This is a genomic window from Dorea sp. OM07-5 (assembly GCF_003481355.1).
GTDB lineage: Bacteria > Bacillota > Clostridia > Lachnospirales > Lachnospiraceae > Dorea_D > Dorea_D hominis.
Genome location: NZ_QUKZ01000003.1, coordinates 57,672 through 115,342, shown reverse-complemented (window position 1 = coordinate 115,342; position 57,671 = coordinate 57,672). Strand labels below are relative to the sequence as shown.

Here is a 57,671-nt window from a genome sequence, read left to right as displayed (position 1 = left end):
AATGTGTATGTGCATTCTTAAATCCCGGAAGGATCAGATTGCCTTGGGCATCAATCTCTCGATCCCATTTATCATCAGCACCTGATGCAGACTGCTCTTTTCCGGTACTGCCACAGCCGGATGGTGCAATTTCTGAGAATCCGACATAAGCAATCTTATCTTCTATAATCTGGATTTCCCCTTCCACAATCTGAAAATGTCCTGCCTTTTCTTCTGTCATTGGTATAATCCTGGCATTATATATTCTTATTTTCATAGATTCTCCTGTATTTTCTTACTTTTCTTCTTTTTCCTGAGCTTCTGCCTCCTTCTGCTCCAGAAAATCTGAAATCCGGATAATCGATTCGGATACAAGACTTCTGAATAATGGTGCCACACGGTCTGCTGTCTCCTGAACTTCCGTATGACTGAGCGGTTCATCTGTCATGCCACATGCCATATTAGAGATACAGGAAATTCCGCAGATCTTCATACCCATATGGTTTGCTGCAATCGCTTCACATGCCGTACTCATTCCGATTGCATCTGCACCTAACAGCCGGTACATCCGGATCTCAGCCGGTGATTCATACTGTGGTCCGGTAAGCTGCAGATAAGTACCTTCGCGCAGAGTAAGCTGAAGATCACTTGCTGTATAGCGAATCAATTTGCATAGATCTTCATCATAGATTTCTGACATATCCGGAAATCTCGCTCCCAGTTCATCTATATTCGTTCCAATTAATGGTGACGGAACAAAACTTGCGATTTGATCCTGGATCAGCATAAAATCTCCCGGCTCATAATCGTAGTTTACACCGCCGGAAGCATTCGTAAGAAACAGCACTTCTGCCCCCATCAGACGCATCAGGCGGATTGGGAGTACTACATCTGTCATAGAATAGCCTTCATAGTAGTGAACCCGTCCCTGCATCGCTACGATCGGTACGTTCCCTACATATCCAAATACAAACTGACCTTTGTGTCCCTGAACTGTAGATACCGGGAAACCATCAATATCATGGTAAGAAATAATTTTCTCCACCTTCATCTTCTTCACATAGTCACCGAGTCCTGAACCAAGTACCAGCGCTACTTTTGGTTTGAACGGAAGTTCCCCCTTTACTGATTCATAACAATCTGTCAATTTCTCATAAGCTGAATTCATAATTAAGTCCCCTTCCTTATTTACATTTACCGCAGTTTTGCAAGTTCCAGAATCCTCTGGTTGCTACTGCCGCGAAATTTCAGCGTAATATCTTTTAATTCTTCTACAAATTCACCATCTACAAGCACATCGATATAAGACAGCATCTCATCTGTCACCTCTGTATACACTCTGCCTCCCTCTGCAAGATCCACATCAAAGAGATAGCCGCTGTAGCACCAGATATCTTTCTTCGGATACGTCTCCTTGATCTCTCTTAGAAGATTCACAAGCACAACCTGATTTTCCGGCTCAAAAGGCTCTCCACCCAGCAGGGAAAATCCCTGAATATATACCGGCTCCAGAAGTTTTAAAATCCGGTCTTTTACTTCATCGGTAAAAGGCTCTCCATAATTAAAATTCCAGGTTTCTTCATTAAAGCATCCCTTGCAGTGATGCCGGCAACCGGACACGAACAGGCTGACACGCACACCCGGTCCGTCTGCAATATCATATTCTTTTATCGTTCCATAGTTCATAGTTATACCTCACATTATTTCTATATAACATTGTAGTGTTTTTTTGCAATAGTGTAAAGTTGGTAAAACAAAGTTTTCATTTTGAAAGCGTGCTTTGAATAAAAGCTTTTGATAAACGGAGGCTGACTGATGCAGCCTCCGTTTGTTGTAAGAGTAGCATATTTCTATCTGAAATGAAATCTCATTTTCTCTGATATATTTTCTCTACACTTCATCGTAAGTATCTAAGAAATTATGTTTCACTCCATCTTTCTTATATGCCACAATGGTATTTAAGTTGACATTTTCTACGCTCTTGAAAATGTTGCCCTCGACGAACCGGTTCGTCTTTTTCAATTCGCTGATGAGATTCTTGATCTCGATCCGCTTGGACTGGTTCTCTTCATTGTTACATGTTGTACAAGTGTCTGTAAATTTACATGCACACTGAATAAAATGCAAATCGTTATAATCTCTCCATGCCTTGATGTCATCTTCACGCACAAGATAGAGTGGACGGATCAGCTCCATTCCCTCAAAATTTGTACTATGCAGTTTTGGCATCATCGTCTGGATCTGTCCGCTGTAAAGCATTCCCATCAGGATCGTCTCGATCACATCATCATAATGATGTCCCAGCGCGATCTTATTACATCCCATATCTTTTGCGAAATGATACAGATGTCCTCTGCGCATTCTCGCACAGAGATAGCACGGTGATTTCTCTACATTAAATACCGATTCAAAAATATCGGATTCAAAGATTGTGATCGGAATATTCAGTTTCTTCGCATTATCTTCAATAACCTTGCGATTCTCCGGGCTGTATCCCGGATCCATTACAAGAAACTTCACTTCAAAATCAAACTTGTTGTGTACTTTCAGTTCCTGAAAACATTTCGCCATCAGCATCGAATCTTTTCCACCGGAAATACAGACTGCAATCTTATCTCCCGGTTTTACCAGTTCATACGTGTTGATCGCTTTTGTAAATTTAGACCAGATTTTTTTCTTGAATTTCTTGCGAAGGCTCTGCTCTACTTCCTTTGCTTTCTCATTATTCTGATCCTTATCCATCTCCTCTTTCATAACGTCCATCAGCCAGGCCACATAACCGCCTTCCAGGCTCTCTGCGTTATATCCTTCTTCTTCCAGCTCTTCTGCGATCTCTACGCTGATTTTTCCTCTGCTACAGCAGATAACCTGCTTTTTCTCCGGATCCAGCTCTTTATTTTTTAATTTTTTTTCAATCTCTTCCGGCTTTACCGCAATTGCTCCAGGAATTGCTCCGTGGGAAATCTCTACCTCACTGCGGATATCCAGAAGCTCATAACTGTCTTTTTCTAATTTTTTTAATTCCGCTATTGAAATACTCATCTTTGTATCACCAATTCTGCTTTCTTATCGAATCTATTTCTGTGTTTCTCCTGCAGCCAGGTCTTTTACCACTTCACCGGCAATAATAAGTCCTGCCACCGAAGGTACAAATGCCACACTTCCCGGAATATCTCTTCTCTCCGTGCACTTATGCTTTGCTCCCGGCGGGCAGATACAGTTGTGTCTGCAGCTGATCGCCATATCTTCTTTCGGTCTGGTTGGCTGCTCTTCTGAATATACCACTTTCAGCTTCTTTACGCCACGTTTTTTCAGTTCCCGGCGCATAACTTTTGCAAGCGGGCATACTTTCGTCTTATAAATGTCTGCCACGCGGAACATACTGGCATCCAGTTTATTTCCGGCCCCCATACTGCTGATGATCGGCACATTTTTCTCCTTTGCCGCCATCACAAGTGCGATCTTTGCCGTTACCGTATCTACAGCATCGACGATATAATCATACTCTTCAAATGCGAAATCATCTGCATTTTCCGGCAGGAAGAAGCAGTCATGGATCGTCACTTTTGCATTCGGATTGATCTCCAGGATACGGTCACGCATCACTTTTGTCTTATATTTTCCAACAGTCTTTCTTGTCGCAATGATCTGACGGTTCAGGTTCGTCAGACATACTTTATCATCATCGATCAGATCAAATGCACCTACGCCGCTTCGCACCAGTGCCTCGCAGACGTAACCGCCCACGCCACCGATTCCAAATACCGCAACTCTGGCATTCGCAAGCCTGTCCATTGCTTCTTTTCCAAGTAATAATTCGGTTCTCGAAAATTGTGTCAGCATCTTCTTATCTTCTCCTTCTGCCGTACGAAACGTGTCTCACAGATTTTATCGCAATAATAGAACACGCTTTGTAAGTTTGTTACGCAAAACCAGCGGCTGCATTCCATGTCTCTCATGCATGCACCCGCCGGTCACTTCATATTCCCAGTAATTCAATAGGTTATATTATATATGGAGTTGTTCTTTTTGTCAATCTTTCCTTCTTACAGGTGAAGTACGCGGTCTTTGATTTCCTGTGTTCTTCCCTGATTCCAGAACTGTGTTCCGATATATCCACAGGTTCTTCTTGCTACACATAACTTATCCTGATCTCTGTTACCGCAGTTCGGACACTCCCAGATCAGTTTACCGTTTCCGTCTTCCTTGATCTGGATCTCACCGGTATAGCCGCAACATTCACAGTAATCGCTCTTCGTATTCAGCTCAGCATACATGATGTTCTCGTAAATATACTGCATAACGGAGAGCACTGCCGGAATATTGTCCTGCATATCCGGTACTTCGATGTAGCTGATCGCTCCACCCGGAGACAGCTTCTGGAATTCGGATTCGAATTTCAGTTTCTTAAATGCATCGATCTTCTCTGTTACATGTACGTGATAGCTGTTCGTAATATAATTCTTATCGGTTACGCCTTTGATGATTCCAAAACGTTTCTGTAAACATTTTGCAAATTTGTAAGTTGTAGATTCCATCGGTGTCCCGTATACGGAATAGCTGATATGCTCTGCTTCTTTCCATTCTTTGCACTTATCATTCAGTTTCTGCATAACTTCCAGTGCAAACGGGCTCGCTTCCGGATCTGTATGGGATTTGCCAAGCATACGCATGCACATCTCATAAAGGCCCGCATATCCGAGAGAGATTGTTGAATATCCATTATAAAGCAGTCTGTCGATCGTCTCACCCTTCTTCAGTCTTGCCAGTGCACCATACTGCCACAGGATCGGCGCTACATCGGAAATCGTTCCGAGAAGACGCTCATGTCTGCAGCGGAGTGCCCGGTGGCACAACTCCAGACGTTCATCCAGAATCTTCCAGAATTTATCCATATCTCCATTGGAAGAACATGCCACATCTACAAGATTGATCGTTACAACTCCCTGATTGAAACGTCCATAGAACTTATGGCTTCCGTCCGGATTTCTCTGCTCGTCCTCAACTGTCAAAAATGAACGGCAGCCCATACACGGGTAAACTTCTCCCTGCTTCAGCTCACGCATCATCTTAGCGGAAATATAATCCGGTACCATACGTTTTGCTGTACATTCTGCTGCCAGCTTGGTCAGTTCCCAGTATTTGGAACCTTCTGTAATATTATCTTCATCCAATACATAGATCAATTTCGGGAATGCCGGAGTGATCCATACACCTTTTTCATTCTTAACGCCCTGCATTCTCTGTCTCATCACTTCTTCAATGATCATAGCAAGGTCATCTCTTAACTGTCCGTCTTCTACTTCATCCAGATACATAAATACGGTTACAAACGGCGCCTGTCCATTACAGGTCATCAGTGTGATAAGCTGATACTGGATCGTCTGGATTCCGCTCTTTACTTCATCGCGGAGTCTGCGTTCTGTAATCTTGTCAATGATTTCCGGATCCATGCTCTCGCCACATTCTTGTCTCTCAGCGATAACATTCTTACGGAGTTTCTGTCTGCTGATATCTACAAACGGTGCCAGATGTGCCAGTGTAAAAGACTGTCCGCCATACTGGTTACTTGCCACCTGTGCCACGATCTGGGTCGTTACATTACATGCTGTAAAAAAGCTATGCGGCTTCTCGATCAGCGTCTCACTGATCACTGTACCATTCTGCAACATATCCTGTAAATTGATCAGATCACAGTTATGTTCTTTCTGTGCAAAATAATCAGAATCATGGAAGTGGATGATTCCTGCTTCGTGCGCCTGCACAATCTCTTCCGGAAGGAGCAGACGTCTGGATAAGTCTTTGCTGACTTCTCCTGCCATGTAATCTCTCTGTGTAGAATTGATCACAGGATTCTTGTTGGAATTCTCTTGATTTACTTCTTCATTCATGTGCTCGATCAGTGCGAGGATTCCATTATCTGTTGTATTTGATTTTCTGGTAAGCTCTCTCTTATAACGATAACGCACATACTTCTGTGCGACTTCATATCCACGCATCTCCATGATGCCGGTCTCTACCATATCCTGAATATCTTCTACATTCACGGCATGGCGATATTCGTTCACTTTCTGACCGATTGTATCTGCCACTGCAAGAATCTGATATTCATTCAACTGATGGATCCGTTCTACCTCTTTGTTTGCAGATTTGATCGCATTTATGATCTTATCAAGCTGGAACGGTACTTCCTCTCCGTTTCGTTTGATCACATGATTTTTCACTTGAATTCCCATAATCCCCTTGATTTCTCCTTTTTTAGCATTCTTTTTTTATAACAAAATATAGATATTTTTAACTTGCCATTACACAATATGTTGTGTCTTTTACTATCATACACCAATTCAGAGCGAAAAGAAAGAGAAAGTTTTACTTTTTTGCAATTCCCTTTCTCTCTTTCTCTCTAATTGAATTTTATCTTAATCCGGCAGATCTCACTCTTCGTACCCACTCTCATATCCGGTCCGAATACGCCAAGCCCGGAAGTCACGATATTATGCATCTTTCCCTTTTTCAGATAGCCATAGGAGTTCTCCCACATCATGTCCGTAACCAAGTTCCCCGGGAACATCTGGCCATCATGTGTATGTCCACACAGATCCAGATCCACTCCCGCATCTGCCAGTTCTTTTAATTCTCTCGGTTCATGATCCACTACAAGAATTGGTTTCTTCTGATCCGTTTCCTTCACCAGTTCTTTCGGAAGCTTTCTCTTCCTGATCCCTCTTCCCGGACGTTCATAATCAGCTCTTCCGAACAGATAAAAAGCATTGTCGATCTCGACTGCTTCATCCCGAAGCAGATGAATATTTGATTTCTCCAAAAATGTATCCATCCGCGGATCGCTCATCTTCTTCCCTTTTCTCGGAAATGTAAATCCTGCCAGAATCTTCTCCTGTATATCATGGTTGCCGTAACATGCATAGACACCATACCTGCTCTTGATCGATCTTAATATCTTCTCCAGGCGCTCCGGATTATCCAATGCCTCATATTCATTGTCAAAAATATCTCCCGCGATCACTACAAGATCCGGTTTTGACGCATTGATCTTCTCCACCATCCGCTGCATATGGCTGCTGCCGATGCTGTATCCCAGATGGAAATCCGCTACAAGAACAAGATTCAGTTCCTTCAGATTCCCTGCTTTCTTTGATATCTTTACCTGATAATCTGTCGTTACGATATGACGTGCACCATAGATCCCGGCGGCACTGAATGCCAGAATCACTGCCAGACATATACTGCCCACGATAACATGTCCTTTTCTTGAAAAAAGTCTTTCCTTTTTCGGAAATGACACATGTTTCAGAATGAGTCTTATAAGATCTGCTACAAGAACTGTAAGCAAGATATATAATAACACACCCAGCCAGTAATTGCCAATCCCTTTCAGCACTCTTTGTAACATCGACGGCGGTACAAGAAATCCAAAAAGCAGGCTTAGCGCCAGAAAAACGTACACTGTGACGAGCAGTCCCCTGAGAAAAAAATTTTTTGTCACATCGTGACAGGCTGCAAGCCAGTGAAGCATGCGCCAGAGTATATATCCGCATAATAACAGATACAGCGGAGCCAGATATAATGCGATCATTGTTTTACTACCTTCCTTTCTTTTTCATATGTCCGGGCGGCTGTCGTCCTCATTTTGCTGATTCCTTTCCCCTCATTCGGATGACGTACCGACCACATCTGATCTGCGCCAAACAATACTAACAACAGCACACATAACGCAATCAGACGTCGCATCGGAAGCCTGCGGATCAGATTGTCTAAAAATGGCGCCAGTACATATACCATTACAACGCCTCCGATTCCAAATGTCAAAAGCCCTTCTGCACAGATCCTTCCGTTAAGATTCAGAAAATATCCATGATAATCCCACCATCGCTTGCCATGCGTTATAATCTCCAGAAAATAAGATGTATAATATTCTATAAATCCACACAAGGCTACCGCTGCAATAAATTCTGCCACAGGTTTTCTGCGCAGACGGTTCAGCAACAATAAAATCAGTACACTGCCAGCCCCGTAAATCGGCAACCACGGACCGTGAAGAACCCCACGGTTAACAAAACATCCTTTGGTCAGAAAATGTAGACTCACTTCCCACACCCAGCCTGCAAATGACATAATAAAAAACATCATGATCACAGACCAGATAGAGTAATGACGCAAAAAGTTCATATTTTCCAGCAGATTATTTCTCTTCACTTCCGAAATCGGATACAGTCTGGTCGGATAAACAATTCCTTTGTATGCACGTATATCATGCACAACCCGGAATTTTCGGTTTGCCTCTTCCTCCAGCGCATCCATCTCTTTCTGATGCAGCACTGTGATTCCCAATGTATTTGCAAGAAACTTCTGAACTCCAGTCAGACCTTCTATAACAACCGGCGGTTCTTCCTCCACTTCTCTAACGTCTTCATAAGCCGCATCCAGCACCATCTGTTCCGGATGCTCATACAGATATCTATCATTTAACTGTTCTGCCAGCGGAAGTTTCCTGTCGATTGCCTCCTCTCGCAGACTCACATAATATTCTGCCATTGTCGCAGCCATAAATGGATTGATATAGAAAATGTTGGCAATTCCCATTGTAAAAAATCCAAGAAATCTCCAGCCCCAGAACGACAATTCCATCACAAAACATTCCCACTTATGCCCGTCCATCATCTGCCTTGATAATGTGATCGCATCTGCCGCCTTAATTGATGGATTCTCTGCTGCAATATAAGGAACCAGATAATAAGAATAATATTTGACAACGCCCCCGATAACCGTAAGCCCCCACACAGTGTGCAATGCCTGTTTTAACAGAAGCGTGACTCCCGCATGCATCCATTTGCGCACCCGCATCAGGAACCACACTCTGTGTAGCGGAACGCGCTTATAACAGCGCCCTTCCAAAAGCATCCTTCGCATAACAATCTGATATACATCTACGATAAAGGTCTGCACGAAAAATATCAGTGCCAGGCTGACAACGATCAGCAGCCAGGCAGCTATGTTATCCGAGCCGACCAGTGAGCGCACCGCAACTGCAAGTGTAACAATATATTCACCGGAAGCGGCTTTATTTACAATGCCGGAAAAGACACCCCTGCTTCGTCCAAGAACCGCATTTTCATTCTTTTTTGATTCTTCTTCATAGCGTTTCTTCTTTTCATCAATGCGTGCTCTCTGCTCCGCCTCTTTTCCTTCATTAAATTCTTCCAGATTATCATAGAACGCTCCGATCAGGTTATCCGTTGTCAGACGGTTGACCGTGTTCTCTGCTTCCGCATAAGACACTGCTGCGTCCTTTCCCAGTTTCACGGAAGTGGTAAATTCTGTTCCGATCATGCCTGCAATAAGGCATAACATAACAAAAAGCCAGTAATGCGTCTTCAACACACATCTGGCTCTCTTCTTAAACTCTCTTCGTCTTTTGTGCATCCTTTTTCCTCATTTCTTTTGTTGGTAAAATTATAAATAGAATACACATCCTTGTAAAGAAAATAATTCTAAAGATATTTTTAGGGAAATCTTAGTTTTTACTGTTGTCACCCGGCTGCTCCGTTGCTTTTCCGTAAAATGCAGCCAGTACCTGTTGGAACAACGTTCCGATCATAACCGGGAACATCACTTCTCCCGGGAAATATGCCGCCGCAATCACGGCTCCCACGCTGATATTACGCATTCCGTTTCCGTACATCATGGAAATAGATGTTTCGTGATCCTTCTTCCATAATTTTGCGACCAGAAGTCCGATTGCATAACCGCTTGCCGCCAGTACGAGAATTGTTACTGCTACAGCTACCCGCTGTCCGTTCATATGGCGAACATACGGTGCCACTTTGGATGAATTGGATATTACAACAAATATCAACGCCAGTTTGGAATAAGGTGCGAGCACTTTCGGCAAACATTCTTTTGCGCGATTATGGCTGATCTGATTCAGGCACATAGCAAAAATTGCCGGAAATGCCACCATGAAGATCAGCTCCTGCATCATCTGTACTGTATCCATATGTACTGTTTTTCCAAGAAGAATCCTCAATGTCAATGGAATTAAAAAAGGAGATAATACGGTATCTGTCACTACCAGCGACAGCGATAACGGACTATTTCCGCTGTAGATTGTTATCCACATCAGTCCTGACACCGCTGTCGGCACTGAAAATTCCAACACCATCCCGGCAATCAGCCTTGCATTATCTGTGAAAAATAAATGTCCAAGTCCGCAGGCAAATACCGGCATTACAACATGGATAAGCCCAAGCATCACAAGAAGTATTGACGGGTTCTTAAATACTTCCGCCACATCTTTGAAGCTAGACTTCAAAGCACCATTAAATGTCATAAATGCAAAGACAAACGGAACATATGGGAGTCCATGTTTTGCAATATCCGGGAACCACACGCCCAAAAGAAGGCAGATTGGTGTCACCAGTGCCATCCATTTTTCTATAAAACGGTTAAATGCCGCCATGTTGTTCCCTCCTCGTCGCTATAAATCGAATGTGCCTTGGCACATTCGCGCGCCTGCGGTGGTCGCTTGTGACATCATCATTGTACGCCGCAGTGCGCATCCTGCCGGAGGCTTTTGTATAATAGGAAATGAAATTTCCTATTATACAAAAAATCGCCGTCCCTGCAGCTCTGTTGTCTGCAAAAACAGCGATTTTATAGTGCGCGATCAGGGGTTCGAACCCTGGACACCCTGATTAAGAGTCAGGTGCTCTGCCAACTGAGCTAATCGCGCATGTCCTGCGTCACTGGTTTCCCGTGACGCAAGTAATATTATATGACATGTTTTTCTAAAAATCAAGTGTTTTTTAATATTTTTTTGTTTTTCTTCCATATTTTTTCAGAAATCATTTTCATAATTTCCAAACAGTTCTTTTTCTATCCGACAAATCACACCGGCAGAACCTTCCACTGCCAACTTAATGTGACAGATTTCCACCACAGCTGCTTCCATATCCTGCCGTACAACTATAGCAGACTGCACAGGTATGAATCTTCCGCGGCTTCGGCGCATGATCCGCAAGCTCTCTGATATGTGCTTCCCCATCTGGTTTCATTCCAAGGACATGATAATATTCACAGTCATACAGACTGCCATCGTAATCAACATTGATCTGATCCCGGCACATAACCTTCGGCAGATTGTCTTCATTGAAGTTCTCACTCTGCAGTTTCAGATAAGATCCAAGTTTTCCCTGGTGCTTTAACTCCTGCCCGAATCTTCCGATCGGCACATTTCCAATTGCGATCAAATCCGTAAATACAATGCCATATTCCTTTTCCAGAATTTCTCTGTATGTCTTTTCCAGCATAAATTCATTCGGTGGCAGATACGGGCCATCTGTATTATACACAAGCGTCAGCCGCAGATCATCCTGTCTGCCATAGCCTCTTGCATTTAATTCCTGTAGAATCTTAATCGCCGGATCAAATACATGTGCGCCTCTCTGCTTTTCCACAACTTTCTTATTATAGTAAGGCAGAGAACAGACAATACGGACTTTATTTTCTGTATATACATCTATTAAGTGAGCATATGCTTCCTTCTGCAAAATAACAAGATTTGTGCGGACAATCACATCGCCAAGCTTCGATGCTGCCTCAATGAAATAAGTAAGATTCGGATTCATCTCCGGTGAACCGCCGGTAATATCCATCGTTCGGAACCCGCCGGTCTTAAATGCCTGCAGGCACTGATCCATCGTCTCTTTGCTCATCATCTCCGTTTTATCCGGCCCACACTCCAGGAAGCAGTGTGCACAGGACAGATTACACCTGTAGCCGACATTTACCTGCATTGTCGTGAGCTGCTCTTTGGAATACAGCTCATCCACACCTTTGACACGATCCATTAATTCCGGAATGTCATACCGTCTGACTTCTTCTTTCAGTGTCCTTGCTGTAATCTTTGCATTTTTATCATACTGCGTCGGATTAACACTCTGATCCAGTTCTTTAAACAGGCCATAATGTGTCTCCCCTTCTCCTTCAACCGTAAAATAATTGCAGAATCTGGAAGTCCTTAAAATCTTTGCAAGGTTACCACTGATTCCAAGTGGTTTATTTTTCAGAAAACGGAATGTCTCATCAAAATCGCAATACCGTTTATTTTCCTCCATCGTTCCAAGATAGGTCGCACTATGTCCGTAATTTTCTTCCCGGTCCTCCAGGCCGCTGCACTTAAATGCGCGTACTGTACAGGAATAAAACTGGATATCTCCTGTCAATCTCGCAATCTCGAAATCATGCGGCTGGATCGGTGTCTTTTCCATCGTATAATAAGTGACAAAACCACATTTTTCCATCATTCTGCGGAAATCTTCCAGATACATGGAGCCACCCATACATTCTCCGCGCATGACCGGATCATTTTTTATTTCATCCGGAAGCCTGCGGTCGGCAAAAACATCGGAGAAATAAATCTCTCCGCCTTCTTTTAATACCCGGTATACTTCCCGGAAAATCTGCTCCTTGAACGGCGACAGATTAATTACGCAGTTAGATGTCACAACATCGATGGAATTATCTTCAATTCCGATGCTTTTCAGATCTTCGATATATCCCAGATGAAAACTTGTATTCGTCTTTTCGAATCCAAATGCCTCCATCTGCGCTGCTTCATTACGGATGGCAACTTCAATCTGGGACGGTGTCATATCTACGCCATAGACATGTCCCTCTTCCCCAACCAGTTTAGATAAAATATAGACATCTCTTCCCGTACCACATCCGAGATCCAGCACATGGCATCCTTTCATTCCCATCGGAATTGGAGAACCACAGCCATAAAAACGGTTTTTTATCTCATCCTTGATCAACGGCAAAATATCTTTTACATACTTCGGTGGCGCTGAACTGCAGCAGCACGCATTTGTTTTGAGGTCATCACTGCTTTGCAGGATGACCCCATAATATTCCTTTATTTGTTCGTGAATATCATTGCTCATAATTTGTGATCTCTTTCCCATTACTTTGTAACAGACTTTCGCTTAATGTCTTCCCTCATCCATCATTCCGAAGCACTCACTGAAGAATACTTTAATCTTTACACTATATTTTTCAGCTACAGCATCAAATGCATCATCTACAATATCTAATAACAGATCAGATTCGCATACTGCACGCGCATTTACAACAAGACGCAATTTTTCTGTTTCTTCTTTCAGTTCCTGGTCATGGATGATGTCATAATCTACACCGATCAGACTGAATTTTCCATAATCATTCTCTTTTCCTACTGCAAATGTCTTCAGATGTGGAACATTTCTCTTATTTGCAATCAGTCCGTTACGAATCTCGTCAATGAGATCGTCAACTAATTCATTTCCGTCAAATGCTTTGCCGTCTTTTGCTGTGATAAATACATTTCTGTTGAACCATGACATACTCTTCTCAGCTGCAACGAATTCCGGTCCGCCGTATCCGATATCTGTAATGTTCACACGGCTCTCTGCAGTCAGTACATAGTCTGCTACCTGTTCCAGACCGATCTTTTCTTTTGCAGAGATAGGGAACACCGGAATATCCGGGCAAGCTTCTTTTAAGAATTTTACATAGCGGTCCACTTCTTCATCAGACATCAGATCGATCTTATTCAGAACGATACAGTCTGCTTCTTTTAACTGTGCATCCAGAAGGAATTTTAATTCTTCCGGAAGATGGATATCTGCCTGCTCCGGCATGATCATACGAAGTCTCTCCGGGTCTGTTACAACAAGGAACGGAGCCAGTGTGAACTCATCCTTGTGGTTCTTGTCCAGATTGCCATATACATGATCCAGTGCACCGATTCCGCATCCCGGAATATCAGACATAACCAGATCTTTCGGCTCTCTGTTCAGACGCTCGATTCTCTCGATCAATGTATCCGGAATATAGCAGATACAGTCTCCGCCGATCGGTGTGACTTCTACATTCTGACGGTCAGAATACTCTGCATCGATAATATAATTTGCTCCCAGGTCATTTGCAATGATTGCTGCATGTTTGCCTGTGCTGTTAATGTACTCTGTAAGTGCTACCATCGTTGTTGTCTTTCCTGCTCCAAGGAAACCACTGACTACCATAAAACGTTTTTTATCCACTGTTTTTTACCTCTCTTTACATTTTGTCGTTCTTTTTTTCTATATTTTTTTTACAGATTATCTTATATAACCATCATAGCTTTTTTTCAGATAAAAAACCACTCATATTTTTTAATAACTAACGACAGATATAGATTTTTTCTATTACTGATTATAGATTATCAGTTATATTTTGTGTCTTTAGTTTCCTCCCTTACACTGGTATCTTCTTATAAAATGTAGTATAATATCTCCAAACTTTAACAGACTACTATGTGAAAGGATGATAATTATGAATACAGCCAAAGAAACGGTTTCCTGTAAGATCGAACATCATGCAATGATGTTTGCTTTTCTCGCCAAGCGCGCTATTGAAACCTGTGGTGAAGATGGAAAACAGGCAATCTTAGACGGTATGACTGTCTATGGTAAAGAACGAGGCGCAAGAATGGCTGCACGAGCGATTGCTCACGGCGATCCGCTCAACACAATGACCAACCAGGCTTACGGCGAGTGGAAGCCTGACTATGACGGACAGATGCAATTTGGTACACTCCGTACCGAACCGACGCTTCAGACTTATATTTCGAAATGTGCCTGGTGTGAAGCATGGAAAAAGCACGATATTACAGAATACGGTAAACTTTATTGTGTCAATGTTGATAATGCGGTTTATCAGGGATTCCGCTCTGATTTTGTCTGTACCCCAACTGCTACATCCATGAGCTGGGGAGGCGAACAATGCGAATTTGACTGGGGCTATCCACTGACGCCGGAAGATGTCGAAGCTCTCGCTTCCAAGAAGAAGGATCTCGGCACTTCCTGCATGAAAGATTTTAATTTTCACACCGCACATCTGAAAGATACAATTAGCAAGACACTGATTGAAAAGCTTGGCACAAACGGTCAGAAAGCAATTGATCTTGCCCTTGCTGATTACGTGGATACTTTCGGTCAGGAATATCTGGATGTATTAGAGGGTGCTTACCCGGAGGAAGTTTAAATATGACAGATTCTACGATCAATCATTTCAGTGAAGAAATTTGTTCCGAATCTTCCGCCAGCCGTAACATTGTAGCAGACTGGCTTAAGACACATCAGGCAGAATTAATTGATACGGCAAATTACATATTTGACAATCCGGAACTTGCCTATCAAGAGCAAAAATCTTCGGTGCGTTTAAGTACTTATTTACAGGAACAGGGATTTACTGTTTCAAGCGGAACTGCAAATATTGAGACTGCCTTCACCGCAACCTGGGGCACAGGAAAACCAATCCTTGGATTTCTCGCAGAATACGATGCACTTCCCGGTGTCGGACATGCCTGCGGTCATAACTTACTGGGCACTGCCGTAATCGGAGCCGCCTGCGCACTGAAAAATCATATGGAAACAGAACAGATTCCCGGCACAATCTGCGTCTACGGTTGTCCTGCTGAAGAGATCATGTCCGGCAAGATTGTTATGAACAAAGCCGGCGTCTTTGATGGCCTGGATGTTGCCGTAACATGGCATCCATTTGACCGGAACCGGATCAGCAACGATATCTGGATGTCCCAGGATGTGAAAAATTATACTTTCCACGGAGTCAGCGCACATGCCGCCAAATCTCCGCAGGAAGGGAGAAGCGCTCTGGATGCAGCCGAACTTATGAATATCGGTGTAAATTATCTGCGTGAACATGTGCCGGATGAAGTCCGTATGCATTATGCATATGTCGATAACGGAATCCCGTCAAATGTTGTTCCGGATCTTGCAAAGACAAATTATTTCATCCGTTCTTTCAAGCGTTCCCGCACAGAAGATGCCAGTGCACGTGTGGATAAATGTGCACGCGGTGCTGCCATGATGACAGATACAACCGTAGATATTGAACTGGTCACCAGCTGTAAAGAGATGAAAGTCAACCGTGTGCTTGCTGAGCTGTACTATGAGGCGATGACACATATCCCGACTCCGGAATATACCGAAGATGAACTGACATTTGCCGCCGAACTCAGTAAAGAAGCCGGGTTGGAAAATGACGGGATTTATTTCAAAGGACTGGAACCGCTGGAGCCGGAACCTGTTCCGATCTTCATCGGTACAGACGCTACGGAAGTCAGCCACACCGTTCCTCTCATCACCATCAGTGCTGCTACCATGTGTCGCGGTACGTCTCTTCATCACTGGGCTGCCGCAAAGCAGGCAGGCATGAGTATCGGACACAAAGGTATGCTTTACGCTGCACGCTGTATGGCAGAAGGGACAAAGCTGCTGTTAGAAACCCCGGACAAACTGACTGCTGCCTGGGAAGAATTTAAGAATACAGATGCCTGATTGTGAACGCGCAGCGCGCGACACAATCTGTCTGATAATAATTCATATTAAACGTTTTGATTTAGGAGGTCGATTATTATGGTAACAAAGAAAATCGGAGTCATCGGATGCGGAAACATGGGAGGCGCAATCCTCTACGGCGCACTGGAAAGCGGTGTACTCGCAAAAGAGAATGTATACGTTTACGACATTAACCCTGCCATGATGGAAAAAGCAAAAGGCTGGGGTGTCAATCTCGCGGCAGACGATGAAGATGTCTGCAAGAACAGCGACATTATTTTACTTGCCGTTAAACCTCAGAATGCCGCAGAAGCTTTAGAGCAGTGCAAAAAAGCACTGGACGGTAAAGCAATGATGTCTATCGTAGCCGGTGTAACAGTCGAAAGACTTCAGGCTATGATCGATGGTACACCTAGAATCCTGCGCCTTCTTCCAAATACTCCGGCGATGGTATTTGCAGGAGCATTTGCTCTTTGCTCTGACAATGATTTCAAAGAAGATGAAATGGAAATCGCCAAATCCATCTACAGCTCTATCGGTGTTGTTGAACTCCTTCCGGAGCATCTCATCGATGCAGCCTGCGCATTAAACGGTGGCGGTCCGGCTTATGTTGCAATGTTCATCGAAGCAATGGCAGACGGTGGCGTAAAACAGGGACTTCCTCGCGCCACTGCATACCGCCTTGCAGAGCAGACCTGCCTTGGAACTGCAAAGATGCTTCTTGAGATGGATATCCATCCGGGTGCTTTAAAAGATATGGTAACTTCCCCTGCCGGAACTACCATCGAAGGCTGCGAAGCACTGGAACGTGGCGGCATGCGCGCTTCGGTTATGGAATGCATCAAGGCTGCTGCTGAAAGATCCAGACAGTTATAATCCAGAATATTAAATTGTAGTATGATATTTTTCTTACATAATCTGAATTGATGATTGAAAAAGAGATTGGCATATCATTCAACTGATACGCCAATCTCTTTTCATTCATACTAGTTACAATTTTTATTTTATAGCTTAAATAATTTCCGGACTAAACCCACGGTGCAGTACCGTTAAATATTCAAACCTGTTTTCTCTCGAAATTCTTTCAAAGAGTCTGCTCTCGCGGCTGCTTTCAGCCAGCTCGTTAAAACCTGCAGGTCTTTTTCTGATTCAATCCGGGTTTGAAGTACTTCCGGAATATCGCCAAGTTCCTGCAAGATTTCCATCAGCGAATCAATCTTGCCCTTCCGTATTCCAGCCGCTTCGCCATCTGCATATTCTTCCATGCGTATTAACCTTTCCCGCTTTTCCCACGTATAATCCAGATGTGTCATTTTCTTCACTTCATCCTTCCTGCTTCTGAAAAAATCTTCCAATATATGATTCGTTATACAATCATTTATCGCACTGTCCACAGCCTCTTCCAGATTCATTCCCTGCCTTTGATTCTCCCTTACCTTTTCCACAAAATATGTATATCCTTCCAGTACTGCTGATTTTCTTTTCAAAATCTGATTGTTTTCCGGATTGATATTATAAACTTTGCAGATGATCTCTATCTGCAGTTCTTCGGCTTTGTGGTAAAACGAATCCGACAGTCTCATTTCTTCGTATTCCGTTCTTTTTTGTGTCCCATTATAAAATACGATAAAATGCGGTGTCGGTATCTGTATTTGTCTTCTGCTGAATAGATCCTTGTCATTATCTTTCAGCCAGTCCTGCAATGTATTTACAAAATAGATTAAACTTCGAAGTGGCATATTGGGATTGTATGTGGATTGATGCTCATAAAAATTGATGTTCATATCAATAATGAATGAAGCATCATTCCGAATGGAGAGCGACACGCCCCGCTCCAACTGAACAATCTCCACTTCCTCCGGATTGGTATATTCCGAATCGTTTAATGCATTGTAAACTTCCAGCGCATTTTCTTTGCTTTCCATTAACATGGAAAATACATCACTTTTGTACTCTCTGTTTTTTCTCATGAAATACTCCCTTCTTTATTCTGAGTCCTTCACAAGAAATTGTGCGGTCTTCGTTAGTACCTTCAGGACTCCTGCTGTTATTAGTGAAATTTAAAAGCATGAATTCCTTTCAGATACTTTAGATATGAATAAGACACGCTTAAAAGCGCAAAAGAAAAAGATGCTTTTATAGGAGTTTAGCACTATCAAATCATCTTTTCAACTTATTTTTATTTCTTTTTTGTTCTATTTTTCAAAAACAACAACTCCACATTCATATGGATGGTCATAATATACCTGGTCTTCCTTGTCAGAGTGATATCGTAATATTTTCATAATAATCAAAAAATCTCCACCGCCGCCGAGAGTCATAAATTCCGCAAGATAAAGGCACACAAGATTGCCTGTCATGATTGCCACTACTCCCAACCCTGCTCCAAGAACCAGTGTTGGCATTGCCGCTCCCAATACATACTGCCATTTCTTAAGTGGTACCGAACAATGGCAGTACGGCGTCAGCATCTTCCAGATCACGCCAAAATTTATAGATTGAAAATGTTTTTCTGCAAATATTCCCCATGTAATTCCGTGAATCAATTCATGCACAACTGTCAACATCAGCGTAAACGGGAGCTGCCATATTAAAAGTTCCAGAGAAAGTGGGGATGCCCTGACAGCTAAAACAGCTACAATATACTTACACAACAGTATATCGTAGCTGTTTTCTTTCACTTAACTATTTTGTTATCTCTTTTAATCATTTTTTCAAGCCAAAATTTTGTTTGAGTACATCATATAGTTTTGAATTTTCGTTTAAAATAATATATGTTATATCTGTTTGATTTAAGTGAATTTCACCTTCATTATTTACAGTAAATGTTATATAGTCATTATCCGAAGAAACTGTCATTGTATAGAGTGGCTTTTTTATTTCCATCCCTAATTCTCTGCGTTTACGCTTCATCTTTGTTTTTTTAATTTCATCAATAAGATTCTTATATATTACCGTCTGCAAATCTGTGTCATGTACAATTGGATTCTCATCACTCTCCATTTTTTCGACAGATATAATTTTCCATTTTGTTGATGAACCTAAATTTTTGTCTATTTGTCTTACCAATGTCGTATGTCCATTCAAAACTATAATTATTGCTATAATTCCAACTACAACAACAGTACTTATGCACATTAAAATTCTTTTTTTCATTATTTTCCCTCAACAAGAGACAACTCCTTTTAGAGCTATTTTTTTCTCCACTTTTCTGTCAGAAGCTCTGAAGATATTGTCCACATTTCTTTTGTATTATGATTTGCCAATATATTACATCTTTCCAAGTTCCTTGACTTTTTATCATAATAAGTTGTTTTAACGGTTGCTTTACTTTTTAATTTTTTAGTATATGTCGACTTTTTAAAACCAACTCCAACTGGATGAAATTCATAAAACACATCTGCTACACCTTTTTCATCAGAAAGTACTACTTTTTTCTTTTTCTTTGCATTGTCCTGATAATAAAAAATATTTCTTGTCGTATATTTTGCCTGAAAAACATAGGATGAATATGATTTTTTATCATATTTAACGCCACCATCTCCAACCATTATTTCGACAATACTAAATGGAATCGAATAATTTCCCATTGCATAGCTCACAGCTAATTTCACGCCGCCTTCCATCCATTCATTTAAATACTTGCCAACAGCTTTACCTCTTTTTTCAATTCTAATATTCTTAGCTTTTGATACAGTATAGTAATATGTTCTTCTACCATATGTTCCATATTTTGATGCAGCTGAAACCGGTAAAGAAGTAAAACTAAAACTAAACACGAACGCTAACATAAGTGTAATGATAAAATATTTTTTATACTTTTTCATTCCCCTGTGCCTCCCTTTTTTAGTTTTAGTCTATCCCCCCCCACGCAAAAATTGTCAAGTCTTTTTCTTATATTTCATTATTATATAATCCTCTACGACTTCATCCGCTTAATCACCTTCAATCTGGTAAACTCTTCCCTTTCTTTTTCCTCCAGCGCATTGCTGATCGTATATACCAGATTGCTGTACATCGGAATCGTAATATTCTTAAGCGCATTGGCACGTTTCTGTGTCTTTTTAATATTCGTTGCCAGACGATACGCCGCATTCTCCACCATCGACAATTTGATGGTCAGATCTTTCACTTCCCGGAATGCTTCCCGCGCAATATCGATCGACTCTCTTGTTGTACTGAACGAATACGTCAGATCATTCTGCTTTGCATCGTATTTGACATGCGGGATCTCTGTTCCCATAATACTCCGCGTCTGGATGCGGATAGAATCTTCGATCGGCACGGTAAATGCCAGTTCCCGCACTTTGCTGATTCCATGCTCGATATTCGCACGCTGCAGGCATGCATATGCTTTTGTAAATGTCTGGTCAATCTCTTCCTGAATATCCTTTGCCTCATCAATCAGTGACATCAGCTCTTTGAGCAGAATATTCCGCTTCTTATCCATCAGATCATAGCCCTGATGCGCCAGTGCCAGCGAGTTTTTGGCAAGCATTAAGTTTCCTTTTGTGGGAAATTCTCTCGGATCCATACTCTGCCTCCTTTTCTGCTTTCATTCTGGTCTCTGTCATAGAAATAAAATTATTTCTTATGATTCACTTTCTTCCTCATCCGTCTCTTCTTTTTTCTTATAATATTTATCAACCAGTTTCGTATCGATTCGGTCTAATTCCTCTTTTGGAAGTAAACCTAAAAGTTCCCAGCCGAGATCCAGCGTATCCAGAATAGTACGGTTTTCTTTTGGGCCCTGACCGATATATCGTTTTTCAAATTCTTCTCCGAATTTCAGATACTGCTTGTCGATCGGTGACAGCTCATCTTCTCCGATAACGGAGGCAAGATTTCTCGCTTCCCCCACCTTTGCATAAGCTGAAAATAACTGATTTGCCAGATCCTGATGATCTTCTCTTGTGTAGCCTGCTCCAATCCCGTCTTTCATCAGACGGGACAGTGACGGCAGGATACTGATTGGCGGATAAATTGCCTGCCCGTGTAAATTCCGGTCCAGAACAACCTGCCCTTCTGTAATATATCCGGTCAGATCCGGAATCGGATGTGTAATATCATCATTCGGCATCGTCAGGATCGGAAGCTGTGTCACAGAACCAGTCGAATCTTCCACAATTCCGGCACGCTCATAAATCGTTGCCAGCTCACTGTACAGATAGCCCGGATATCCTTTTCTTGACGGGATTTCTCCTCTGGAGGAAGATACTTCACGCATCGCCTCCGCAAAGGATGTCATATCTGTCAGAATAACAAGGATGTGCATATTACACTCAAAAGCAAGATATTCTGCCACCGTCAGTGCCACTTTCGGCGTGATCAGACGTTCAACAACCGGATCATTTGCAAGATTCAGGAACATACATACATGATCGGATACACCGCTCTCTTCGAATGTTCTGCGGAAAAATTCTGCCACGTCGTGTTTGACACCCATAGCGCCAAATACAACCGCAAACTCCTCGTCCGAACCTTCGCCGAGTGATGCCTGCTTCACGATCTGCGCCGCAAGCTGGTCATGCGGAAGTCCGTTTCCTGAGAAAATCGGGAGCTTCTGCCCACGGATCAGTGTTGTCAATCCGTCAATTGCTGAAATGCCGGTACGGATATAGTTTCTCGGATACTCTCTCTTTACCGGATTTAACGGAAGCCCATTGATGTCCCGCCTGTCTGCTGCCGTGATCGGTCCAAGTCCGTCAATCGGTTCGCCGATTCCGTTAAATGTACGCCCCAACATCTCCGGGGACACATCAACTTCCATCGGACGTCCGGTCAGCTTGGTATGCGTATTGTCCAACGACATATTTTCCGTACCTTCAAATACCTGGATGATTGCCTTGTCTTCATCAAGTTCCACGATTCTTCCCATTTTATGGATCTTATGATCTACTACAAATTCTACAATTTCATCATAAAATGCATCCTGTACCCCTTCCAGCACAACAAGAGGTCCGTTTATGCTGCTCAGTCCTAAATATTCAATTGCCACAACTTACTCCCCCTTTATGCATTCTTCTCTACGACACGATCGTAGAACTCGTCAATATCCCGTTTATACAGATCCAAAAGCTGCAGGTTATCGTTCGGCACATCATATTTAATAGCGATTACCTTTTCGTAAATCCCTTCGGCTTTCAGCACAGACATCGGCATACCCATCGCAACCAGCCTCCGGCTTTTCTTATATAAATATAAAATAACATCCATCATCTTAAACTGTTTCTCCAGCGAAACGCATGTATCATCTTTGTGGAATGCATTCTGCTGCAAGAATCCAAGACGAATCACTCTTGCAATTTCCAAAATCAGTTTCTGATCATCCGGAAGTACATCGCCACCGATCAGTTTTACAATCTCCATCAGACTGCTCTCCTGATTCAGAATTGCCATCAGACGATTCCGATAATCTACAAACTTCGGCGATACGTGATCCGAATACCATCCACTTAAATCGTTCAGATATTCACTGTAGCTGGACAGCCAGTGGATTGCCGGGAAATGTCTCGCATACGCCAGCGATTTATCCAGTCCCCAGAAGCAGCGCACAAAACGCTTTGTATTCTGTGTGACCGGTTCAGAGAAATCTCCACCCTGTGGCGATACTGCACCGATGATCGATACTGATCCGGTTGCTTCATTTAATGTCTGCATCATACCTGCACGCTCATAGAATGCGGACAGTCTGGATGCAAGATAAGCCGGAAATCCCTCTTCTGCCGGCATCTCTTCCAGTCGTCCGGACAGTTCACGCAGTGCCTCTGCCCATCGTGAAGTAGAATCTGCCATAATCGCCACATCATACCCCATATCACGATAATACTCTGCCAGGGTGAGTCCGGTATAAATAGATGCTTCGCGGGCAGCTACCGGCATGTTAGAAGTATTTGCGATCAGCGCTGTCCTATCCATCAGCGGATTGCCGGATTTCGGATCGACCAGCTCGGAAAATTCTTCCAGAACCTGTGTCATCTCATTTCCACGCTCTCCACATCCGATATAAATAATAATATCTGCATCGGACCATTTTGCGATCTGATGCTGTGTCATCGTCTTTCCGGTTCCGAATCCTCCAGGAATTGCGGCGGTTCCGCCCTTTGCAATCGGGAACATGGTATCCAGGATTCTCTGTCCGGTTACAAGCGGTACGCTTGCCGGATAGCGTTCCGATACCGGCCGCGGTACACGGATCGGCCATCTCTGTGTCATTGACAGTTCTTTTAATGTTCCATCCGCAAGCTCCAGTGTTATCAGCGTATCCTTGATCGTATACTGTCCATCCGGTACAACCGAAATTACTTTTCCTTCTACATCCGGTGGCACCATGCATTTATGCACGATTGCACGCGTTTCCGGAACTTCTGCAATAATCATTCCTCCGTGCACCAGATCACCGATACCCACTGTTATATGTGTATCCCATAATTTTTCTTTATCCAGTTCGTCCACGCTGACACCACGTGTGATAAATGCACCTCCTGATTCTGCGATTCTCTCAAGCGGTCGTTCGATTCCATCAAATATGTTATTTAGTATTCCCGGAGCCAGTGTCACAGAGACAGCAGCGCCCGATGCCGTAACTTCTTCTCCCGGACGCAGTCCCGATGTCTCCTCGTATACCTGGATCGTTGTCAGATCTTTATCCAGAGAAATCACCTCACCGACAAGGCGTTCCTTTCCGACATAGACCATCTCCGACATTTTAAATCCATTCTTCCCTTTCAGATAGATAACGGGGCCATTAATGCCATATATCTTTCCAGTCTTTTCGCTAGTCAATTCCCGCACCTCCCTTGAATGAGAATTTATGGGATTCATTTTCCAGCGCTCCCTTAAACGCATAGTCAACTAATATATTTCTTTCATGAATTACCGCGCGCACTCCGCCAATAAAATCTTCTTTACTGATCGTAAGTTTCATGCCGGTATGCTCTTCCAAATAATCTTTCCATCTTGCATCCGACGGATTAAGATATATCGTCATCTCTTTTCCATCTGCAAATCTGGCAGCCTTTTCTATATAAGTAACAAGAAGTGCCTGATACTGTGGTGTCTGCATATAATCATTCAGTTTTTCTTCCACTTCCTGAAACAGTTCTTTTTTTAATTCAAATTGCGTCGCGCTGATCTCTCTTTTCAGTTCGAGCTGCGCCTTTGACATTGCCATATTGAGCTGCTGCTTTGCACTTACCTGCTCTGCTTTGATCCGCGTCTCTACCTGACGTTTCACCTCTTCTTCATGCTGCTTTGCAAGCTGCCGGAGCGCATCCTCATGCTGTTTGATGATTGCATTTCCTTCGCCACGGGCTTCTTCCATCGCCTTCGTGCGAAGATGCTTTATTTTCTCCTCTAATGTCAAGCATGCCACCTTCTTCCTATCTATAACTTCAGTCCGATTGCCTCATTTACATACGAAGTGATAAAATCTTTTTTTCGTCCGGTTCCGTGTCTGTCAGGAATTTCAATCAGAAGCGGCATCGTCCTTTCCAGTTTAATCTCATTGATCAGATCCGGAAATTCCCTTCCAAATTTTTCTGTCAGCAGGATAATTCCAACGGTCTTATCATGCATCGCTTCTTCAATGGCACTGCGCAGCTCTTCCCGCGTGTGCACCATCACGCCGTCTACACCGGCAAGCCTCATTCCTGTCAGAGTATCGATATTATCACTGATCAGATACATTTTCATCTTACAATTTACCAAGGATCATGAAGGAGATGATCAGTCCATACAGACAAACACCTTCTGCAAGTCCTACGAAGATCAGTGATTTTCCAAGTGCGCTGGAATCTTCACTGATGGCACCCAGTGCTGCGCTTGCCGCACTGGCTACGGCAATACCTCCACCGACACAGGATAAACCGGTTGCAAGTGCGGCGGCAAGATATCCGAATCCGGTTGCATTAGAAGCGGTCTGCGTTGCAGCTTCTGCTGCATGTACAGTGTCTCCGCCAAATAACATAATTCCCGCAATCACAAATGCTCCAAAGAAGAAAAACACATTTGCTCCGATTGCTTTTTTATAGCGTTTTTTCGACTGCTCGCCAAGCAGATAATACCCAAAGGGTATGATGATACTCAGAATCAAAGTTGCGATCAGCAGTAATTTTACAGTCAGTGTCATAATAATATCCTCCTATTTTCCAGATCTTAATGTTCTTTTTTATGTTGATCAAATGGTTTAAACTCTCTTCCGGTTCCTTTATAAAAACGGCTGAACATTTCATAATATTCCAGCCTGAGTACCTGGATTCCTACAATCAGTCCCTCTAACAGGCACACGATCACATTGCCGAGAATCACGCCAAAGATATTCACGCTTCCGCTCTCCGCTCCAGACAACATCAGTACAACTTCCATGATCGCCGCATGGCTGACTGCAAATGCACCGATTCGCACATAAGACAATGTATTGGAAAAATAACTCAGCATCGTCTCAAATAATTCAAAAAATCCCTGCACAAGAAACATCACTTTTCCCTCTTCGAGTTTCTTGTGATTATGCTCCACAAGATTCGTCAGAGGTTCTTTAAATACAAACAGGATGACCGGTATGCCAAGACAGATTGCCAGTAAAATATTACTCGGCGTCTTATGTCCTGTCATATACAGAACGATTGTCAGAATGATACATCCGTAAAATACAAATCCCGCCAGCCCGTTATTGGAAAATAACAGATTGCCTCTATCATGTGCTTTTATCGCATTGATCATCTGGAACAGGATCACCAGCAGGTTCAGTCCCATGCCAAAGGCAACCGCCACAATAAATACCGTATTCAGCTGCCCGATAAATGGCAGATTTGTCATAGCTTCTACCGGTTTCAACCATAGTGCCGGTATCACATCTTCAAAACCAAATACACTTCCAAACATAAATCCAAATGCCATTGAGAAAATACCTGCAACCGATATAATTCCCGCAAGATTTATCTTCTTCGTCAAATACAGGATTCCACCAATTGCAAACAGGCAGAAGCCCTGTCCCACATCTCCGAACATCGCGCCGAAAATAAATGTATAAGTAAGTGCCACGAACATTGTTGGATCCATCTCATCATTCGCCGGAAGCCCATACATCCGTACAAACATCTCAAACGGTTTGAAAAGCTTCGGATTCTTAAGTTTTGTCGGCGGTTCACCAAAGAACTTCTCTCTGTCTTCTTCCACTACAACAAATATCTTATCATCCTTTTTCGTCTCTTCCAGGAATTTAGCGACATCTTCTTCGCCCATCCATCCGCACAGGATGTAATACTCTTCCTTGTTGTCGCCTTCCTCAATTCGCGCTGCCATCTTACGCACATCAAAGATATTGCACAATTCTTCCAGACGCTTCTGCGCTCCTAACAGTTCTGCCGCATGCTTTTCAACCAGCACACGGATACTTTGCTTAATCTTCTTGATCTTCTTTTTCGTTTTACCAATCTCTTTCTGTAATTCCTCACATGCCTGCGTCGGCGTTCCAATAAAATCTGATGACAGGCTGATCCGCTCAAAATGAAGTGAATTAAATACAGAGTCTATTTTGCTCGCTTCCGGATTGGATGTAAAATAACATCCATAGACATAATTCTCATCCCTTGCTCCCTCTATAAATACTGCATTCAGATCATCAAATAAATATTTTTCAAGCCGATTAAAATAATCTACCGAAATCCGTCCAAACCGCACCTTCATATAGCGGTAACGCATAACTTTGTACAGATCCAGATCCAGCGGTTGAAACGGTGTCAATACATCCAGTCTTTCCCGTAAACTTTCTACTTTCTTTTTTAATAATTCTTTCTGTTCCTGCAGTTCCAGAAAATCATGATTCACTTCCCGGATCATTGCAAGCATCTCCTCCTGCGATGTCACTGCTTTCGGACAGATTTTGTCATCCTTGATCATTGCCGTAAACTGCTCCGCCTTCGCGAGCGGTTCCCGGTAAGGATTCAAATCTACAAATGGCTGCAGATTGTCCGTTGTCTTAAGCTCAGCCACTGCATTTTCCAACTGCATCTCATACTTAGAAAGATACTGGTCGCAGACACGGTCAATGTCTGTCTTCGGCCCGCTTATGCTTAAGAATTTCATCTTGACGATCATCGAATCACCCCTTTCATATATGCTAAAGTCTCTGTTGTTGTTAATCCGTAGCGAATACATTCAAACGCTGTCGTCAACTTTTTAATTTCTTCTTCTTTTAAAAACAGATATGTGCTGATCGATGCGATCGAATACGGCTCTCGCCTTCGGTCTGACAGGTACAACTGACGCAGGCAGTCCTGATAAATCTGCTCCATCGTCTTCTGTTCCTTCCCGATCTCATATTTCTTCGCATAATATGTTTCGTCCAGCCGATTTTGAAATTCCTCCACACTCGGTGTGTCTACCAGCATCTTAAAATCTTCCAGATTCAGCCGGTAATGGATTGGAATCGTAAGTGCATAAATATCCGGCGGCAGTAAATGATAATATTTCTTCGCACGGTATATCCACTGGATATTCAAAAGATCAATCTTTGTTCCGCAGTCTCGCGTATAGATCTCCAGCTCTTTCTTCTTAAGCAGTCTGCGCTGTTTTCTCCAAAGTGTCGTAAAATAATAGAGATCCAGTGCAAGATCATAGTCAAACAACGTCGCTGCACCTGAATCTTTTATCTTAATGAGCGGTTCATAATACTCCGTACCCTGTAAATTATCTACCAGCTCGTCAATATTTCTGGACGTAATCATCTTGTCAATCGAGATCTGTGAATACCGGTCAAAAAAGTCTTTCTTGTATTCCAGATCGAATGGTTTTTCATAATGATTAAATACGATACGAAGACAGTAATTGATCAAATCCACTTCATACCGTTTCCAGTAAACTTTCAAAAACTTCTTCTGTTCCATTCCCGCAAACCGGAACAGTCTGGACCAGTCTGCATACAAAGACTGATACAGCACTTTCTCAACATTCCTTCGATGATAAAGTTTTACCTCCAGCCGGTTCATATACTCTGCATATGCCGGCTTTTCTTTCAGATACTCAATTACTTCCGGAACTGTCTTTTTGGATGCGACTTCCTCAAGCTCCTCTTCCGACAGAAGTTTCGCCTGCATCCCGTGGACTTTCGTGACAATTCCGCTGTAAGCCATAACATTTCCCATGTTCTATACCTCTGTGATATGTTCTAATATCTCTCTGGCATACGCCTCATGATTTTCTTCATATTCTTTTCGCAGTTCTTCCAGAAGCTTCTGGTTCTTCTCCCTCTGCTCCTCCATAACTGCATCCATTTTTTCTTTTGCCTGCGCACGAATTCTGGAAATCTCGTCCTGTGTAGCCTGCTCTGTTTCCCGATCAAACACGTCTCGTTCATTTTGTATCTGATGTTCAATCTCCGCCTTCTGTTTTTCAGCATATTCAACAATATCTTCTGCTGTTTTTTCAATTTCGCTCAACTTTTCTACTACAGAATCCATAATCCGCCTCCATTCTTTTTCCGTATTTTTATGTATATGTTATATAATACTCTTATTTTCAGAAAAATCCATAGCAAATTTGACATTTTAAAGGACAAAAGTTAAACTGGAAAAGCACATGCAATATACATGAAAAAATGTATTTAATAAGGATAATATCAGAAAGGAACATTCTATGCGATTAAGAAATATACCCCGTGCGGAGAGCGTACTTGCCAATTCAGAAATGGTAATCAAAGATGAGCGACACTTCCGTGGCAAATGGAACAGCGAAATTTTTCACAATAATCATCCACTTCATATTGAAGTCGGTATGGGAAAAGGTCAGTTTATTCTGACATTGGCAGAGCAGAACCCAGATATCAACTATATCGGCATCGAGCGTTATTCCAGTGTCCTTCTACGTGCTGTCGAGAAGCTGGAGGTAACATCCGATTCTTCATCCGAAGAAACAGTCACACTCCATCTTCCGAATCTACGCTTTATCTGTATGGATGCCACAGATCTTCCGGAAGTTTTTGCTGAAAATGAAGTATCCCGGATCTATCTGAATTTCTCCGATCCATGGCCGAAAGCCCGCCATGCAAGAAGACGTCTGACATCTGCAGAATTTTTTGCCCGCTATGACAAGATCCTCATTCCGGATGGCACTGTCGAATTTAAAACAGACAACCGAGATCTCTTTGATTTCTCCACCGAACAGTTGGAAACATCCGACATCTGGAAAATGACCGCATGTACCTATGACCTGCATCATGATCCTGCCATGAACGAAGGCAATGTCATGACAGAATACGAAGAGAAATTCTCTTCCATGAAACATCCGATCAACAAACTGATTGCGGCAAGGAAATAAGCATATGCCTCTTGCACGTTCATCATACGCATTTTTTACTTTGTATCATATAATAAAGTAACAATAGTCTGTGCAGAGGTACACATTCATGAAACCGAAACGAAGACGACGGCACTCCTGTTTTTGTTTTACCAACATTTGCAACAGGCGCTGTCACAGACCATTCTCATGTCTTTTACATTCTTTCTGCGAAGTATGCCGGTACCTGAATACAGACACGGACTGCCATACGAAGAAAAGAGGCTGATTTATGAAGCATGTCACTACAGCAAATTTTCCTGCTGTTATACACAATTCCGGCGTGCCGGTCGTTGTGATGTTTTACGCATCCTGGTGCGCAAAATGTGCAATGATGAAACCAATTGCAGAAGAAATATCCGGCAAATACCATGCGCAGTATTTATTTATAGAAGTAGACATTGACGAATCACCACTCTTAGCCAAAACTTATACGGATGATCTCGTCCCGACATTTGTCTGCTTTAAAAGCGGTACAGTTCTCGCCTCTTTCGGCGGACTGATTTCCTCTTCTATATTAGAAGAACGCCTAAAGAAAATCTTCAGAAAGAGTTAAGACGGATTTTCTTTGCAAACCAAAACGATTATGATACTATAATGATGCCAGCTCCCATATAATAATGGAAAAGATTGCAAAATCAATACATTTCTGCAGTCTTCTGGCATCATTTTTATTTAAACTCATTAAAAATACATCTGGTAATACCAGTCATAAAAGGAGGTACGGCAACAGCCATTATTATGAAAAAATTTAAAAAAATCATTCCACTTGCTCTGGCAGTTACACTTACATGTGCAAGTCTTCCGATGATCGCCAACGCAGACAGTTCCAAAGTTGTTACGATCGGGACAAACCTGTCAGACGACCAGAAGAAGTCTATGTATGAATATTTCGGAACAAGCAAGGACAGTGTAGAAACGATCGAAGTTACCAATCAGGACGAACGTAAATATATGGAAGGAATTGCATCTGAAGCGCAGATTGGTCACAAGACTTACAGCTGTTCTTATGTAGAACCAACTACAAGCGGCGGTATCCAGGTGAAGGTCGCAAACCTTACATTTGTAACCAGTTCCATGATTGCCAGCACTCTGACAACTTCCGGCGTAGAAAACTGCAACGTTGTTGCGGCATCTCCGATCGAAGTATCCGGAACTGGTGCTTTAACCGGAATCATGATGGCTTATGAGACTGCAAGCGGTGAGAAATTGGACGAAGGGCAGAAAGAAGCCGCTACAGAAGAGCTTGTAACTACCGGTGAACTTGCTGACGATATCGGACAGGACAAGGCAACAGATCTGATGAACGATGTCAAAGAAGATGTCATTGCAAATGATATCAGCGACGAAGATAAGATTGCAGATACAGTCGATGAAAAAGCGAAAGATCTGGACGTTAATCTCACCGACGAGCAGAAAGATAAGATCGTATCCCTGATGGAGAAGATTTCCCAGTATGATTACGATGTCAAATCTCTTCAGCAGACGCTGAACAACCTGGAAGGCAAGAGCGAAGGTTTCTTCACAAAACTAGTCAATAACATCAAAGGATTTTTCGGCGGAAATAACAGCAATTCCGGTGGAATCATCAGCCAGACCAAAGATGATATTCTCGGAAGTGATGTTGTCAGCAACAGCACACTGGACGATATCAAAGACAAAGTTCAGAATGCAGATACTGAAGGCTGGTGGGATAAAGTCGTGAACTTTTTCAAGGGACTGACCGGAAGTGATTCAGATTCCTCAGACAGCAATTCTTCGGACGACAGTTCCTCCAACTAAAGTCACTGTACTTTCGATATTTTACAGACGGAGGATACAGGTATGAAAATACTGAATTTTGGGTCATTAAATATTGATCACGTATATAAAGTACCGCACTTTGTGAAGAAAGGGGAAACCCTTTCTTCCGAAGATTTAAAACAATATCCAGGCGGAAAAGGACTGAACCAGTCTATCGCCCTTGCAAAAGCCGGCATGTCAGTCTGGCATGCCGGAGTCATCGGAGCCGACGGACAATTTCTCTCTGACATTTTAACTGCTGCCGGAGTACATACAGAACTTCTGCATACCGACACAAAAACGCCAACCGGGCATGCAATCATCCAGAATGATGTGCAGGGAGACAATTGTATTCTTCTCTATGGCGGAACAAACCAGCAAATCACAACAATATATGCAGATGAAGTTCTCTCTCATTTTGGCTCAGGAGATTACCTGGTTCTCCAGAATGAGATCAATCAGCTCTCTTATATCATTATCAATGCGAAAGCCAGAGGCATGAAGATCATCTTGAATCCCTCTCCAATGGATGCGAAGATTTTTGAACTTCCGCTGCATCTCATCGATCTGTTTTTTGTAAATGAGATTGAAGCTGCCGGGCTGATTAAGAGCAAACTGTCGGATGCTGATATTTCCGATAACGAAGAGCTTGCTTCCAGACTGCAGGAGCTTTTCCCTGAGAACGATTTTGTACTGACACTCGGCGAAGAAGGTTCTATGTATCTCTCTTCCGACACACAGATTTATCAGCCAGCCTTTAAAATAAAAGCTGTAGATACAACCGCTGCCGGAGATACATTTACCGGGTTCTTTTTATCCGGACTGTTACACGGCAAAAATATTCCTGCTTCGCTGGAACTGGCGTCAAAAGCATCTGCCATTACCTGCTCCAGAGCGGGAGCGGCTGTCTCTATCCCGACGATGGAGGAAGTGAAATAGCTAAGCGGTGACTCTATTCGAGTTTCTTTTACTTTTCAGAACCTTACCCGCTCATTCGCAAATTCGCGCGTCCCTCGCGCTTTTCCACTGCTTCGCAGGTCTTTTGCTCATGTCCGGGGCGGTGACTCTATTCGAGTTTCTTTTACTTTTCAGAACCTTACCCGCTCATTCGCAAATTCGCGCGTCTCTCGCGCTTTTCCGCTGCTTCGCAGCTCTTTTGCTCATGTTCGGGGCGGTGACTCTATTCGAGTCACCTGTATAAAAAGAAGAGACGACACCTGCATGCAAGCATGCCGTATCGTCTCTTCTTTTTATACTTGGTTCTGAATAGTTACTCTTAAAATTCAAAAACTGCTACGCCGTATGGTGGAAGAGAATATGCGAATGAATATGGTCTTCCGTCGCATTCCTGCTTCTGTGCTTTGTATACCTGCGGGCGTTTCTCACCCGTTCCACCGTATTTCTCTTCATCGCTGTTCAGCAGCAACTTATACTGTTTTCTCTTCGGAACACCAACACGATAATCTGCTCTTTCCATCGGTGTGAAGTTACATACGAACAACAGATTCTTCTTGCCATCTTTGGAATGACGCATGAAGCTGAAAATACTTCTGTATGCGTCATCAGCATTGATCCACTCAAAGCCACCAAATTCATGATCTGCCTCATACATCGCTTTTTTATTCTTATACAAATGCAGAAGATCACGTACCCAGTTCTGGATCGCCTGATGTTCCGGCTCTGCAAGAAGATACCAGTCCAGCTCTCTCTCCTCACTCCACTCACGGAGCTGTGCAAATTCCTGTCCCATAAACAACAGTTTCTTACCGACATGTCCCATCATAAATGCATATCCGACTTTCAGATTCGCATATTTATCAAATCCAAGTCCCGGCATCTTATTCAACATTGAACACTTCAGATGTACAACTTCATCATGCGACAGAACCAGAATATAGTTCTCACTATATGCATAACTCATTGCAAATGTCATCAGATTATGATTATCTTTTCTGAAATACGGATCCAATTTCATATATTCTGTAAAATCATGCATCCAGCCCATGTTCCATTTCAAGCTGAATCCCAGTCCGTCGTCTTCCACATCCCCGGTTACCTTCGGCCATGCAGTAGATTCCTCAGCAATCATCATTGCACCTGGATTACGGCCAAGCACAACCGAATTAAGATGCTTAAAGAAATCAATCGCTTCAAGGTTCTTATTCTCTCCGTACTTATTCGGCACCCACTCTCCTGCATTCTTTCCATAATCCAGATATAACATGGACGCAACCGCATCTACGCGAAGACCGTCTATATGGAAGTATTCCACCCAGAACAGCGCATTGGCAATCAGGAAGTTCCGCACTTCATTCTTTCCATAATCGAAAATCTTCGTTCCCCAGTCCGGATGTTCTCCCATCCTCGGATCTGCATATTCAAACGTTGGGGTTCCATCAAAATCAGCAAGTCCGTGTGCATCTTTCGGAAAATGTGCCGGCACCCAGTCAAGAATGATACCGATATTATGCTGATGCAGATGGTTGACCATCCATGCAAAGTCCTGCGGGGTTCCATATCTGGAAGTTGGTGCATAATACCCTGTCACCTGATATCCCCATGAACCGTCAAACGGATGCTCCGCAATACCAATCAGCTCCACATGCGTATAACCCATGTCTTTTACATATTTGACTATCTCTTTACCGAAATCCCGGTATGTATAAAATCCATCGTCCTCACGCCCCGGATGTTTCTTCCACGAACCGATATGCGCTTCATACACAGACACTGGTTCTTTCTTATGATCCCAGTCTTCCCTGCGCTTCATCCACTGCGTATCCGACCATTTCAGCTCACTGATATCATGCACTCTCGATGCAGTTCCCGGTCGTAACTCTGCATAGTTTGCAAATGGATCTGCCTTGAAAATGTAGTCTCCCGTATAAGTCTCAATACAATACTTATACATCATATCTTCCTGTACCTTTGGTATAAAGCACGTATAAATTCCCAACGGCTCTTCCCGCTTCATCGGATTCGCCTGTGTATCCCATTCGTTAAATTCACCGACAACGGATACCGACTTCGCATGCGGTGCCCACACAGCAAAATACACACCCTGGCGGTGTCCATCCTTTACTCGGTGCGATCCCAGCTTCTTATATATCTCGTAATGGTTCCCCTGTCCAAAAAGATACTGATCCAGCTCCCCGATCTCATATGTTTTTTTCTTTCTTTCAGCCATAATTCCACCTTCCCATACTCTTATGGTAATATATTTATTATACGTTAGAACAAGGTAAAAAGAAAGAGTTTTGACAAACATTATCTGTCAAAACTCTTTTTTCTCATTTATAGTTTGAATTTATTTTTATTATCAAACTAAATTCTGAAATCCTCTTCTTTAAGGATGATCCGGTCTGCGTGATCCGTTCCTTTTCCAAAGACTCTTCTTGCAAGATGTTTTACATTTGCTTTCTGTGAATGAGCGATTGCTTCATCCATAATCTCTTTAACCTCGGCAACTGTTACGGCATGATCCTCTCTCTGCATTACATCGATTCGACTGTATAATGCAAGAATTCCCATTTCATCCAGTTTATATCCATTTTCCTTCGCATATGTCTGACCGAATGTTACCAGCTCATCATTGATAAATACCGGCAGCTCCAGTTTTGAAGTAAACTTGCGTTTGAAATCCGGATTAGCTGTCATAATACGTTCCAATGGTTTTCTCTGATCTTCCAGTACAAACAGCATCTCTCCTGTCTTTCTTTCCATCAGATAGCTTAACTCTTCTACTGTTCTGGAATTTAACTTACCGGCTTTTTCGATAATGATCGCTCCACCACGGAGTTTCTGGATAATATTGGATAACTCTTTCTTATTCAGTGACTCTCCTGTTACAATTGCAACTTTACCCTGTTTCAGGTTACGCTGTTTCTGGATTGCTTTTACAATATCAACAGCAAGAACTGTCTTACCAGATCCTTTTCTTCCGATAACCATAAGGTTTCCTGTCTTGGAAGTTCCTTCTCTCTGTGCACGGCGGTCATTATCCAGAACTTCTACAATCTGCTCACTCATACCTCTGACCGGTACAAAGTAAGAGAATAACTTCTTCTGTTCTTCTGTAAGTCCGGCTTTCAGACCAATCTCACTTGTTGCATTTAAGTCATAACGACCGGTTACTACAAATCCTGTATCAAACGGAACTCCGCCACCTTTAGACTTCTTGATACGTTTCTGTATCTCTGCCTCTGAAGGCTCCTCGATCTCAAGCGCTTCACCGAGATCTGTATCATCATCTTTGTCATCATTGAAGAAATCATCCAGATCAAAGTCTTCTTCTTCAGCTTCTTCATAAGAAACCTCTTCCGGCTCATCTTCTGCAGATACTTCTTCCGGCTCTGCAAAATCTTCCTCTGCGAAATCTCCTTCTACGAAATCTTCTTCCTCCGCGGATGCTTCTTCAAAATCGGCTTCATCAAAGTCTTCTTCGCCGAAATCTCCTTCATCAAAATCAGCCTCATCAAAATCTTCGCCGTCTTCTGCGAAATCCTCTTCATCAAAGCCTTCCTCTGTGAAATCTCCTTCGTCAAAATCAGCCTCATCAAAATCTTCGCCGTCTTCTGCGAAATCCTCTTCATCAAAGTCTTCCTCGCCGAAGTCTTCTTCTACCGGCTCCTCGTCAAAGTTCTCTTCATCGAAATCATTTTCATCATATTCCTCATCGAAGTCTTCTACATATTCTTCTTCATTGTAGTCATCCTCAATAAAATCATCACCGTCGAAGTCATCTTCTGCTCCACCAAATACTGCATCTTCCAGATCTTCTTCATCATCCAGATCTTCATCCAGTACAATTTTTGAAGTCTTAGGTGTTGCTGCTCTGCTTTCAAGCTGCTCTACCAAATCTAAAATATCGTCTGGCAGACGCTGTGTATTTTTCTTTTCTTCTGTAACTTTCTCGTCCGGCTTACCCATTGTCTGCTGTTTTGCAAGTCGTTCTGCTGCCTTTTTGGCTGCTTCCTGGATAGCGGCTTCTTTTTCAGCTTCTTTTCTGGCTCTTTCTTCTTCAGCCTTTCTTCTTGCTTCTTCCTCGGCACGCTTTCTTGCTGCTTCTTCTTCAGCCTTTCTTCTCGCTTCTTCCTCGGCTTTGCGCTTTCTCTCAGCTTCCTCTTCCGCTTTTCTTCTCGCTTCTTCCTCGGCACGCTTTCTTGCTGCTTCTTTTTCTGCCGCTATACGCTTGCGTTCTGCCTCAGCCTCAGCAGCCTTTCGCTCCAGTTCAAGTCGTTCTGCTTCGCGGCGTTTTCTTGCTTCTTCTCTTTCTTTTGCAAGACGCGCTTCATCTTTGGCTTTCTGCTCTTTGATTGCTTCTGCATTTGCTTTCTGCTTTTCTTCCCACTCCTGCAGGATCTCTTCAATCTTCATCTGTCCGCCAAGCAGAAGTTCTTCTTCCTTCTCAGCCATTGCCTTTTCTTCTATATTGATCTCCTGTACCGGATCACTTGCAGGTTCCATTGTCTCCAGCGGAACATCTTCCTCTGCAACTTCTTCCGGCTCTGCTTCATAAACTTCCTCTGCAACTTCTTCCGGCTCCGCTTCGTAAGCTTCCTCTGCAACTTCTTCCGGCTCTGCTTCGTAAGCTTCCTCTGCAACTTCTTCCGGCTCCGCTTCGTAAACGTCCTCTGCCGCGTCTTCCGGTTCTGCTTCATAAGTTTCCTCTACACTTTCCTCCGGCTCTGCTTCGTAAACCTCCTGCTCCACCGCTTCTTCGGTAACTTTTTCCGGTTCTGTTTCGTAAGTTTCCTCTGCGACTTCTTCCGGTTCTGCTTCATAAGCTTTCTCTTCTTTGGCTGCCTCTTCTGTCGCACTCTCTTCCGGCATATCCTCTTCTTCGCTCTCAGCATCCTCTTCGTCAAATGCCGGTTCCGGTCTTACTCCGCCAGGTCTGCTATCATACTTCTCCTGCTGAAGCGGAGTCAGCGGTTTATATTTCATCTTTAATTCCATCGCCTGATATACATATTTGCCTTCACTGAACCACAAGATCAGATCATCACATTCTTCCAGACACTTCGCTGTCATTCCTGCCTCGTGATACAATAATGCCAGTTCATATGCCCATTTCTCAACATATTCAGATTTCTTGAAATCTTCCAGCGCACGAATCTGTTCTTCCAGATCAGCTCCCTGTGTTTTCAGAATCTTATATTTCAAAATATACTGATTCGGATCACGCGGTGCCACTTTAACAAATTCTTCATAACAGTCAGAAGCTTCCTGTGTGTCCTCCAATTTCAATGCCAGAAGACCTAACCGGTATATAACTTTACGGCTTCCAGGCGCACGGTCATATGCCAGGAACAGCACATCCCTGCTCTTCTGATACTCTCCGTTACATTCGTAAATCTCACTGACGGTATTCAACATGGATGCATTTTTTACTCTGCGCCAGTCAATCGTATCTGCGATCTCCATAGCTTTTTTATACTGCTTCTGCTCCACGTATTCGAGCATCTGCTCGGTCTTAACCCGATATTCATATTTATCCAAATTTCTCACCTCAAAATTTAATTATATTTCTACTATTTTACTATATTTAAAGATGATATAAGTTTATCATATGGTATTAGCATTGTCAAAATATACGCTCTATTTGTTAAAAAAATATTACAAAAGTGTAACATTAAAATAGCCATTGCAGTCGTTCCTGATTGCAATGGCTATCTTATATTGAATTTTATCATATTTATTATTATATTAAATCGGAGGAAATATTATTACCAATTCCCGTAACCTTTTCCTTTCTATTTTTAAGGATGAGTAAGGGGTATGTATAAAATGTTTCTTTACACATTTTATAACTTCACATAAGTTTTACTCGTTTTTCTTCTACCTGTGGTATTTATTTCCAATATGTCTGTGCAGATGTAACTCTTTATTCTATCTTCCGGTTTCTTGACATCTCCGATTTCTTTTTTCTTCCATTCTAATCTTACCGGATTCTAACTTCTATGGTAAAGGCTTATTTTTCGGGAATCATTCTCTGCCATACCACTAACATATTGAATTGATGAATCGATTAAACTGTCCAACGGAATAAGCCTCCTTTACATGAATTTCCAAATCTTCAAATCTCTCAAATGTTATTTCGAAAATCCTTTCTCGTCAGATCTTCTTTTATTTGATTTTTAGATTTCGTATCTCTTTTGGATTGACTTTATAATAGCACCGCGCCTTTGTTTTGTCAACACTATTTTTATATTTTTATTATATTATTTTATTTCATCATTGTTATTTTATTATTATCTGTCAATTCTGACTTTTTATTCATGTTCTTCTGATACATAGCATAACATTTTCAAGTCATAACAAACAGACTCAAAATCATCATCTCCATACTCCTCTTCTATATAATTTGCAGCTTTTTCTGCCATAACTTCCACGCTCACTGGCTCATCCTCTGCGCGCTCCGTCTGCATGACATGCCGTTTTTTCAGTGTGAATAACCAGGCAATTTTATTGAAAGTGACCGATATCTATATCAAAATAAAAATGCAATCCACGCTGTGTCAAAGCTTCCAGAATCGGGACGTTTCATTAAACTGGATATGTATTTAAATGATGACAAATTCGATGTGCTTGTCAGGGAGTGATTTTATGACATCTTTCGATTCTTAATTGTTAACCTTTATATTTTTATAGTTGACATTCCTCATATCTACAATTATAATGACTTTGTTAAATAAATGATTATTGTACGAACAAACTCACATCACAGAAAGGACTTTTTACATGGAGACATCAACTACTAAATCAGCTTTTACTACAAAACGTATGGTAGAGATTGCTTTGATCACTGCCGTTATCTGTATTCTGGCACCATTTGCTATTCCAATTCCAGTCAGTCCGGTGCCGATTTCACTGACAAATCTGGTTATATATATCGCTGTTTTTATTCTTTCCTGGAATGATGCACTTTTCAGCTATATCATTTATCTGCTTCTCGGAATTGCAGGTCTGCCTGTATTTTCCGGTTTTACCGGTGGACTTGAAAAGCTTGCCGGACCGACTGGTGGATATCTGATTGGATTCATTTTCATGACGATAATCGCAGGAATCGGTACTAACAAATTTGGCGGCAAAAAGCTTCCGGCTGTTCTTGGCATGGTACTCGGTCTTGCTGTTGCTTACATTTTCGGAACTGCATGGCTTGCTTACCAGATGCATATTTCTTTCATGGCAGGATTATCTGTCGGCGTGCTTCCGTATCTTGCCGGAGATGCTGTTAAGATCATTATCGCTATGATTGTAGGACCGATCTTAAGAAGCCGTCTGTCTGCAATAAACTAAATCGATTTAACCAAATCTTAGCCCTATAGAGCCCCCAACTGAATTTGCAATTAGCACTTTCATCCGGAGCCCAAACAGAGAAAACCTCCGACATATCGGTTCCTTTTTCACCTCATGTAAATCAGGAATCCTTTGCCGAAGGTTTTCTTTATTTTTCATATCTGCTATTTACATATTATAAAATTAAAATTCTATTTTTTGTTGCAACAGTATGCAGCACCCAGTCAACAATTATATTTACAGCGTAAATTCCGTTTACAACAGACAGTCATCAACTTTCTTATATGTCTTCAGGCTATACGCTTTCAGTACATTTCCATGGATTACATATAGACGGTCTTTAATATATATACCTCTTGTCGATAACGCATCACTTCCATAAATCTTTTCTTTCATGTTACACTGAAATCCCTTTTCTTCTGTATAGCTGAACAAATAATACATTTGTCTGTTTTCTCCTCCCGCCGGGAAGCCGATTATATTTTTTTCCACATCAATAAGCGCCGCTTTATAATCCCATTCCACATCTGTACTATAAACATCTTTCAGTGTATACTTATGTTCCTCTTTCACATTTTTTTTATCGGAAATATCAAACATGGACAGCTTCACACCATCTGTTACATCACCTTTCTTATCTACATCCATTCCGATGCCAAGAAGCTTATCTTCTCCATAGAAATGCAGGTAATTGGAAAATCCCGGTATTTTTAAGCGCCCAAGGATCTTCGGATTCTTCGGATTAGATAAATCTACCGAAAACAGCGGATCCGTTTCTTTATAAGTAACAAAATATCCTGTATCTCCTAAAAATCTTGCAGAATACACGCGCTCGTCTTTCGCAAGGTTTGTAATCTTTCCGGTCAGCTTTAATTTCTGATCCAGGACATAGACCGCATTTGTCCTACCTCTCGTCACAACCATGCGGAGATATCCATCATATTCATCAATCGAAAATGAATCATTCAGATATCCTCTGAATGTCTTCTGCGCAACAACCGCCAGTTTTCCTTTTTTGTAAGATAGTTTACGGAGTAATGTCTTCTCCTGCTTTCCGTTGCCAGTCCATTCTTCTTCATAATAGTAAATATTTTTGTTGCTTACATATGCGTCTCCGCCTTCTGAAAAAATAGCTTTGCTGTCTGCGATCTTATCCGGATGCTTCAGATCGATTGCTGAAATAATTTCGTACATGCATCCTTTTGTTCCTTCCGGTAAATAAATATCTTTCGCCTTCATCAGATCGCCATCCACATACGGAATATAAGTGGACGGGTACTTTTTCTTCCAGTTTTCCGGCACCCAATAATTTGAGAAAAGATACAAATACCCATCCGAAATCCTCGAAGATTCATACTCTCCACTTTGGGATACTTTACCCACTTTTTTTGGATGTTTCTTATCCTGCACATCGTAAGTCACTACTTGGGTTCCTTCTGTTTGTTTACTTATTAAAGAGCTCCTGGTAACATCTTCCACATCTTCATAATCATCATCCGATGAATTACTGCATATCATTACTACTTTTTTATTTTTTTCTATTAGGTAAAATTCCTCGATAGTTTCATCCTTCGGTGCCTTAATCTCACTGATTTTTTTCATATTTGTTTTCGTGTCTACGATAGAAACATAGTCTCCGTCATCCTCTAACACATAGAGATAACGACCATTCGTCTTTGCCACGTCCGCTTCATCTACACCTTCCTGACGCACATTCGTATTTGAATAATCTCCTGTCGCGTCTGCGCATAACAGTTGTTCTTTTGTGCTTCCTTTGGCAGTTTCCTCTTTCTCACTCGCTTCTATATATTTACGGATTTCTTTGTAGCTTTTTGCATAATATTTCTGGTTTTCCTGATTCCTCTTATTTACCGGACATTTCTCAACAGACTTTGCCACTACACCATCCGAAGAATCAACGCTGTTTATCACAGCAGAATCCGATTTTACCATTCTCGTCCGATTCTGGTATACTGTGATTCCTGCCACCAATACAATACCGGCTGCTGCCGCACCCGCGAACTTCCACTGTCTGCGTCTTTTTCTCCTGCGTTCTTTCCATGCACACTGTTCCAGTTTTTTCTTCATATTTTCCGGCTTCAGGCTATCCGGAACTACTACATTTTCGCTGCCCACTTCTATCTTATACAAGAGATCCTGTTCTCTTTTCTCCATATTGCACACTCCTTTTCCCTACGCTAATATACATTCCATCTTTTCAAGTCCGCGGCTTCTCTTAGACCGTACCGTATTGGCATTCAGCTTCAGCATTTCGCCGATTTCTTTGCTGTTATATCCACCAAATACAGACAGCGCAATGATTGTCTGCTCTTCCTCAGACAAATGCAAAAATGCACGTTGCACATCTACGGATATTCCATAATCCGGATGTCCGGTTCCAAAATTATTTCTCTCCGACTCTGACGACTCCATATCCTTCTCCATACGAAACTTTCTGCTTCTATTTTGCAGTTTCTTCTTACATGTGTTCGCCAGTATTGTAAACATCCAGCTTTTAAAAGCCTTCTCATCCCGGAGTTTCCGGATGTTCTCATACCCGGAAAGTACCGCATCACTCACCGCATCCTCTGCATCCTGTTCATTTTTCATCATACACAATGCAAATCGATACAAATCTTTATAAATCTCTTCATACATCCGCGCGAACGTATCCACATCACATTTCATAAATGACCTCCCTGTTAGATACTGTTTCCATCATCGATGAATTATTTTCCACATATATTAGAGGAAAACATGTGGAAAAGTGTTGCATAAAAGTTGGAAAAAAGTTAACGCTGAAAAGGGGACGGGGATTTTCTAGAAAATCCCCGTCCCCTTTTCAGCGTTTTTTATTCTATCCACATACTTATCCACGATAGTAGTTGATAAGACATCCTTTCAAGATAATTTCTCTCTCCGCATCTGTCATATCTCCAAGCTTCAAGCGAATCTCCTTAAGCTCATCACCGACTACATATGCCGTTACATCTGTTGCTTTCTCTTCGATCACTTTGCGAATCTCCGGCACATAGATGTAATCGCCATTCTTGAAACTTAAGTTCTTGTCATCCTCTTCTGTGAGGAATGGAAGCATACCCCAGTTGATAAGGTTGGAGCGATAACGTTTGGTTGCATATTCATTTGCAATGTTCGCCCAGCCACCAAGTACTTTCTGGCAGGATGCTGCCTGTTCTCTCGCAGAACCGTCTCCCGGTTTCACAGCGAAGATTGTACTTCCGATTCCGAGGTTGCCTTTTCCGACTTCCGGATATTTTGTATGTATCACATCCATAACTGATTTTAATTCTTCTAATTCATCCAACGGACATTTTCCTGCTTCAATTGCTTTCTCCGCTTTCTGTACTTCTTTGGCTCTTCCAACGTAAGCCGGATCTTTTCTGGACAGTGCAAATTCTGCAAGTCCTAAAGGATTCGAACGGTAAGAAGAAGTCTCTCCGGATGGGATCAGCTCATCTGTTGTCGTTACCGGATCGTGGATCTCGGATACTACTTTCAAGAGCAGATTCTCCGGAAGTGCTGCCATTGCCGGCCAGTCTTTGATGTTCGGTCCAAACTGGATCTCTACAGATGGATCCGCTACGCCCTTACTGTCAAATACACGGTTTGCATAAATCTTCTCATCGAAATGATAGGTCTGTCCTTTGTATTCGACATCCATATCTGTTGCAGGTGTCAGGAAGCCTTTGTTTGCTGCTGTTGCTGCAATTGATCTTGCGTCCATAAGTGCAACGGATGCAATCTGTCCGCTCTGTAACTTGGAACCTTCACGGTTCGGGAAGTTTCTTGTTGAGTGACGGATAGAAAATGCATTATTTGCCGGAGTGTCTCCTGCTCCAAAGCAAGGTCCACAGAATGCTGTCTTCACAATCGTTCCTGCCTCCATCAGATCTGCCACTACGCCATTCTTCACAAGTTCCATATAAATCGGTGTACTTGCCGGATATACACTGAATGTAAATGCATCTGCCCCTATGTAGTGACCTTTGATAATGTCTGCTGCCGCACAGATATTTTCAAAACCACCACCGGCACATCCTGCGATCAGTCCCTGATCTACATATAATTTACCATTTACAACCTTATCCTGCAGAGAATAATCTACTGCCCCGTCCAGGCTTACCAGTGCTTTCTGCTCTACATCATGCAAAATATCTTTTAAGTTTGCATTCACTTCATCGATTGTGTAGACATTCGATGGATGGAACGGCATCGCGATCATTGGTTTGATCTCGCTTAAGTTCACATATACCATACCATCATAATAAGTAACTGCTCCCGGATTCAATTCTTTATACTCTCCCACTCTTCCGTGGATCTCATAAAATTCTTTGATTTTTTCATCTGTTTTCCAGATAGATGACAGACATGTCGTCTCGGTTGTCATAACATCAATGCCAATTCGGAAGTCTGCACTTAACTTTTCTACACCCGGTCCGACAAATTCCATCACTTTATTGTTTACATAGCCATTTTTAAATGTCGCTCCAATGATTGCCAGTGCCACATCCTGTGGTCCGACACCTTTCATCGGCTCTCCATCCAGATAGATTCCTACTACCTGCGGCATCTTAATATCATAAGTTTTATTCAGAAGCTGTTTTACAAGCTCCGGTCCGCCTTCACCCATTGCCATCGTTCCAAGCGCTCCATAACGGGTATGGCTGTCCGAGCCAAGGATCATCTTACCGCCGCCTGCAAGCATTTCTCTTGCAAACTGGTGGATAACAGCCTGATGAGGCGGTACATAAACTCCGCCGTATTTCTTTGCACAAGTCAGTCCAAACATGTGGTCATCTTCATTGATTGTCCCGCCTACTGCACATAGTGAGTTATGGCAGTTTGTAAGTACATAAGGAATTGGAAAACGCTCCAGTCCTGAAGCTCTCGCTGTCTGGATAATTCCTACAAATGTAATATCATGAGAAGTCAGTTTGTCAAATTTAATCTGCAGCTGCTCCATATTGCCGGAAGTATTATGGTCTGCCAAAATATGATAAGCCATTGTCTGCTTTGCTGCTTCTTTCTGATCCGGTGTCTGTCCGGTCTTCGCTCCGACTTCTGCAGCCGATTCTACAATCTCTGTTCCGTTTAACAGATATGCGCCTCCATCGTATAATTTAATCATGTTCTGTCTGTCCTCCTAATCTTTCCTGTACTTCATATGGGCTGTTCGCTCTGACACAACCGCCCCTTTTGTTGCACGCTCTTCCATTTTAGCATAGTAAAGTATAAGTGTCTAACTATTCACCGAAAAAGTACAATCCAACACAATCTGACCTTAATTAGTGATCGTCTTTTCTGTAGCTTTATCAAATACATGGATTTTATCCGCATCCAGAGCAAATTTTACAATATCTCCGGTTCTTGCGGCTGTCTTCGGTGCTACTCTCGCCGTCATATTTGTTCCTTCGTATTCAAAACACAGGAAAACTTCCGCTCCCACCATTTCATATACCCGGATTTTCGCTTTCAGAGCTGTACCCTGTGAACTTTCAACAAATTCCGATTCGTCATGCAGATCTTCCGGACGGATTCCAAGAACAACCGTCTTTCCATCGTATCCACCGGCTTTTAATTTCTCTGCCTTTGTTTCCGGCAGGCGAAGTTTCATTTCTCCGATCGTCAGATACACATCGTCGTCTTCCACCTGGCACACCGCATCCAGAAAATTCATCTGCGGCGATCCGATAAATCCGGCAACGAACATATTACCTGGTTCTTCGTATAATTTCTGCGGTGTGTCTACCTGCTGGATCACGCCGGCATTCATAACAACAATTCGTGTTCCCAGAGTCATCGCTTCTGTCTGATCGTGTGTAACATAAATAATCGTTGTTTCCAGACGCTGATGCAATTTAGAAATTTCAATCCGCATCTGTCCACGCAATTTTGCATCCAGATTGGATAATGGTTCATCCATCAAAAACACTTTCGGGTTGCACACGATTGCTCTTCCCATCGCTACACGCTGTCTCTGTCCTCCTGATAATGCCTTTGGTTTCCGATCAAGGAGTTGCTCCAAATCCAGGATTTTTGCAGCTTCTTTCACCATCTTATCTATCTGGTCTTTCGGCACCTTCCGAAGTTTCAGTCCAAATGCCATATTTTCATAAACTGTCATATGCGGATATAACGCGTAATTCTGAAATACCATAGCAATATCCCTGTCCTTCGGCTCTACATCATTAACAACCGTATCTCCAATTTTCAATTCTCCGGAAGTAATCTCCTCCAAACCTGCGATCATACGGAGTGTCGTAGACTTTCCGCATCCTGATGGCCCGACAAAAATCAGAAATTCTTTATCCTTTATTTCCAGATTAAAATCTTTTACCGCCTCAAATCCATTTGGATAAGTTTTGCAAATATGCTTCAATGATACTCCTGCCATCTTTCTCCCTCCTGTACAACCTGCACGCTACAGCAGTGCCTGGTAAATGTCTCTTTTGCTCACGCCACGGTCTTTTGCCACCTTTTTCATGGCGTCCTTTTTATCTATTCCCATTTTCAGGTAATGTTCCATATGATCTTCGATGCTCATCTCTTCCCATTTTGCAGTCTCCTGCTCACGGATCTCCTGTCGGCTCTTTCCTTCCAGCACGATCACACACTCGCCCTTTGGTGCATTTTCTTCATAATAAGCAAGTGCATCTGCAAGCGTCGTCTTGAATACCGTCTCATGCTTCTTCGTCAACTCTCTGCAAATGCTGACATTCCTGTTCCCCAGTGTTTCATTTAACAATTTCAGTGTTCGCACAAGCCGGTGCGGTGCTTCGTATAAGATTATTGTTCTCGTCTCATTTTTTAACTCTTCTAATATGTCCTGACGTTCTTTTTTATCGGTGGGGAAAAATGCTTCAAATGCAAATCTTCTCGTTCCCAGTCCGGAAATGGTAAGCGCGGTGATACATGCAGCCGCTCCCGGAAGTGCCGTCACGGTCACACCCGCTTCGTGACACATTTTCACAAGCTCCTCGCCCGGATCTGAGATACCCGGTGTGCCTGCATCCGTGATAAGTGCAATATCTTCGCCTTCCAGTAATCGTCTTACAAGATAATGTCCCTTATCAATCTTATTATATTCATGATAACTCGTCATCGGTGTCTTTATTTCAAAATGATTTAGAAGCTTGATACTGTTTCTCGTATCCTCCGCCGCGATCAAATCTACTTCGCCCAGCATCCGCACTGCACGAAATGTCATATCTTCCAGGTTGCCGATCGGTGTTGCACATAAATATAAGGTTCCTGCCATCTTCTGTCTCCTTTTTTAATTATAAATTTTTAAATTGAATCCATACAATCCCTGACTGGCAATTCCAGTAAACTTCTCTATCATTCGCCCGGCAGAATCACTTATAAATGACCTGTCGCCTATTCACCTGCGTACAGTTTCAAAAGTTCTTGTGTATAACTGCCATCTTTTTCATATACGATCAACGGTGCCTCCACTGTCATTCTCGGATTACCGCCTTTTCTTCCCTCGATCAGAACCATATTTGGTTCTTTGTCCACATAAGGATATACCAGCCGCATTCTCTTCGGCTCCAGACCATAGTTACACATCTTCGTCATGATCTCCGGCAGTCTGAACGGACGATGCACCATATAAAAACGGCCTTTTACTTTCAGCACTTTCGCACTCTGCGCCAGAACATCATCCAGTGTACACAGTGCTTCATGTCTTGCAATGTACAGTGCTTCTTTTTCATTTTTCAGACCATGCTCTCCGATCATATACGGCGGATTTGTCGTAATAACATCAAAAGAGGCTGGTCCGAATTGTTCCGCCGCCTCTTTTATATCTCCTGTTACAATATCTATCTTGTCTTCCAGACTGTTATACGCTACGCTTCGCCTTGCCATATCTGCACTCTCCGGCTGGATTTCAAGCCCGGTGTAATGCTGTCCCTTATATTTTGCATGTAACAGAATCGGCAGGATGCCCGTTCCCGTTCCCAAATCCAGTGCTCTCTCATTCTTCTTTACATCTGCAAATGCAGATAAGAGCACCGCATCCATCCCGAAACAGAAGCGTCCCGGATTCTGCAATATCTTATACCCTTTGATCTGCAGATCGTCCAGCCGTTCTTCCGGTTTTTGATTAATTATCATCTAACTTAGAATCTCCACGTTTTCCTTCCAATGCCTTAAGCTCTGCCATCTCTTCTTTGGATAACTTCTGCTCTTTCTTCCGGCGTCTTGGTTTAAATTTTAATTCGGTTGCTTTGTACTCACGGATTTCTTTTTCATCATTGTCCAGCGTAACAACTACTTTTACAAGCTGACGCAGGACATTCACGGACTGTACATCCCCTCTAAGCCCTTCTGGTGTTGTCACATGATCTCCATTAGATGGTAAATGACTGTTCAGCTCTTCGTAAGTCTCTTCCTCATTCGTCAGACAGCACATCAGTCGTCCGCACACACCTGAAATCTTTGTCGGATTCAAAGAAAGATTCTGCTCTTTTGCCATCTTAATCGATACCGGCGCAAACTCTGATAAATAAGTGTGACAACATAACGGACGTCCGCAGATTCCGATTCCTCCACGGATCTTCGTCTCGTCTCTTACTCCAATCTGACGTAATTCAATTCTCGTACGGAACACACTGGCCAGATCTTTGACCAGTTCACGAAAATCGATTCTTCCATCTGCTGTAAAATAAAACAGCACTTTATTATTGTCAAATGTATACTCCGCATCAATCAGCTTCATCTCCAGACCGTGTTTGCGGATCTTCTCCAAACAAATGCCAAAAGCTTCTTTTTCTTTGTCTCTGTTCTTGGCATCCTTCTTCTTATCTTCTGCGGTTGCAATACGGATCACCGGCTTCAGTGGCTGCATGATCTTGTCATCCTCCACTTCCTTTTCTCCGGTTACAACCGTACCAAATTCTACCCCGCGGGCAGTCTCTACAATTACTTTATCTCCGGTTTGTATATTCAGCTTTCCCGGTGCAAAGAAATAGATCTTTCCCGCTGTTCTGAATCTTACACCTATTACTTTTGTCATCGTACTAATTCTCCTTTATCGTAAGGAATAAAAGCTCCATAACCAGATCGAAGTTTACATTCGCTTTCAATCTTGTCTTTGCTTTTTCCAGACTTTCTAAAATCAGTTCAATTCCCTCATAGGAACTCTTCTGTGCCTGTTCCTTAATGTATTTTATCTGGTCTTTGAATACCACTTTGTCCAGATCTTTCGTTGCTTTGTACATTAAGACATCACGGTACCAGATCATGATAATATCCAGATAATCTGTGATTTCCAGTTTGTATACAGAAATGTGGCTCACTGCATCCACAATCTCGCTTAACTCCATCTCATGAATATACTTAAGGAGCTGAATTGCCTCCTCACGGATCTCATTAAAATGATCGGAATTTGCCAGCATGATTGCTTTGCCCATGTTTCCCTGTGCAAATGCAGTACATACTTCCGCTTTGTAGTCCGGAATCTCCAGATTCTCCATCAAATATTTTTTGATCAGTTTATCTTTGATATAACGAAGCTTCAGCATAACGCATCTGGAATTAATCGTCGGAAGCAGAAGTTCCGCATTCTCTGTCAACAGTAAGATTACTGCATACTTCGGCGGTTCCTCGATTGTCTTAAGTAGGGCATTCTGTGCCTGCACCGTCATCTTGTCTGCCTCCGGGATAATATAAATCTTATATGGTCCCTGATATGGTTTGACATCGATCGTATTATTCACTTGAACACGGATATCATCTACACTGATCGTATTCGGCTTGTCATGTGTAACCGTAATAATATCCGGATGATTCCCACTCTCTGCCTGCTTGCAGGAATGACAGTGATTACACGGCTCCGGTCCGTGTTCTTCACATAGAAGTGTCATGGCAAATAATCTCGCCAACAGCTTCTTTCCCGATCCACGCTCTCCATTCAGAATATACGCATGTGAAACGCGATCCTCTGAAATTGCATTATGCAGATATTGAATAATGTCTTTGTGGCCTACCACATCTTTAAAACTTCCCATTTTGTATTTCCCCTATAATTTTTTCTAAACATTGTACCTTATCATCGTTGTAATAGCGTCGGACGATGCCTGCCTCTTCCAGATTCTCTTCGGAAAAATCCTTCTGATCTGCCAGAAATCTCCGGCACATCTCTTCATATTTCGGCTGCTCCTGCTGCCGTTCCCGCGAAAGTGCCCGCGAAAGCCGTTCACCATCTTCCACTTCTATATAGATTGGAACCAGATTCTCTGCTCCATAGCACTTCTTCATTCCGGCATAGGACTCCAGTGTTCCGATAACCAGATAATCATATGCTGCAAGATTTATCTGTCCATCTTCTATTGTAGCATATTTCCACGCTCCATACACGGTATCATATGTTCTTTCTTCAATTATTTTTCCGGCTTTCTCAAATCGCTCCAGCTCTTCGTCCGTCACAAAATGATACTCTATGCCTTCTTGTTCTCCCTCCCGGATCGGGCGGGTTGTATAGAGCACCAGTGTCTTAAGCTTCGGCAGTGCTTTCAATACTTCTTTATATAAAGTATCTTTCCCGGAAGAACTCTTGCCCATCATATAATATATTTTACCCATGTATTTCATCCTCAATACTCTCTGCATGACCGGTCTGTCCGGTTATTATCCGTATATCTTTGGACATGCATACTCTCTTCATAATTTTAACAAATCACGGAAATTATAGCAAGTTTTAATACGTTATAATAGGGTGTCGCCAGATAAGTCCTGCCACACCCCAGATCTTGTTCCTTACTGCTAAGTTCGCTTACGCCATGAATTCTTCCAGAATCTGTCGGATCAGGACATCCTTGTCCACTGACTTTTTCTCTTCTTTCTCTTCTTTTTCTTCTTTCTTTTCTTTCTTTTCTTCCTTTTCCCTCAGGATATTCTCTTCCGGCGAATCCCCTTTCGACAGTTCTTCCCGGATTGGGGTAATTGTTGCGTTTGCTGCCACTATATTTTCATTTTCTGCATATCTATTTGCAAATGTCTCTGTACCTGCCGTTCCGGCTTTCTCCGTCATCACATCTGTACACGTTGCCACATTTCTTCCCGCCGACATGTCCACTCCTACAACTGAACTTTCTCCATTCACTGCCATATTCTTGCTCATACTAACATCCACACTCGCTGCAACCACTTTCTCTTTCATCTTCTGGCTCTCTTCCTTCTCTTTCCGGTAAGCCTTTTCATACCGGTGCAGGCAGATATTTTCCAGATAGTCAACCATATAGTTTCTCGCTACCTGCAGCTTATAATTTTCATCTGTTGTCAGATGAAAAAGAAACACAAAAATTCCTGCACCGATCCCAATTGCACCTGTCTTAAGTACCACATCCGTCATTCCGCCATCCTGCACATACTGAAGTCCTGCTCCGGTCACTCCGCAGCAAATACATAAAACTGCCGATATCCGCTCCATTCTCCGAAGCGTATGTAAACGTATCCCCAGCACCCGGTATTCATACAGGTACTTATCCACAAAAACGCCTACATTTTCCACCTTCTCACTGATCATGCAGGCATGCTCAAATTTCGCCCGCACCAGCCGGATAAACGGATGTGTACTTTTATTCATATTTCCCGCTCCATACACCAGTTTTCTGAGCGTCGCATCGACCACACATTTACTCCCGATCCCCAATGCCATAAACACTCCCGCAATTATCAGCAGCACTTGTTTTTCTACTATCATTTTCAACATAAAAAAGCCCTCCTTTTCTAAGCATTATAATTGAAATCTTAGAGGAGGGCCGAAAATTCGTTCCCCAGTATTCGACATGCATCTGTCGCATACTGTCCGATTTTCTTTTCTTATGTCACAAAATAATTTCTGACTTATTTACATAGATGTCAGCATTTCCTGTACAAGCTTGATATTACGGGCAATTGCCATCTTTTCAAACTCCGGATAGTCAACATGTGCGCTGTTGTCGGCTTTGTCCGAAATAGCACGAATAATGACATACGAAACTTTGTTCAGATATGCGGCATGCGCAATCGCAGCCCCTTCCATTTCTGTACAGTAAGCATGAAAATTATTTACAATCTTATCTTTTGCTTCCTGGCTTGCAATAAACTGATCACCGCTCGCCACCGTTCCGACAAATGTATGAATATCCGGATTTACCTTTTCATTTGCCGCTTTTGCAAGCCCGATCAGACGCTCGTCTGCCGGGAATGCCAGTGTATCCATACGCGGCACCTGACCAATCGGATCACCAAATTCTGTCGCATCCATATCGTGATGCAGTGCTTCTTTGGACACTACAACGTCCCCGATATCAATCTTCGCGTTCAGTGATCCCGCAATTCCCGTGTTGATCAATGCATCTACATCGAATTTATCTACCAGAATCTGCGCACAGATTCCTGCATTTACTTTACCGATTCCGCTGCGGACAATCACAACTTCCTTCCCGCATAAAACGCCTTTACAAAATGTCATAGATGCATACTCTGTTACAGACTCGACCTGCATCGCTTCTTTTAATGCAACGACTTCTTCTTCCATTGCTCCGATAATACCTATCATAATTTCGTTCCTCTCTTCATAATTTAAAAATAATTTTATTATAATCCTGCCTTGTATTCTGTATAAAACAGAAAATACAAACTCATACAACCTGAGATTTCAGTATAACACAGGAACGCTTAATTTTAAAAGATTTCCTGTAGCTTTTCTTTTGCATCTCTGTTATAATGCGCATTGGATACTTTCATCCACATTAATATATCAGGAGGTAATTACCATGGATTATAGACCAACCGGTGTCTGTTCCCAGTTAATTCACGTTGAACTTGACGGAACTACCATCAAAAACGTTGAATTTCTCGGCGGATGCAACGGAAATACAAAAGGACTCAGCAGTCTCGTTCGCGGAATGGATGCTAACGAAGCAATTTCCCGCTTAGAGGGAATCACCTGCGGCAGCAAAGCAACATCCTGCCCGGATCAGCTTGCACATGCGCTTCGCCAGGCATTAAACGAGAAATAATTAATTTAAAAAACAGCAATTTTTAACCAGCCATTCTTCGGAAAAGACAGCATTGATTCGTTACTTTTCCGGAGGGTGGCTGGTTTTCTAAACAACATTCTTTAAATTTTGTCCTTAAGCCCACTGAGATCCAGTTTATATATTGTATTTTCCATCTTCTTCTCTTCCAAAAACATAATCATATAAATCGGCATATAAACTTTCCGTCCGACAGTCTCAACATTTCCTTCTGAGAAAATATATCCTTCTGAAATCTGATATTCCTCACATTCCAGCACGTTATTTAACGCGGAATGACGTTTATAATCTTTCCCCGATTTAATTTCCAACGGAACTACTTTTCCATCCAGTTCTATTACAAAGTCCAGTTCTCCTTGCTTTTTGCTGTTAAAATAATATTCTTTATGCCCTTTTGCTAATAGTTCCTGTGCGACCACATTTTCAAATAGTGCACCATTGTTGATGGCTTTATCTTTATTTAATATCGACATTTTCACCTGATTTGAATACCGGCTTGTCAGCAATCCTACATCCGAGAAAAATAATTTGAACAGATTGCGGTTCTCGCTTATCACCAACGGAAGCTTCGGTTCACTGATATTATATACAGGTATCGCAACTCCTGCATCTTTCAGCCACAGGAAATCATTTTCAACTTTATTATAACTGAGTCCTTTTCCAATAGAGTTTAATTGAAAACGTTTATTTTTCTGATCTAACTGCCCCGGCATTGCATCATATATTTCCTGCAATTTTAATTTATAATACAGTTCATATTTTGAAAAATCCTGTTTATAAAGCCGGATGATCTTGTCATGTATCTGTGCCACTTGTGAGAGATCATTCGTTTTCAAATAGACATCTACTGCTTCCGGCATCCCGCCGACAATCAAATATAGGTTAAAAACATCCAGCATTTTTTCATGAACAAATGTATCTACCTGAGTTCTTTTTTCAAAATGTATCCGCAAAGATTCAATAATCTCTTCATTTACGCCGACACACTTTGCGAACTCCCGAAAATCCAGCGGATACATGTCACAAATTCTCATGTAACCTACCGGCGCAGACCGCAAGTCATTCAACTCCACTCCAAGAAGAGAACCACTCATAATATAGCGATAACTTCCTTCTTCTACCAAAAATTTAATTCTTGTAACAATATCTTTAAATTCCTGTACTTCATCCAGGAAAATAATTGTATTTCCCTTTTCCAACGGTTTTTCTGCCACAATACTCAGACGCATCAATAATTCTTTTGCGTCTTTTGCGCCCGAAAATAGTTCAACTAATTCTGGTTGCTCTATAAAATTTAACTCTATATAAGAATAATTGCTATCTTTAAGGCATTGTCTTATTAAATACGTCTTTCCAATCTGTCTTGCACCTGTAAGCAAAAGTGCCTCTTTTCCATTCGCGATCCAGTCATCCACTGTCGCTTTCATCATTCTCTGAATCATATTTTACGCCTCCACATTGCTAGTATGCGTCTTTTCTTCTATATCATACATGATTTCATCCATTTTTCCAACCCATTTTTGGCTATTTTCATCCACTTTTCCAACCTGTTTTTAGCTGTTTTCATCCATTTTTCTAACCTGTTTTTGACCGTTTTTATCCACTTTTCCAACTTTTTGCGAATTTTCCATCAAAAAAGCTGCCATTACGGCAGCTTTTTCGCTTATCTTTTCACTTGTTTTTTCACTTGTCTTTTTCATTTTTTAGAATCTTATGCGGGGACTGCGCCGAACGCCAAGCTTCCAATAAGTCCTAACTTTGTTTGCATGCGGTTGAAAAACTCGGTAAACTGAAATATTCTCTTTCTTTTAAAAATATTATTGACAGTTTCTTCAGACGCCTTTCCACTCAGCGCCCGGCGCAGCCCCCGCATTGCACATGTTCCTTTGTTGAATTAGTTTTTGGTTTCCTTATACTTGTTTTCTTTATACTTATTTTCTTTTTTAAAGCTCAAGGATACTCTTTTTTTCGATGAAAACACCGTCTGTAAAGCTGCTGCTCACATCCTCACCTGCGGAATGAACACAACGAACTCTGTAATACCAGTCGCCTTCAACATCCATCTGTTTCCATGATGAAAGATTGTCTGTATTTTCATCAAATTTCTGCCAACTTTCGTAAAAATCCCATTCAGTTGCGCCTTCCTTGGCACGTTCCACCATAACCGCCACACCAATGCGATCCACTGTATGTGATGCTATTGTTGATCCTCCTGCATATAATTTTTCCGGTCCCATCCTCCGAATTTTAGAATATCCTGTCATCAAGTCTTCACCACGCGTCACTTTTTTTGGCGTCGTACCTTCGGCTTCTTCCTCATGAGTCAGATATGACTCACCAATCTTTTTCTCACCTTCTGCTTTTACTGATAATGTACTGTTCCATATTAAACAGGTCAGCATTAACATTACCAGTAGAAGTGAATATCTTTTTCGATTCTTTTTTTCCATCAGCACCTCCAATCTCATGTATCCTCCATGTTCTCCTCATATCCCATCCTCTACATATAAAGACACATAAGTCTGGAAAAACTGACGCGTATTTTATGAAAAATATAATTTTTTTAAAATATCATAAAAATCTTTTTGTGGCATCACTCCTGCCAGATAATATCCGGCACCCAAATATTTAAATTTTGCAACATATCTCTTTTTTTTAGACGTTGCAACTTTATATTCATGTATACTTATATTTACTCCATTTACTTTCTTCGTATATTGTCCTACTTCAGCATCATCCACATCTATTCCCCATGAATTATTTGATTGTGTCATACTGACCGTATACAGAATGTTTTCTCCTTTGTATTGATACATAATTTCCGAAATCTGTGCCTCTTTTTCTAGCTTTGCCCATTTATATTTAAATCCATCTGGACGATCTATAATTCTTACTGGTTCAAAGCCCAACTCATCCTTTATCTTCTGATAAGCCTGTTCTTCGTTCTCTTTTTTTATTACAAGGTTATCATCATTCGAGTTTACTTTCTCTACCTCACGAGTTCCAACCTTACTTTTTACAATCTCCATCACCCGTTCAGGTCCTCCAAAGCCGGTAACTCCGATTCCGCCTGCAAGCAGAACTATAACAACTGCTGCCGCCACCCGCGAAAGATATGCCTTTCTCCTGAATCTATGCTTTTTCTCATCTGTTCCGGCACTCAGCTCTCCTTCTTCTGTCTCCTTGTTTGCTCCGAATCCTGGTTCTCCTTCTTCCGGCTCCTTATCTGCCCCGGCTTTCAGCTCTTCCGTTTCCTTCTCTGCCCTGACTTTCGGCTCTTCCGTTTCCTTCTCTGCCCTGACTTTCGTTGCTTTCGTTTCGTTATCTTTGCCTGATTTCCAATTCTCTTTTTCTATCGTTTCCATTCCGATTTTTAAGGCTTCCTGATACTCTTTCGGCAATTGCTCGCAGATTTTCTGCACCTCACGGGCATCTATTTCTTTCTGGATATTTTCACGTATTCTTTCTTTCTGTTCATTGGTCATCGGCGGAAGATTCGCTGCTGCTACGTTGCGCCGAATCTCATCAGCTTCCCGCTCCAAATCATCCAGGATCACCCGATCGAATGGATCTTTGCTTTCTTTCATGTTTTTCCTGTTCCCTTTCTCTCTCAAAAATCAATGAACTTTTTTCTTTCTCTTGACCTATTTTCCCTGTAACGTATAATATATAAGTACAGAGGTCTGTCATGTTTTCAGACCTGACATCAATTATAGTACATTTATTATATAGTATAACTACCACAAAGGTAAATGCTAAAATCTGGGAGGTCACTATGAAACGAATTATTTTAACCGGAGGCGGTACGGCAGGTCACGTTACTCCTAATATTGCACTGCTTCCTCGTTTAAAAGAATTGCAATACGATATCCACTATATCGGCTCTTACAACGGAATTGAGAAAGAACTGATCGAGCAGTTTGGAATCCCATATCACGGGATTGCAACCGGTAAGTTAAGACGTTATTTCAGCGTTCAGAATTTTACAGATCCATTCCGTGTTCTCAAAGGTCTTGGAGATGCAAGGAAACTTGTCAAGATCCTGAAGCCGGACGTTATTTTCTCCAAAGGTGGATTTGTATCCGTACCTGTTGTTCTGGCTGGTAAGAGTTGTCATGTTCCTTCCATTATTCATGAATCTGATATGACACCGGGACTTGCGAACAAGTTATCCTTTTCCGCTGCAACAAAGATTTGCTGCAATTTTCCGGAGACACTTCGCTATCTGCCGGAAGGCAAAGCGGTTCTTACCGGATCACCGATCCGCCAGGAACTGTTAACCGGTGATAAATTCAAAGCCAGAGAATTTCTCGGTTTCACATCTGACAAACCTGTTATCCTCATCATCGGCGGAAGTCTTGGCGCTGTTGCAGTCAACAATGCAGTCCGTGCCATCCTTCCACAGTTATTGAAGAAATATCAGGTCATCCATCTGTGCGGTAAAGGACGTCTTGATCCTACACTGAATCACTTAGATGGTTATATGCAGTACGAATATATCAAAGACGAACTGAAGGATCTGTTTGCAATGGCAGATGTTGTTATTTCCCGCGCCGGAGCGAACGCTATCTGCGAACTTCTTGCTTTACATAAGCCAAACATCCTGATCCCACTTCCGGCAAGCGCCAGCCGTGGAGACCAGATCCTGAATGCCCGTTCATTTGAACGCCAGGGCTTCAGCGTTGTTCTGGAAGAAGAGACGATGACAAACGAGAGCCTTCTGGCAACGGTAGATCAGGTATATGAGAACCGTCAGAAATACATCGATGCCATGAAGCAGTCCTCTCAGCAGAACTCCATCGATACGATCATCGATCTGATTGAATCCGTC

General features: G+C 42.3%; 52 protein-coding genes and 1 tRNA gene (2 of these 53 cut by a window edge). 10 read left to right on the top strand and 43 right to left on the bottom strand.

The window, feature by feature from the left end; translation table 11 throughout:
- The 12 genes from DXC04_RS03885 to DXC04_RS03830 all read right to left on the bottom strand — a co-directional run.
- A protein-coding gene (locus tag DXC04_RS03885) for an amidohydrolase family protein (RefSeq protein ID WP_199692522.1) crosses the window boundary here: on the bottom strand, positions 1-256 show its 5' end (the start). It extends 1,076 nt beyond the left edge of the window; 256 of the gene's 1,332 nt are visible here — the first part of the coding sequence; the start codon lies at positions 254-256; its stop codon lies off the left edge, out of view.
- An 18-nt stretch (positions 257-274) separates the two neighbouring features.
- Complete coding sequence (locus DXC04_RS03880; protein WP_118519809.1) at positions 275-1,150, bottom strand: purine-nucleoside phosphorylase; 876 nt, start codon at positions 1,148-1,150, stop codon at positions 275-277.
- 23 nt (positions 1,151-1,173) lie between these two features.
- The gene (gene nrdG / locus DXC04_RS03875; protein WP_021860083.1) at positions 1,174-1,665 is read right to left on the bottom strand and encodes an anaerobic ribonucleoside-triphosphate reductase activating protein; all 492 of its coding nucleotides are present in this window, start codon (positions 1,663-1,665) and stop codon (positions 1,174-1,176) included.
- Between the two features lie 204 nt (positions 1,666-1,869).
- Positions 1,870-3,021, bottom strand: a complete 1,152-nt coding sequence (locus DXC04_RS03870; protein ID WP_021860082.1) for an ATP-binding protein — start codon at positions 3,019-3,021, stop codon at positions 1,870-1,872.
- Positions 3,022-3,054: 33 nt separating this feature from the next.
- A complete protein-coding gene (locus DXC04_RS03865) occupies positions 3,055-3,822 on the bottom strand; it encodes a tRNA threonylcarbamoyladenosine dehydratase (RefSeq protein ID WP_021860081.1) in 768 nt (255 codons plus the stop codon).
- Positions 3,823-4,025: 203 nt separating this feature from the next.
- Positions 4,026-6,215 carry an anaerobic ribonucleoside-triphosphate reductase gene (gene nrdD, locus DXC04_RS03860; RefSeq protein WP_021860080.1) on the bottom strand — a complete coding sequence of 730 codons (2,190 nt, stop codon included), beginning with the start codon at positions 6,213-6,215 and terminating at the stop codon, positions 4,026-4,028.
- A 167-nt stretch (positions 6,216-6,382) separates the two neighbouring features.
- Complete coding sequence (locus tag DXC04_RS03855; protein ID WP_118660025.1) at positions 6,383-7,573, bottom strand: metallophosphoesterase; 1,191 nt, start codon at positions 7,571-7,573, stop codon at positions 6,383-6,385.
- The gene (locus DXC04_RS03850) at positions 7,570-9,420 is read right to left on the bottom strand and encodes a DUF975 family protein (RefSeq protein WP_118660023.1); all 1,851 of its coding nucleotides are present in this window, start codon (positions 9,418-9,420) and stop codon (positions 7,570-7,572) included. The genes DXC04_RS03855 and DXC04_RS03850 overlap by 4 nt, the downstream gene beginning before the upstream one ends.
- A 91-nt stretch (positions 9,421-9,511) precedes the next feature.
- Positions 9,512-10,456: a bile acid:sodium symporter family protein gene (locus DXC04_RS03845; RefSeq protein WP_118660021.1), complete on the bottom strand. Its 945-nt coding sequence runs from the start codon at positions 10,454-10,456 to the stop codon at positions 9,512-9,514.
- Between the two features lie 200 nt (positions 10,457-10,656).
- Positions 10,657-10,729: transfer RNA gene (locus DXC04_RS03840), tRNA-Lys, on the bottom strand.
- A gap of 184 nt (positions 10,730-10,913) precedes the next feature.
- Positions 10,914-12,941: an arsenosugar biosynthesis radical SAM (seleno)protein ArsS gene (arsS, locus tag DXC04_RS03835; protein ID WP_243112092.1), complete on the bottom strand. Its 2,028-nt coding sequence runs from the start codon at positions 12,939-12,941 to the stop codon at positions 10,914-10,916.
- A gap of 42 nt (positions 12,942-12,983) precedes the next feature.
- Entirely contained in the window at positions 12,984-14,078 is a 1,095-nt protein-coding gene (locus DXC04_RS03830; protein WP_118660019.1) for a GTP-binding protein, read from the bottom strand.
- 271 nt (positions 14,079-14,349) lie between these two features.
- Between DXC04_RS03830 and DXC04_RS03825 the strand changes: the two genes are divergently transcribed.
- The 3 genes from DXC04_RS03825 to proC all read left to right on the top strand — a co-directional run bounded on the left by DXC04_RS03825 (position 14,350) and on the right by proC (position 17,252).
- The gene (locus tag DXC04_RS03825) at positions 14,350-15,060 is read left to right on the top strand and encodes an L-2-amino-thiazoline-4-carboxylic acid hydrolase (protein WP_118660017.1); all 711 of its coding nucleotides are present in this window, start codon (positions 14,350-14,352) and stop codon (positions 15,058-15,060) included.
- Positions 15,061-15,062: 2 nt separating this feature from the next.
- Positions 15,063-16,376: an amidohydrolase gene (locus DXC04_RS03820; RefSeq protein ID WP_118660015.1), complete on the top strand. Its 1,314-nt coding sequence runs from the start codon at positions 15,063-15,065 to the stop codon at positions 16,374-16,376.
- Between the two features lie 78 nt (positions 16,377-16,454).
- Positions 16,455-17,252: a pyrroline-5-carboxylate reductase gene (gene proC, locus DXC04_RS03815; RefSeq protein ID WP_118660013.1), complete on the top strand. Its 798-nt coding sequence runs from the start codon at positions 16,455-16,457 to the stop codon at positions 17,250-17,252.
- A 173-nt stretch (positions 17,253-17,425) separates the two neighbouring features.
- Here the strand turns inward: proC and DXC04_RS03810 are convergent, their stop codons facing one another.
- The 13 genes from DXC04_RS03810 to DXC04_RS03750 form a co-directional block, all read right to left on the bottom strand.
- Positions 17,426-18,346: a hypothetical protein gene (locus DXC04_RS03810; protein ID WP_118660011.1), complete on the bottom strand. Its 921-nt coding sequence runs from the start codon at positions 18,344-18,346 to the stop codon at positions 17,426-17,428.
- 225 nt (positions 18,347-18,571) lie between these two features.
- Positions 18,572-19,057: a DUF3267 domain-containing protein gene (locus DXC04_RS03805; RefSeq protein WP_021860406.1), complete on the bottom strand. Its 486-nt coding sequence runs from the start codon at positions 19,055-19,057 to the stop codon at positions 18,572-18,574.
- Positions 19,058-19,082: 25 nt separating this feature from the next.
- The gene (locus tag DXC04_RS03800) at positions 19,083-19,532 is read right to left on the bottom strand and encodes a hypothetical protein (protein ID WP_021860407.1); all 450 of its coding nucleotides are present in this window, start codon (positions 19,530-19,532) and stop codon (positions 19,083-19,085) included.
- 35 nt (positions 19,533-19,567) lie between these two features.
- A complete protein-coding gene (locus DXC04_RS03795) occupies positions 19,568-20,203 on the bottom strand; it encodes a hypothetical protein (RefSeq protein WP_021860408.1) in 636 nt (211 codons plus the stop codon).
- 92 nt (positions 20,204-20,295) lie between these two features.
- On the bottom strand, positions 20,296-20,910 hold the full coding sequence (locus DXC04_RS03790; protein WP_021860409.1) for a V-type ATP synthase subunit D: 615 nt from the start codon (positions 20,908-20,910) through the stop codon (positions 20,296-20,298).
- A gap of 57 nt (positions 20,911-20,967) precedes the next feature.
- A complete protein-coding gene (locus tag DXC04_RS03785) occupies positions 20,968-22,374 on the bottom strand; it encodes a V-type ATP synthase subunit B (protein WP_118660009.1) in 1,407 nt (468 codons plus the stop codon).
- A gap of 14 nt (positions 22,375-22,388) precedes the next feature.
- The gene (locus DXC04_RS03780) at positions 22,389-24,200 is read right to left on the bottom strand and encodes a V-type ATP synthase subunit A (RefSeq protein ID WP_442873193.1); all 1,812 of its coding nucleotides are present in this window, start codon (positions 24,198-24,200) and stop codon (positions 22,389-22,391) included.
- Positions 24,154-24,741, bottom strand: coding sequence for a V-type ATP synthase subunit E (locus DXC04_RS03775; protein WP_118660005.1), 588 nt, complete (start codon positions 24,739-24,741; stop codon positions 24,154-24,156). The genes DXC04_RS03780 and DXC04_RS03775 overlap by 47 nt, the downstream gene beginning before the upstream one ends.
- A 20-nt stretch (positions 24,742-24,761) precedes the next feature.
- Positions 24,762-25,070 carry a V-type ATP synthase subunit F gene (locus DXC04_RS03770; RefSeq protein WP_117537487.1) on the bottom strand — a complete coding sequence of 103 codons (309 nt, stop codon included), beginning with the start codon at positions 25,068-25,070 and terminating at the stop codon, positions 24,762-24,764.
- A 1-nt stretch (position 25,071) separates the two neighbouring features.
- Positions 25,072-25,506, bottom strand: coding sequence for an ATP synthase subunit C (locus DXC04_RS03765; RefSeq protein WP_021860414.1), 435 nt, complete (start codon positions 25,504-25,506; stop codon positions 25,072-25,074).
- Between the two features lie 26 nt (positions 25,507-25,532).
- Entirely contained in the window at positions 25,533-27,473 is a 1,941-nt protein-coding gene (locus DXC04_RS03760) for a V-type ATP synthase subunit I (RefSeq protein ID WP_118660003.1), read from the bottom strand.
- Entirely contained in the window at positions 27,470-28,519 is a 1,050-nt protein-coding gene (locus tag DXC04_RS03755) for a V0D/AC39 family V-type ATPase subunit (RefSeq protein ID WP_021860416.1), read from the bottom strand. Before DXC04_RS03755 ends, DXC04_RS03760 begins: the two co-directional genes overlap by 4 nt.
- 3 nt (positions 28,520-28,522) lie before the next feature.
- Positions 28,523-28,834, bottom strand: a complete 312-nt coding sequence (locus DXC04_RS03750) for a L17 family ribosomal protein (protein WP_118660001.1) — start codon at positions 28,832-28,834, stop codon at positions 28,523-28,525.
- Positions 28,835-29,009: 175 nt separating this feature from the next.
- On the opposite strand from DXC04_RS03750, the gene trmB reads away from it, so the two are divergent.
- The 4 genes from trmB (at position 29,010) to DXC04_RS03730 (ending at position 32,429) form a co-directional block, all read left to right on the top strand.
- Positions 29,010-29,690 carry a tRNA (guanosine(46)-N7)-methyltransferase TrmB gene (gene trmB, locus DXC04_RS03745; RefSeq protein WP_117537479.1) on the top strand — a complete coding sequence of 227 codons (681 nt, stop codon included), beginning with the start codon at positions 29,010-29,012 and terminating at the stop codon, positions 29,688-29,690.
- A 250-nt stretch (positions 29,691-29,940) separates the two neighbouring features.
- Positions 29,941-30,264: a thioredoxin family protein gene (locus DXC04_RS03740; protein ID WP_118659999.1), complete on the top strand. Its 324-nt coding sequence runs from the start codon at positions 29,941-29,943 to the stop codon at positions 30,262-30,264.
- A 185-nt stretch (positions 30,265-30,449) separates the two neighbouring features.
- Positions 30,450-31,490 carry a DUF1002 domain-containing protein gene (locus DXC04_RS03735; RefSeq protein WP_118659997.1) on the top strand — a complete coding sequence of 347 codons (1,041 nt, stop codon included), beginning with the start codon at positions 30,450-30,452 and terminating at the stop codon, positions 31,488-31,490.
- Between the two features lie 42 nt (positions 31,491-31,532).
- Positions 31,533-32,429, top strand: a complete 897-nt coding sequence (locus DXC04_RS03730; protein WP_118659995.1) for a ribokinase — start codon at positions 31,533-31,535, stop codon at positions 32,427-32,429.
- Between the two features lie 337 nt (positions 32,430-32,766).
- On the opposite strand, the gene glgB is transcribed toward DXC04_RS03730, so the two are convergent.
- The 3 genes from glgB to DXC04_RS15495 form a co-directional block, all read right to left on the bottom strand.
- Positions 32,767-34,677: a 1,4-alpha-glucan branching protein GlgB gene (glgB, locus tag DXC04_RS03725; RefSeq protein ID WP_118519815.1), complete on the bottom strand. Its 1,911-nt coding sequence runs from the start codon at positions 34,675-34,677 to the stop codon at positions 32,767-32,769.
- Between the two features lie 137 nt (positions 34,678-34,814).
- Positions 34,815-37,955, bottom strand: coding sequence for a hypothetical protein (locus DXC04_RS03720; protein WP_118660177.1), 3,141 nt, complete (start codon positions 37,953-37,955; stop codon positions 34,815-34,817).
- An 809-nt stretch (positions 37,956-38,764) separates the two neighbouring features.
- Positions 38,765-38,920 carry a hypothetical protein gene (locus DXC04_RS15495; protein ID WP_158580430.1) on the bottom strand — a complete coding sequence of 52 codons (156 nt, stop codon included), beginning with the start codon at positions 38,918-38,920 and terminating at the stop codon, positions 38,765-38,767.
- A 313-nt stretch (positions 38,921-39,233) separates the two neighbouring features.
- Between DXC04_RS15495 and DXC04_RS03715 the strand changes: the two genes are divergently transcribed.
- Positions 39,234-39,791, top strand: coding sequence for a biotin transporter BioY (locus tag DXC04_RS03715; protein WP_118659993.1), 558 nt, complete (start codon positions 39,234-39,236; stop codon positions 39,789-39,791).
- 255 nt (positions 39,792-40,046) lie between these two features.
- Here DXC04_RS03715 and DXC04_RS03710 read toward each other — a convergent pair whose 3' ends face one another.
- The 11 genes from DXC04_RS03710 to DXC04_RS03660 form a co-directional block, all read right to left on the bottom strand.
- A complete protein-coding gene (locus DXC04_RS03710) occupies positions 40,047-41,966 on the bottom strand; it encodes a beta-propeller domain-containing protein (RefSeq protein WP_118659991.1) in 1,920 nt (639 codons plus the stop codon).
- Positions 41,967-41,984: 18 nt separating this feature from the next.
- Positions 41,985-42,479, bottom strand: a complete 495-nt coding sequence (locus DXC04_RS03705; protein ID WP_021860426.1) for an RNA polymerase sigma factor — start codon at positions 42,477-42,479, stop codon at positions 41,985-41,987.
- A 181-nt stretch (positions 42,480-42,660) separates the two neighbouring features.
- Positions 42,661-44,940: a hydratase gene (locus tag DXC04_RS03700; RefSeq protein ID WP_118659989.1), complete on the bottom strand. Its 2,280-nt coding sequence runs from the start codon at positions 44,938-44,940 to the stop codon at positions 42,661-42,663.
- A gap of 153 nt (positions 44,941-45,093) precedes the next feature.
- Positions 45,094-46,206 (bottom strand): ABC transporter ATP-binding protein, encoded by a 1,113-nt coding sequence (locus DXC04_RS03695; protein ID WP_118659987.1) that lies wholly within the window; start codon positions 46,204-46,206, stop codon positions 45,094-45,096.
- Positions 46,207-46,233: 27 nt separating this feature from the next.
- Positions 46,234-47,070 (bottom strand): 16S rRNA (cytidine(1402)-2'-O)-methyltransferase, encoded by an 837-nt coding sequence (gene rsmI / locus DXC04_RS03690; protein WP_118659985.1) that lies wholly within the window; start codon positions 47,068-47,070, stop codon positions 46,234-46,236.
- A gap of 119 nt (positions 47,071-47,189) precedes the next feature.
- Complete coding sequence (locus DXC04_RS03685) at positions 47,190-47,930, bottom strand: tRNA1(Val) (adenine(37)-N6)-methyltransferase (protein WP_021860430.1); 741 nt, start codon at positions 47,928-47,930, stop codon at positions 47,190-47,192.
- Complete coding sequence (locus DXC04_RS03680) at positions 47,920-48,831, bottom strand: PSP1 domain-containing protein (protein ID WP_021860431.1); 912 nt, start codon at positions 48,829-48,831, stop codon at positions 47,920-47,922. The genes DXC04_RS03685 and DXC04_RS03680 overlap by 11 nt, the downstream gene beginning before the upstream one ends.
- A gap of 4 nt (positions 48,832-48,835) precedes the next feature.
- Positions 48,836-49,825: a DNA polymerase III subunit delta' gene (gene holB / locus DXC04_RS03675; protein WP_021860432.1), complete on the bottom strand. Its 990-nt coding sequence runs from the start codon at positions 49,823-49,825 to the stop codon at positions 48,836-48,838.
- Positions 49,812-50,399, bottom strand: a complete 588-nt coding sequence (locus DXC04_RS03670; RefSeq protein WP_021860433.1) for a guanylate kinase — start codon at positions 50,397-50,399, stop codon at positions 49,812-49,814. Before DXC04_RS03670 ends, holB begins: the two co-directional genes overlap by 14 nt.
- A 190-nt stretch (positions 50,400-50,589) precedes the next feature.
- Positions 50,590-51,528, bottom strand: coding sequence for a hypothetical protein (locus tag DXC04_RS03665; protein WP_199692520.1), 939 nt, complete (start codon positions 51,526-51,528; stop codon positions 50,590-50,592).
- A gap of 138 nt (positions 51,529-51,666) precedes the next feature.
- Positions 51,667-52,359: a 5'-methylthioadenosine/adenosylhomocysteine nucleosidase gene (locus DXC04_RS03660; RefSeq protein WP_118659983.1), complete on the bottom strand. Its 693-nt coding sequence runs from the start codon at positions 52,357-52,359 to the stop codon at positions 51,667-51,669.
- Positions 52,360-52,576: 217 nt separating this feature from the next.
- On the opposite strand from DXC04_RS03660, the gene DXC04_RS03655 reads away from it, so the two are divergent.
- On the top strand, positions 52,577-52,822 hold the full coding sequence (locus tag DXC04_RS03655) for a TIGR03905 family TSCPD domain-containing protein (RefSeq protein ID WP_117537461.1): 246 nt from the start codon (positions 52,577-52,579) through the stop codon (positions 52,820-52,822).
- 101 nt (positions 52,823-52,923) lie between these two features.
- On the opposite strand, the gene DXC04_RS03650 is transcribed toward DXC04_RS03655, so the two are convergent.
- From DXC04_RS03650 to DXC04_RS03640, 4 genes are all read right to left on the bottom strand, one after another.
- Positions 52,924-54,282 (bottom strand): ATP-binding protein, encoded by a 1,359-nt coding sequence (locus DXC04_RS03650; protein ID WP_199537827.1) that lies wholly within the window; start codon positions 54,280-54,282, stop codon positions 52,924-52,926.
- Between the two features lie 111 nt (positions 54,283-54,393).
- A complete protein-coding gene (locus DXC04_RS15490) occupies positions 54,394-54,540 on the bottom strand; it encodes a hypothetical protein (RefSeq protein ID WP_158580428.1) in 147 nt (48 codons plus the stop codon).
- 243 nt (positions 54,541-54,783) lie between these two features.
- Complete coding sequence (locus DXC04_RS03645; RefSeq protein WP_117537736.1) at positions 54,784-55,290, bottom strand: DUF6147 family protein; 507 nt, start codon at positions 55,288-55,290, stop codon at positions 54,784-54,786.
- 93 nt (positions 55,291-55,383) lie between these two features.
- Positions 55,384-56,427 (bottom strand): DUF4367 domain-containing protein, encoded by a 1,044-nt coding sequence (locus DXC04_RS03640; protein WP_118659981.1) that lies wholly within the window; start codon positions 56,425-56,427, stop codon positions 55,384-55,386.
- Positions 56,428-56,615: 188 nt separating this feature from the next.
- Between DXC04_RS03640 and DXC04_RS03635 the strand changes: the two genes are divergently transcribed.
- Positions 56,616-57,671 carry the 5' portion of an undecaprenyldiphospho-muramoylpentapeptide beta-N-acetylglucosaminyltransferase gene (locus tag DXC04_RS03635; RefSeq protein WP_021860440.1) on the top strand. Its footprint extends 18 nt past the window's final position, so the window shows 1,056 of its 1,074 coding nt (coding positions 1-1,056); it begins with the start codon at positions 56,616-56,618; its stop codon lies off the right edge, out of view.

Excerpts from the sequence above, each read along its gene's own strand:
- nrdG (WP_021860083.1), bottom strand. The coding sequence starts at position 1,665 with ATGAACTATGGAACGATAAAAGAATATGATATTGCAGACGGACCGGGT.
- DXC04_RS03870 (WP_021860082.1), bottom strand. The coding sequence starts at position 3,021 with ATGAGTATTTCAATAGCGGAATTAAAAAAATTAGAAAAAGACAGTTAT.
- DXC04_RS03865 (WP_021860081.1), bottom strand. The coding sequence starts at position 3,822 with ATGCTGACACAATTTTCGAGAACCGAATTATTACTTGGAAAAGAAGCA.
- nrdD (WP_021860080.1), bottom strand. The coding sequence starts at position 6,215 with ATGGGAATTCAAGTGAAAAATCATGTGATCAAACGAAACGGAGAGGAA.
- DXC04_RS03855 (WP_118660025.1), bottom strand. The coding sequence starts at position 7,573 with ATGATCGCATTATATCTGGCTCCGCTGTATCTGTTATTATGCGGATAT.
- DXC04_RS03850 (WP_118660023.1), bottom strand. The coding sequence starts at position 9,420 with ATGCACAAAAGACGAAGAGAGTTTAAGAAGAGAGCCAGATGTGTGTTG.
- DXC04_RS03845 (WP_118660021.1), bottom strand. The coding sequence starts at position 10,456 with ATGGCGGCATTTAACCGTTTTATAGAAAAATGGATGGCACTGGTGACA.
- arsS (WP_243112092.1), bottom strand. The coding sequence starts at position 12,941 with ATGAGCAATGATATTCACGAACAAATAAAGGAATATTATGGGGTCATC.
- DXC04_RS03825 (WP_118660017.1), top strand. The coding sequence starts at position 14,350 with ATGAATACAGCCAAAGAAACGGTTTCCTGTAAGATCGAACATCATGCA.
- DXC04_RS03820 (WP_118660015.1), top strand. The coding sequence starts at position 15,063 with ATGACAGATTCTACGATCAATCATTTCAGTGAAGAAATTTGTTCCGAA.
- proC (WP_118660013.1), top strand. The coding sequence starts at position 16,455 with ATGGTAACAAAGAAAATCGGAGTCATCGGATGCGGAAACATGGGAGGC.
- DXC04_RS03810 (WP_118660011.1), bottom strand. The coding sequence starts at position 18,346 with ATGAGAAAAAACAGAGAGTACAAAAGTGATGTATTTTCCATGTTAATG.
- DXC04_RS03800 (WP_021860407.1), bottom strand. The coding sequence starts at position 19,532 with ATGAAAAAAAGAATTTTAATGTGCATAAGTACTGTTGTTGTAGTTGGA.
- DXC04_RS03795 (WP_021860408.1), bottom strand. The coding sequence starts at position 20,203 with ATGAAAAAGTATAAAAAATATTTTATCATTACACTTATGTTAGCGTTC.
- DXC04_RS03790 (WP_021860409.1), bottom strand. The coding sequence starts at position 20,910 with ATGGATCCGAGAGAATTTCCCACAAAAGGAAACTTAATGCTTGCCAAA.
- DXC04_RS03780 (WP_442873193.1), bottom strand. The coding sequence starts at position 24,200 with ATGAATCCCATAAATTCTCATTCAAGGGAGGTGCGGGAATTGACTAGC.
- DXC04_RS03770 (WP_117537487.1), bottom strand. The coding sequence starts at position 25,070 with ATGAAAATGTATCTGATCAGTGATAATATCGATACTCTGACAGGAATG.
- DXC04_RS03765 (WP_021860414.1), bottom strand. The coding sequence starts at position 25,506 with ATGACACTGACTGTAAAATTACTGCTGATCGCAACTTTGATTCTGAGT.
- DXC04_RS03760 (WP_118660003.1), bottom strand. The coding sequence starts at position 27,473 with ATGATCGTCAAGATGAAATTCTTAAGCATAAGCGGGCCGAAGACAGAC.
- DXC04_RS03755 (WP_021860416.1), bottom strand. The coding sequence starts at position 28,519 with ATGGGAAATGTTATGGCTTACAGCGGAATTGTCACGAAAGTCCACGGG.
- DXC04_RS03750 (WP_118660001.1), bottom strand. The coding sequence starts at position 28,834 with ATGGATTCTGTAGTAGAAAAGTTGAGCGAAATTGAAAAAACAGCAGAA.
- trmB (WP_117537479.1), top strand. The coding sequence starts at position 29,010 with ATGCGATTAAGAAATATACCCCGTGCGGAGAGCGTACTTGCCAATTCA.
- DXC04_RS03740 (WP_118659999.1), top strand. The coding sequence starts at position 29,941 with ATGAAGCATGTCACTACAGCAAATTTTCCTGCTGTTATACACAATTCC.
- DXC04_RS03735 (WP_118659997.1), top strand. The coding sequence starts at position 30,450 with ATGAAAAAATTTAAAAAAATCATTCCACTTGCTCTGGCAGTTACACTT.
- DXC04_RS03730 (WP_118659995.1), top strand. The coding sequence starts at position 31,533 with ATGAAAATACTGAATTTTGGGTCATTAAATATTGATCACGTATATAAA.
- glgB (WP_118519815.1), bottom strand. The coding sequence starts at position 34,677 with ATGGCTGAAAGAAAGAAAAAAACATATGAGATCGGGGAGCTGGATCAG.
- DXC04_RS03720 (WP_118660177.1), bottom strand. The coding sequence starts at position 37,955 with ATGCTCGAATACGTGGAGCAGAAGCAGTATAAAAAAGCTATGGAGATC.
- DXC04_RS15495 (WP_158580430.1), bottom strand. The coding sequence starts at position 38,920 with ATGCAGACGGAGCGCGCAGAGGATGAGCCAGTGAGCGTGGAAGTTATG.
- DXC04_RS03715 (WP_118659993.1), top strand. The coding sequence starts at position 39,234 with ATGGAGACATCAACTACTAAATCAGCTTTTACTACAAAACGTATGGTA.
- DXC04_RS03710 (WP_118659991.1), bottom strand. The coding sequence starts at position 41,966 with ATGGAGAAAAGAGAACAGGATCTCTTGTATAAGATAGAAGTGGGCAGC.
- DXC04_RS03705 (WP_021860426.1), bottom strand. The coding sequence starts at position 42,479 with ATGAAATGTGATGTGGATACGTTCGCGCGGATGTATGAAGAGATTTAT.
- DXC04_RS03700 (WP_118659989.1), bottom strand. The coding sequence starts at position 44,940 with ATGATTAAATTATACGATGGAGGCGCATATCTGTTAAACGGAACAGAG.
- DXC04_RS03695 (WP_118659987.1), bottom strand. The coding sequence starts at position 46,206 with ATGGCAGGAGTATCATTGAAGCATATTTGCAAAACTTATCCAAATGGA.
- rsmI (WP_118659985.1), bottom strand. The coding sequence starts at position 47,070 with ATGGCAGGAACCTTATATTTATGTGCAACACCGATCGGCAACCTGGAA.
- DXC04_RS03685 (WP_021860430.1), bottom strand. The coding sequence starts at position 47,930 with ATGATAATTAATCAAAAACCGGAAGAACGGCTGGACGATCTGCAGATC.
- DXC04_RS03680 (WP_021860431.1), bottom strand. The coding sequence starts at position 48,831 with ATGACAAAAGTAATAGGTGTAAGATTCAGAACAGCGGGAAAGATCTAT.
- holB (WP_021860432.1), bottom strand. The coding sequence starts at position 49,825 with ATGGGAAGTTTTAAAGATGTGGTAGGCCACAAAGACATTATTCAATAT.
- DXC04_RS03670 (WP_021860433.1), bottom strand. The coding sequence starts at position 50,399 with ATGGGTAAAATATATTATATGATGGGCAAGAGTTCTTCCGGGAAAGAT.
- DXC04_RS03665 (WP_199692520.1), bottom strand. The coding sequence starts at position 51,528 with ATGTTGAAAATGATAGTAGAAAAACAAGTGCTGCTGATAATTGCGGGA.
- DXC04_RS03660 (WP_118659983.1), bottom strand. The coding sequence starts at position 52,359 with ATGATAGGTATTATCGGAGCAATGGAAGAAGAAGTCGTTGCATTAAAA.
- DXC04_RS03655 (WP_117537461.1), top strand. The coding sequence starts at position 52,577 with ATGGATTATAGACCAACCGGTGTCTGTTCCCAGTTAATTCACGTTGAA.
- DXC04_RS03650 (WP_199537827.1), bottom strand. The coding sequence starts at position 54,282 with ATGATTCAGAGAATGATGAAAGCGACAGTGGATGACTGGATCGCGAAT.
- DXC04_RS15490 (WP_158580428.1), bottom strand. The coding sequence starts at position 54,540 with ATGAAAAAGACAAGTGAAAAAACAAGTGAAAAGATAAGCGAAAAAGCT.
- DXC04_RS03645 (WP_117537736.1), bottom strand. The coding sequence starts at position 55,290 with ATGGAAAAAAAGAATCGAAAAAGATATTCACTTCTACTGGTAATGTTA.
- DXC04_RS03640 (WP_118659981.1), bottom strand. The coding sequence starts at position 56,427 with ATGAAAGAAAGCAAAGATCCATTCGATCGGGTGATCCTGGATGATTTG.